The 57033-nt window shown below is 71.1% G+C and carries 51 protein-coding genes and 1 tRNA gene (1 of these 52 running past the window's edge); 24 read left to right on the forward strand and 28 right to left on the reverse strand.

What is annotated here, in order from left to right:
- Position 1: 1 nt before the first annotated feature.
- Positions 2 to 409, forward strand: coding sequence for a hypothetical protein (locus P5G50_RS15755; protein ID WP_301212067.1), 408 nt, complete (start codon positions 2 to 4; stop codon positions 407 to 409).
- Between the two features lie 229 nt (positions 410 to 638).
- Here P5G50_RS15755 and P5G50_RS15760 read toward each other — a convergent pair whose 3' ends face one another.
- Positions 639 to 938, reverse strand: coding sequence for a hypothetical protein (locus P5G50_RS15760; RefSeq protein ID WP_301212066.1), 300 nt, complete (start codon positions 936 to 938; stop codon positions 639 to 641).
- Between the two features lie 88 nt (positions 939 to 1026).
- Between P5G50_RS15760 and hrpA the strand changes: the two genes are divergently transcribed.
- Positions 1027 to 4902, forward strand: coding sequence for an ATP-dependent RNA helicase HrpA (gene hrpA, locus P5G50_RS15765; RefSeq protein WP_301212065.1), 3876 nt, complete (start codon positions 1027 to 1029; stop codon positions 4900 to 4902).
- Between the two features lie 14 nt (positions 4903 to 4916).
- Here hrpA and P5G50_RS15770 read toward each other — a convergent pair whose 3' ends face one another.
- From P5G50_RS15770 to P5G50_RS15785, 4 genes are all read right to left on the reverse strand, one after another.
- Complete coding sequence (locus P5G50_RS15770; protein ID WP_301212064.1) at positions 4917 to 5669, reverse strand: SDR family oxidoreductase; 753 nt, start codon at positions 5667 to 5669, stop codon at positions 4917 to 4919.
- 82 nt (positions 5670 to 5751) lie between these two features.
- Complete coding sequence (locus tag P5G50_RS15775; RefSeq protein WP_301212063.1) at positions 5752 to 6528, reverse strand: amino acid ABC transporter ATP-binding protein; 777 nt, start codon at positions 6526 to 6528, stop codon at positions 5752 to 5754.
- Positions 6525 to 7388, reverse strand: coding sequence for an amino acid ABC transporter permease (locus tag P5G50_RS15780; protein ID WP_301212062.1), 864 nt, complete (start codon positions 7386 to 7388; stop codon positions 6525 to 6527). Before P5G50_RS15780 ends, P5G50_RS15775 begins: the two co-directional genes overlap by 4 nt.
- Before the next feature lie 91 nt (positions 7389 to 7479).
- Positions 7480 to 8382: an ABC transporter substrate-binding protein gene (locus P5G50_RS15785; RefSeq protein WP_301212061.1), complete on the reverse strand. Its 903-nt coding sequence runs from the start codon at positions 8380 to 8382 to the stop codon at positions 7480 to 7482.
- Between the two features lie 225 nt (positions 8383 to 8607).
- Between P5G50_RS15785 and P5G50_RS15790 the strand changes: the two genes are divergently transcribed.
- A complete protein-coding gene (locus P5G50_RS15790; RefSeq protein ID WP_301212151.1) occupies positions 8608 to 9123 on the forward strand; it encodes a GNAT family N-acetyltransferase in 516 nt (171 codons plus the stop codon).
- Between the two features lie 11 nt (positions 9124 to 9134).
- Here the strand turns inward: P5G50_RS15790 and P5G50_RS15795 are convergent, their stop codons facing one another.
- From P5G50_RS15795 to P5G50_RS15825, 7 genes are all read right to left on the reverse strand, one after another.
- On the reverse strand, positions 9135 to 11159 hold the full coding sequence (locus tag P5G50_RS15795) for a cell wall-binding repeat-containing protein (RefSeq protein ID WP_301212060.1): 2025 nt from the start codon (positions 11157 to 11159) through the stop codon (positions 9135 to 9137).
- 44 nt (positions 11160 to 11203) lie between these two features.
- On the reverse strand, positions 11204 to 12670 hold the full coding sequence (locus P5G50_RS15800; RefSeq protein ID WP_301212058.1) for an aromatic amino acid ammonia-lyase: 1467 nt from the start codon (positions 12668 to 12670) through the stop codon (positions 11204 to 11206).
- The gene (locus P5G50_RS15805; protein WP_301212057.1) at positions 12670 to 13971 is read right to left on the reverse strand and encodes an NtaA/DmoA family FMN-dependent monooxygenase; all 1302 of its coding nucleotides are present in this window, start codon (positions 13969 to 13971) and stop codon (positions 12670 to 12672) included. The genes P5G50_RS15800 and P5G50_RS15805 overlap by 1 nt, the downstream gene beginning before the upstream one ends.
- A gap of 72 nt (positions 13972 to 14043) precedes the next feature.
- Entirely contained in the window at positions 14044 to 15060 is a 1017-nt protein-coding gene (locus tag P5G50_RS15810) for a PLP-dependent cysteine synthase family protein (protein WP_301212056.1), read from the reverse strand.
- A 67-nt stretch (positions 15061 to 15127) separates the two neighbouring features.
- A complete protein-coding gene (locus P5G50_RS15815; RefSeq protein WP_435870906.1) occupies positions 15128 to 15979 on the reverse strand; it encodes a sulfurtransferase in 852 nt (283 codons plus the stop codon).
- A 109-nt stretch (positions 15980 to 16088) separates the two neighbouring features.
- The gene (locus P5G50_RS15820; protein ID WP_301212055.1) at positions 16089 to 17078 is read right to left on the reverse strand and encodes a ribonucleotide-diphosphate reductase subunit beta; all 990 of its coding nucleotides are present in this window, start codon (positions 17076 to 17078) and stop codon (positions 16089 to 16091) included.
- Between the two features lie 108 nt (positions 17079 to 17186).
- Positions 17187 to 19667, reverse strand: coding sequence for a ribonucleoside-diphosphate reductase subunit alpha (locus P5G50_RS15825; RefSeq protein WP_301212054.1), 2481 nt, complete (start codon positions 19665 to 19667; stop codon positions 17187 to 17189).
- A 197-nt stretch (positions 19668 to 19864) separates the two neighbouring features.
- On the opposite strand from P5G50_RS15825, the gene P5G50_RS15830 reads away from it, so the two are divergent.
- Both P5G50_RS15830 and P5G50_RS15835 read left to right on the forward strand, forming a co-directional pair.
- On the forward strand, positions 19865 to 21076 hold the full coding sequence (locus P5G50_RS15830; protein WP_301212053.1) for an MFS transporter: 1212 nt from the start codon (positions 19865 to 19867) through the stop codon (positions 21074 to 21076).
- Positions 21077 to 21333: 257 nt separating this feature from the next.
- Positions 21334 to 22098 carry an endonuclease domain-containing protein gene (locus P5G50_RS15835; RefSeq protein ID WP_301212052.1) on the forward strand — a complete coding sequence of 255 codons (765 nt, stop codon included), beginning with the start codon at positions 21334 to 21336 and terminating at the stop codon, positions 22096 to 22098.
- A 59-nt stretch (positions 22099 to 22157) separates the two neighbouring features.
- On the opposite strand, the gene P5G50_RS15840 is transcribed toward P5G50_RS15835, so the two are convergent.
- From P5G50_RS15840 to P5G50_RS15850, 3 genes are read right to left on the reverse strand one after another with little or no spacing between them, the layout of a single operon-like run.
- Positions 22158 to 23138, reverse strand: coding sequence for an aldo/keto reductase (locus P5G50_RS15840; protein ID WP_301212051.1), 981 nt, complete (start codon positions 23136 to 23138; stop codon positions 22158 to 22160).
- 58 nt (positions 23139 to 23196) lie between these two features.
- Entirely contained in the window at positions 23197 to 24024 is an 828-nt protein-coding gene (locus tag P5G50_RS15845) for an alpha/beta fold hydrolase (protein ID WP_301212050.1), read from the reverse strand.
- Complete coding sequence (locus P5G50_RS15850; protein ID WP_301212048.1) at positions 24006 to 24581, reverse strand: TetR/AcrR family transcriptional regulator; 576 nt, start codon at positions 24579 to 24581, stop codon at positions 24006 to 24008. The genes P5G50_RS15845 and P5G50_RS15850 overlap by 19 nt, the downstream gene beginning before the upstream one ends.
- Positions 24582 to 24639: 58 nt before the next feature.
- Here P5G50_RS15850 and P5G50_RS15855 point away from each other — a divergent pair, with 58 nt between their 5' ends.
- From P5G50_RS15855 to P5G50_RS15880, 6 genes are all read left to right on the forward strand, one after another.
- A complete protein-coding gene (locus P5G50_RS15855) occupies positions 24640 to 25395 on the forward strand; it encodes an SDR family NAD(P)-dependent oxidoreductase (RefSeq protein WP_301212047.1) in 756 nt (251 codons plus the stop codon).
- 63 nt (positions 25396 to 25458) lie between these two features.
- Complete coding sequence (locus P5G50_RS15860) at positions 25459 to 26631, forward strand: acyl-CoA dehydrogenase family protein (protein ID WP_301212046.1); 1173 nt, start codon at positions 25459 to 25461, stop codon at positions 26629 to 26631.
- 61 nt (positions 26632 to 26692) lie between these two features.
- Positions 26693 to 27805, forward strand: coding sequence for an aminopeptidase P family protein (locus tag P5G50_RS15865; RefSeq protein WP_301212045.1), 1113 nt, complete (start codon positions 26693 to 26695; stop codon positions 27803 to 27805).
- The gene (locus P5G50_RS15870; protein ID WP_301212044.1) at positions 27802 to 29103 is read left to right on the forward strand and encodes a DUF445 domain-containing protein; all 1302 of its coding nucleotides are present in this window, start codon (positions 27802 to 27804) and stop codon (positions 29101 to 29103) included. Before P5G50_RS15865 ends, P5G50_RS15870 begins: the two co-directional genes overlap by 4 nt.
- Positions 29104 to 29359: 256 nt before the next feature.
- Positions 29360 to 29947, forward strand: a complete 588-nt coding sequence (locus P5G50_RS15875) for a hypothetical protein (protein WP_301212043.1) — start codon at positions 29360 to 29362, stop codon at positions 29945 to 29947.
- Positions 29948 to 29968: 21 nt separating this feature from the next.
- Positions 29969 to 30166 carry a hypothetical protein gene (locus P5G50_RS15880; protein ID WP_301212041.1) on the forward strand — a complete coding sequence of 66 codons (198 nt, stop codon included), beginning with the start codon at positions 29969 to 29971 and terminating at the stop codon, positions 30164 to 30166.
- A gap of 250 nt (positions 30167 to 30416) precedes the next feature.
- On the opposite strand, the gene P5G50_RS15885 is transcribed toward P5G50_RS15880, so the two are convergent.
- The gene (locus P5G50_RS15885; protein ID WP_301212040.1) at positions 30417 to 30821 is read right to left on the reverse strand and encodes a DUF3054 domain-containing protein; all 405 of its coding nucleotides are present in this window, start codon (positions 30819 to 30821) and stop codon (positions 30417 to 30419) included.
- A 118-nt stretch (positions 30822 to 30939) separates the two neighbouring features.
- Here P5G50_RS15885 and P5G50_RS15890 point away from each other — a divergent pair, with 118 nt between their 5' ends.
- Entirely contained in the window at positions 30940 to 33816 is a 2877-nt protein-coding gene (locus tag P5G50_RS15890) for an aminotransferase (RefSeq protein WP_301212039.1), read from the forward strand.
- Here P5G50_RS15890 and P5G50_RS15895 read toward each other — a convergent pair.
- A complete protein-coding gene (locus P5G50_RS15895) occupies positions 33755 to 34687 on the reverse strand; it encodes a LysR family transcriptional regulator ArgP (protein ID WP_301212038.1) in 933 nt (310 codons plus the stop codon). The genes P5G50_RS15890 and P5G50_RS15895 overlap by 62 nt on opposite strands.
- A gap of 195 nt (positions 34688 to 34882) precedes the next feature.
- Here P5G50_RS15895 and P5G50_RS15900 point away from each other — a divergent pair, with 195 nt between their 5' ends.
- Positions 34883 to 37528 (forward strand): metallophosphoesterase, encoded by a 2646-nt coding sequence (locus P5G50_RS15900; protein WP_301212036.1) that lies wholly within the window; start codon positions 34883 to 34885, stop codon positions 37526 to 37528.
- A gap of 131 nt (positions 37529 to 37659) precedes the next feature.
- Positions 37660 to 38271, forward strand: a complete 612-nt coding sequence (locus P5G50_RS15905; RefSeq protein ID WP_301212035.1) for a LysE/ArgO family amino acid transporter — start codon at positions 37660 to 37662, stop codon at positions 38269 to 38271.
- Positions 38272 to 38280: 9 nt separating this feature from the next.
- Here the strand turns inward: P5G50_RS15905 and P5G50_RS15910 are convergent, their stop codons facing one another.
- The 6 genes from P5G50_RS15910 to galU form a co-directional block, all read right to left on the reverse strand.
- Positions 38281 to 39369, reverse strand: a complete 1089-nt coding sequence (locus P5G50_RS15910; protein ID WP_301212034.1) for an AbiH family protein — start codon at positions 39367 to 39369, stop codon at positions 38281 to 38283.
- A 160-nt stretch (positions 39370 to 39529) separates the two neighbouring features.
- Positions 39530 to 39862: a hypothetical protein gene (locus P5G50_RS15915; protein WP_301212033.1), complete on the reverse strand. Its 333-nt coding sequence runs from the start codon at positions 39860 to 39862 to the stop codon at positions 39530 to 39532.
- A 64-nt stretch (positions 39863 to 39926) separates the two neighbouring features.
- Positions 39927 to 40002: transfer RNA gene (locus P5G50_RS15920), tRNA-Ala, on the reverse strand.
- Between the two features lie 58 nt (positions 40003 to 40060).
- Complete coding sequence (locus tag P5G50_RS15925) at positions 40061 to 41170, reverse strand: hypothetical protein (RefSeq protein ID WP_301212032.1); 1110 nt, start codon at positions 41168 to 41170, stop codon at positions 40061 to 40063.
- An 82-nt stretch (positions 41171 to 41252) separates the two neighbouring features.
- Positions 41253 to 41915 (reverse strand): GNAT family N-acetyltransferase, encoded by a 663-nt coding sequence (locus P5G50_RS15930; RefSeq protein ID WP_301212031.1) that lies wholly within the window; start codon positions 41913 to 41915, stop codon positions 41253 to 41255.
- Positions 41916 to 41958: 43 nt separating this feature from the next.
- A complete protein-coding gene (galU, locus tag P5G50_RS15935; RefSeq protein WP_301212030.1) occupies positions 41959 to 42930 on the reverse strand; it encodes a UTP--glucose-1-phosphate uridylyltransferase GalU in 972 nt (323 codons plus the stop codon).
- A 58-nt stretch (positions 42931 to 42988) separates the two neighbouring features.
- Between galU and P5G50_RS15940 the strand changes: the two genes are divergently transcribed.
- From P5G50_RS15940 to mscL, 3 genes are read left to right on the forward strand one after another with little or no spacing between them, the layout of a single operon-like run.
- On the forward strand, positions 42989 to 43573 hold the full coding sequence (locus tag P5G50_RS15940; RefSeq protein WP_301212029.1) for a 5-formyltetrahydrofolate cyclo-ligase: 585 nt from the start codon (positions 42989 to 42991) through the stop codon (positions 43571 to 43573).
- Between the two features lie 43 nt (positions 43574 to 43616).
- Positions 43617 to 43889 carry an FmdB family zinc ribbon protein gene (locus P5G50_RS15945; protein WP_301212028.1) on the forward strand — a complete coding sequence of 91 codons (273 nt, stop codon included), beginning with the start codon at positions 43617 to 43619 and terminating at the stop codon, positions 43887 to 43889.
- A 33-nt stretch (positions 43890 to 43922) separates the two neighbouring features.
- Complete coding sequence (gene mscL / locus P5G50_RS15950) at positions 43923 to 44360, forward strand: large-conductance mechanosensitive channel protein MscL (protein ID WP_301212027.1); 438 nt, start codon at positions 43923 to 43925, stop codon at positions 44358 to 44360.
- A 13-nt stretch (positions 44361 to 44373) separates the two neighbouring features.
- Here the strand turns inward: mscL and P5G50_RS15955 are convergent, their stop codons facing one another.
- From P5G50_RS15955 to P5G50_RS15970, 4 genes are all read right to left on the reverse strand, one after another.
- On the reverse strand, positions 44374 to 44589 hold the full coding sequence (locus tag P5G50_RS15955) for a hypothetical protein (protein WP_301212026.1): 216 nt from the start codon (positions 44587 to 44589) through the stop codon (positions 44374 to 44376).
- 20 nt (positions 44590 to 44609) lie between these two features.
- Positions 44610 to 48365, reverse strand: coding sequence for an AAA family ATPase (locus P5G50_RS15960; RefSeq protein WP_301212025.1), 3756 nt, complete (start codon positions 48363 to 48365; stop codon positions 44610 to 44612).
- A 64-nt stretch (positions 48366 to 48429) separates the two neighbouring features.
- A complete protein-coding gene (locus P5G50_RS15965) occupies positions 48430 to 49731 on the reverse strand; it encodes an MFS transporter (RefSeq protein WP_301212024.1) in 1302 nt (433 codons plus the stop codon).
- On the reverse strand, positions 49728 to 50363 hold the full coding sequence (locus tag P5G50_RS15970; protein WP_301212023.1) for an ArsR/SmtB family transcription factor: 636 nt from the start codon (positions 50361 to 50363) through the stop codon (positions 49728 to 49730). The genes P5G50_RS15965 and P5G50_RS15970 overlap by 4 nt, the downstream gene beginning before the upstream one ends.
- Before the next feature lie 159 nt (positions 50364 to 50522).
- Here P5G50_RS15970 and P5G50_RS15975 point away from each other — a divergent pair, with 159 nt between their 5' ends.
- The 5 genes from P5G50_RS15975 to P5G50_RS15995 all read left to right on the forward strand — a co-directional run bounded on the left by P5G50_RS15975 (position 50523) and on the right by P5G50_RS15995 (position 55518).
- Positions 50523 to 51902 carry an MDR family MFS transporter gene (locus tag P5G50_RS15975; protein WP_301212149.1) on the forward strand — a complete coding sequence of 460 codons (1380 nt, stop codon included), beginning with the start codon at positions 50523 to 50525 and terminating at the stop codon, positions 51900 to 51902.
- A 95-nt stretch (positions 51903 to 51997) separates the two neighbouring features.
- The gene (locus P5G50_RS15980) at positions 51998 to 52741 is read left to right on the forward strand and encodes a FadR/GntR family transcriptional regulator (protein ID WP_301212022.1); all 744 of its coding nucleotides are present in this window, start codon (positions 51998 to 52000) and stop codon (positions 52739 to 52741) included.
- A gap of 8 nt (positions 52742 to 52749) precedes the next feature.
- Positions 52750 to 54012 (forward strand): alpha-hydroxy acid oxidase, encoded by a 1263-nt coding sequence (locus P5G50_RS15985; RefSeq protein WP_301212021.1) that lies wholly within the window; start codon positions 52750 to 52752, stop codon positions 54010 to 54012.
- 147 nt (positions 54013 to 54159) lie between these two features.
- On the forward strand, positions 54160 to 55068 hold the full coding sequence (locus P5G50_RS15990; RefSeq protein ID WP_301212019.1) for a DsbA family protein: 909 nt from the start codon (positions 54160 to 54162) through the stop codon (positions 55066 to 55068).
- A 120-nt stretch (positions 55069 to 55188) separates the two neighbouring features.
- Positions 55189 to 55518 (forward strand): hypothetical protein, encoded by a 330-nt coding sequence (locus P5G50_RS15995; protein ID WP_301212018.1) that lies wholly within the window; start codon positions 55189 to 55191, stop codon positions 55516 to 55518.
- Here P5G50_RS15995 and P5G50_RS16000 read toward each other — a convergent pair.
- Entirely contained in the window at positions 55515 to 56111 is a 597-nt protein-coding gene (locus P5G50_RS16000) for a TetR/AcrR family transcriptional regulator (protein ID WP_301212017.1), read from the reverse strand. The genes P5G50_RS15995 and P5G50_RS16000 overlap by 4 nt on opposite strands.
- 151 nt (positions 56112 to 56262) lie before the next feature.
- Between P5G50_RS16000 and P5G50_RS16005 the strand changes: the two genes are divergently transcribed.
- Both P5G50_RS16005 and P5G50_RS16010 read left to right on the forward strand, forming a co-directional pair.
- A complete protein-coding gene (locus P5G50_RS16005) occupies positions 56263 to 56859 on the forward strand; it encodes a DUF6230 family protein (protein ID WP_301212015.1) in 597 nt (198 codons plus the stop codon).
- A 20-nt stretch (positions 56860 to 56879) separates the two neighbouring features.
- Positions 56880 to 57033, forward strand: partial view of a DUF6114 domain-containing protein gene (locus P5G50_RS16010; protein WP_301212014.1) — the beginning only. The gene runs 383 nt beyond the window's last position; 154 of the gene's 537 nt are visible here — the first part of the coding sequence; its start codon is at positions 56880 to 56882; the stop codon falls past the right edge of the window.

Here is a 57033-nt window from a genome sequence, read left to right on the forward strand (position 1 = left end):
CGTGCGCATCACGACGATCACGGGGAAGATCGCTTACATCATCGGCGGCTACGCGCTGCTGCTGGTGCTGAACCTCTTCGTCTTCATGCAGCTGGTCAACCCGACCATCGACGTGATCATCGTGACGCTGCTCAACTTCGCCTACGTCGGGATCGGCGTGCGGACCTTCCGCGGGGCGGGCGAGAACCGCTCCGACCCCCGGGTGTGGTGGCGCGCCACCGCGAGACCGGCCGCCGGATACTGGATCGGCGGCGGTCTCGCGGCCGCCGCCTTCATCTCGGGCGTCGGAGCCCTCGCCAGCCGCCCCGAGAACTCGTTCGTCCCGACGATCGCGTGCGTGTCGTACGCCGTGATCGCCGCCTTCTACCTGCACTCGTCGTACCGGCTGCACAGCATGGATGTGGCGTAGAACGCCACAGGACCTCAGTCGCGGGCCTTCTCCCCCTCGGCCGCCAACTGTCGGATCCAGTCCTCGGTCTCGCGGCCCGCTCTCCGATCGAATGCGACTCGGACCTGTGCCGCAGCGACAGCCTCTGCCCGGGTGACCGGATAGCCCGCTGGTGACATCCGGACCTCGGTCATGGGATTCTTACGGAACATCTGCCGCCTCCAGTCCATATGTTTGAGGTCTGTATGCCTCATCGTAATCCCTTCGTTCCCAAGAATCGTGCCGGCTTGCGAAACGCCGACACGGCGTTGTCCATTGCGGCGGCGACGAGACCGGCCTCGTGCTCACCAGACCATTCGCCGTCGGCCAGAGACTTCAGGACGCCGTATCCGACGATGCGCCGTTCGGCGTCGTCCTCCATCAGGAGGTCGAGCGCCCAACGTGCACGAGCCCACCACTGGGCCCTGCGCTCCGCCTTCTCGCGCTGCTCCCGTGCGCCGGGGCGACTGTTTCCGATGAAGCATGACGCGAACGTAGTCACCTGCATCACGGCGTTGCGCCGGCCACACGGATCTGTGGAAACCTCGGCCGCTCACAGCCTCCGTGCGCATCGCGTCGCCCGCTAGACTGGAGGGCTCATGTCTGCGCCCGCCGCCTCCCTCCCCCGCATCGTCTTCCCGCCCGAGCTGCCCGTCTCGCAGAAGCGGGAGGAGATCGCGCGCGCCATCCGCGACCACCAGGTCGTCATCGTCGCCGGCGAGACCGGGTCGGGCAAGACGACGCAGCTGCCCAAGATCGCGCTCGAGCTGGGTCGCGAGCGGATCGGGCACACCCAGCCACGCCGCATCGCCGCCCGCACCATCGCCGAGCGTATCGCGGAGGAGCTGGGCCAGCAGGTCGGCGGGCTCGTCGGCTACCAGGTGCGGTTCACCGACCGCGCGTCGGCGGAGACGCGCATCAAGCTGATGACCGACGGCATCCTGCTCAACGAGATGCACCACGACCGGCTGCTCCGCCGGTACGACACGATCATCATCGACGAGGCGCACGAGCGCAGCCTCAACATCGACTTCCTGCTCGGGTACCTCAAGCAGCTCCTCCCGCAGCGGCCCGACCTCAAGCTCATCATCACGTCGGCGACCATCGACCCGCAGAGCTTCGCGGCCCACTTCGCCGCGGCCGACGGCACGCCGGCGCCGATCGTCGAGGTGAGCGGCCGCACCTACCCGGTGGAGGTCCGTTACCGCCCGCTCGTCGCCGAGGCGATGGACGACGAGGACGACCCCGATCCCGTCCCCTCCGCCGACCGCGACTACCTGCAGGGCATCAACGACGCCCTCGACGAGCTGGCCAGGGAGGCGCCGGGCGACGTGCTCGTCTTCCTCTCGGGCGAGAACGAGATCCGCGACGCCGCCGACGCCGTCCGCGGCCGCAACCTCCCCGGCACCGAGGTGCTGCCGCTGTACGGGAGGCTGTCCGCCGCCGAGCAGCACCGCGTGTTCCAGCCGTCCAGCGTCCCCGGTGTGCGCCGCCGCGTGATCCTCGCCACCAACGTCGCCGAGACCAGCCTCACCGTGCCCGGCATCAAGTACGTGGTGGATGCCGGCACCGCGCGCATCAGCCGCTACAGCGTGCGCGCCAAGGTGCAGCGCCTCCCGATCGAGGCCGTGTCGCAGGCGAGCGCGAACCAGCGCTCCGGCCGGTCGGGCCGCACCAGCGACGGCATCGCGATCCGGCTGTACTCGCAGGAGGACTTCGAGAAGCGCCCGGAGTTCACCGAGCCCGAGATCCTGCGCACCAACCTCGCCGCGGTGATCCTGCAGATGATCTCGCTCGGGCTGGGCGACATCGCCGCCTTCCCGTTCCTCACCCCGCCCGACTCGCGCGGCATCAAGGACGGCCTCGACCTCCTCACCGAGCTGGGCGCGATCACGAAGGGCAAGGACGGGCAGAACGCGCTCACGAAGGTCGGCCGCTCGCTCGCCCTGCTTCCGATCGACCCGCGCTTCGCCCGCATGGTGGTGGAGTCGAAGCAGCACAACACCTCCCGCGAGGTCATGGCGATCGTCGCCGGGCTCACCGTGCAGGACCCCCGCGAGCGCCCGGTCGAGAAGCGCGGCAGCGCCGACGAGAAGCACGCCCGGTTCGCCGACCCGACCAGCGACTTCCTCACCCTGCTCAACCTCTGGAACTACCTGGAGGAGAAGCAGAAGGAGCTGTCCTCCAGCGCCTTCCGCCGGCTCTGCAAGGCCGAGTACCTCAACTTCCTGCGAGTGCGCGAGTGGCAGGACGTCTACCGGCAGCTGCGGCAGCTCGCCAAGCCGGTCGGCCTCACCATCGGCGACCCGCGCGTCGACCCGGACGGCATCCACAAGTCGCTGCTCGCCGGCCTCCTCTCGCACATCGGGCTCAAGGACCTCGCCGCCTCCGGCAACAAGGGCGGCGCGCGCTCCCGGCAGTCGGAGTACCTCGGGGCGCGGCAGGCGCGGTTCGTGATCTTCCCGGGGTCGACGCTGGCCAAGAAGCAGCCGGCGGCCTTGATGAGCGCCGAGCTGGTCGAGACGAGCCGCTTGTTCGCCCGTATGAACGCCGCCATCGATCCGGCCTGGGCCGAGCCGATCGCGGGCGACCTGTGCAAGCGGCAGTACAGCGAGCCGCACTGGGAGAAGAACCAGGGCTCGGTCGTCGCGTACGAGCGCGTGACGCTGTTCGGCGTGCCGATCATCCCGCGCCGCCGCATCCAGTACTCCCGCATCGACGCGGAGCTGTCGCGGGAGCTGTTCATCCGCCACGCGCTCGTCGACGGCGAGTGGGACTCCAAGCAGGCCTTCGACCGCGCCAACCGCAGGCTGCGCGACGAGCTGCGCGAGCTGGAGGAGCGCACCCGCCGCCGCGACATCCTCAGCGACGACGAGGTGGTCTTCGAGTTCTACGACAAGCGCGTGCCCGCGCACGTCGTCTCCACCCGCTCGTTCGAGGGCTGGTGGAAGAAGGCGCGGCACGAGACGCCCGACCTGCTCACCATGACACCGGAGTCGCTGCTCGACGAGGAGGCCGCGGAGGTCGACGAGGACGCCTTCCCGCCGGTCTGGCGTCAGGGCGACCAGCGGCTCACGCTGCGCTACCGGTTCGAGCCGGGAGCCGAGGACGACGGCGTGACCGTGCAGGTGCCGCTGCCGCTGCTCGCCGGTCTGCTGCCGGACGGGTTCGACTGGCAGGTGCCCGGGCTCCGGCACGAGCTGGTCACCGCGCTCATCAAGTCGCTGCCGAAGGCGATCCGCCGCCAGGTCGTTCCCGCCGCGGACTGGGCGCAACGCCTGCTGGGTGAGCTGGCGGGCACCGCGGGGATGCGCGCGCACGAGGGCGAGAAGCCCGCCGCCTCCCTCGTGGACACCCTCGCCGCCGTCATCTCGCGGCTGACGGGCTCGCGGGTCAGCGGCACCGACTTCGACCTCGACCGCCTCCCCCCGCACCTGCGGCCCACGTTCCAGGTGATCGGTGAGCGCGGGAGGCCGCTGGCGGCCGGCAAGGACCTCGCCGCCCTGCAGGACCGACTGCGCTCACGCGCCCGCGACTCGGTGGCGAAGGTCGCGGAGGCGCGAACACCGAACGCGATCGAGCGCTCGGGCATCACGACCTGGGACCTCGACGAGCTCCCCCGCTTCGTCGACTCGACCACGAAGGGGCCGGGCGGCTCCACGAACACGATCCGGGCCTACCCGGCGCTCGTCGACGACGGCCAGAGCGTCAGTATCCGCCTCATGAGCACGCCCGCCGATCAGGCGCGCGAGCTGCCGGGCGGCGTCAGGAGGCTGCTGCTCGCGAGCATCCCGTCTCCGGTCGCGTACGTGCAGCAGCACCTGACCTCCAACGAGAAGCTCACCCTCGCGGCGAGCCCCTACCCGAGCACCAAGGCGCTCTTCGACGACTGCCTGCTCGCGGTCATCGACTCGGTGCTGTACCGGATGAAGCCCGACGGCCAGGTGTTCATGCGCGCCGAGTTCGAGGCGGTGCGCGACCGCGTCTCGGGCATCGTCATGGATTCGATGTTCGAGACGGTCGCGCTGGTGTCGCGCATCCTCACTGCGGCTCGCGCTGCCGAGAAGGCGATCGCGGGGACGACGGCACTCCCGTACCTCGGCGCGCTCAACGACGCGAAGGCGCAGCTCGCGGGGCTGGTCTGGGCTGTCAAAGGTTCAGGGCCTGGCTTCGTGTCCGCGACGGGCCTCGAGCAGCTGCGCCACCTCCCCCGCTACCTCAACGGGATCACCCAGCGCATCCAGGCCCTCCCGGTGAACCCGGGTCGCGACCGCGCCTGGCAGACGCAGGTGGAGACCGCGGTCGCCCTCTATACGGACGCCGGCGGCCGCATCCCGCTCGCCCCGCACTCCCCCGAGAGGATCGTGCACGCGCGCTGGATGCTGGAGGAGTTCCGCGTCTCCCTCTTCGCCCAGTCCCTCGGCACGGCCGAGACGGTCTCCCTCCAGCGCATCCGCAAAGTCCTCGGCAACTAGCGGCCGGGCCGGGCTCAGACGGGCAGGTGGAAGCCGCCGTTCGACTGGAGGAGCTGGCCGTTGATCCAGCCGCCGCGGTCGCTCAGCAGGAACCCGACCAGGTCGGCGGTGTCCTGCGGGGTGCCCAGGCGACCCAGGGCGGTCTCGGCGCGCAGCGACTCCGCCAGCTCGGGCGTCATCCAGCCGGTGTCGATCGGGCCCGGGTTCACCAGGTTGGCGGTGATGCCGAGGTGCGCCAGCTCGACCGCCGCCGCCTGCACGATCCGGTCCAACGCACCCTTGCTGGCGCCGTACGGGAGGTTGTGCGCGGTGTGATCGCTCGTGAGTGCGACGATCCTCCCCGAGCCGTGGGGTTGCTCGAACTGCTCGGCGAACGCCTTGATCAGCAGCCAAGTGCCTCGGGTGTTCACCGCGAAGTGCCGGTCGAACGCCTCCACAGAGGTGTCGAGGAGGCCGGAGTCGACCGAGTGCGCGTGGCTCGCGACGATCGCGCGCACCGGGCCGAGTCCCGCTCGCACGCGGTTCAGCGCCAGCGCGGGCGCCTCCGGGTTGGCGAGGTCGACGGAGACGGGGAGGGCCTGCGCACCGAGCGCACGCAGCGCGTCGGCGAGCTCCTCGTGCGTTCCCGACCCCCACGGCATCGACGCGTCGTAGTCGTCCCAGAAGGCGAAGGCGACCTCCCAGCCGTCGGCGGCCAGCCGCCGGGCGATGCCGTCGCCGATGGACCCGGGCCGGCTGGCCCCCGTGATGAACGCGACCGGACGCATCCCCCGACCCTATCCGTTCCGGACTTCGGCCCGCGACACGCCGGGGGCGAGCGGGCAGAAGTCCGGAACGGAGGGCGGGAGGCTAGAGCACCTTCGAGAGGAACGCCTGCGTGCGCTGGTGCTGCGGGTTCGCGAGCACCTCGCGCGGGTCGCCGGCCTCGACGACCACGCCGCCGTCCATGAACACCAGCTCGTCGGCGACCTCGCGGGCGAAGCCCATCTCGTGCGTGACGACGATCATCGTCATGCCGGATCGCGCCAGCTCCTTCATCACGTCGAGCACCTCGCCGACCAGCTCGGGGTCGAGCGCGGAGGTCGGCTCGTCGAACAGCATGAGCTTCGGGTCCATCGCCAGCGCACGGGCGATGGCGACGCGTTGCTGCTGGCCGCCGGAGAGCTGAGACGGGTAGTGGTCGCCCTTGTCGGCGAGGCCCACCCGGGCGAGCAGCTCCTTCGCCCGCTCGACCGCGCGCGCTTTCGGCAGCCCCTTCACGCGGATCGGCGCCTCGATGATGTTCTCGAGGGCCGTCATGTGCGGGAAGAGGTTGAACCGCTGGAACACCATGCCGATCTCGCGGCGCTGGCGGGCGGCCTCCTTCGGCTTCAGCTCGTAGAGCTTGTCGCCGTGCTGGCGGTACCCGACGACCTCGCCGTCGACCGAGAGCCGGCCACGGTCGACGACCTCGAGGTGGTTGATGCAGCGCAGGAAGGTCGACTTGCCGGAGCCGGACGGGCCGATGATGCAGAGCACCTCGCCCGGTCGCACCGACAGCGAGATGCTCTTGAGCACCTCGTTGCTGCCGAAGCTCTTCGAGACGCCCTCGGCGAGCACCATGGGGGTCGTGGTCACGTCGGTCATCCCTTGCCTCCGAGGTCGTTGCCGTCCGGTGCGCCGGCCGCGGGCAGCGCGCCCGTCGCGAGGGCGGGCTCCTGCCGGTCGGGGCGGCGCGCGTTCACACCGCGGGAGTACCGCTTCTCGAGGAAGTACTGGCCCACCATCAGGATGGAGGTGAACAGCAGGTACCACAGCGACGCGACGATCAGCAGCGGGATCGGCGTGTAGGTGACGGCGGAGATGTCGCGCGCGACGCCGTACAGGTCGGTCGTCAGCGGGATGGCCGCCACCAGCGAGGTGGTCTTCAGCATCGAGATGACCTCGTTGCCCGTCGGCGGGATGATCACGCGCATGGCCTGCGGGATGACGATCCGCGTCATGGTCTGCCACCACGACATGCCGAGCGCGGTCGCCGCCTCCTCCTGGCCCTGGTCGACCGAGAGCAGGCCGGCGCGCACGATCTCCGCCATGTAGGCGGACTCGTTGAGCGCGAGACCGATCACCGCGATGACGAACGCGTTCTGCATGAAGCCGAGGTCGAAGTCGAACCCGATGTCGGTCCACGGCACGCCGAGGAACAGCTGCGGATAGATCAGCGAGAACAGGCCCCAGAAGACCAGCTGCACGTAGACCGGGGTGCCGCGGAAGATCCACAGGTAGAGCCACGAGATGCTCTTCACGACCGGGTTCGGCGAGAGCCGCATCACCGCGAGCACGAGGCCCAGGACGATGCCGATGACCATCGAGTAGACGGTGAGCTGGAGGGTGACGAGCGCAGCCGCGCTGATGCGCTTGTCGAACACGTACTTGCCGACGTACTGCCAGCCGTACGCTTCGCGCTGGGAGGCGTCGACGATGAACCACACCAGCAGGAGGATGAGCACCGCGGCGAAGACGATCCGCCACGGGTGCCGGAGCTTGATGGCCTTGATGGGCTCAGAGGCCGGCCGGGGGTGGTGCCCTGGGACATGCGTGTCAGCCCTTCGAGGCGGCGTTGACGTCGGCGGTCTCGACCGCGCCGTCCTCGACGCCCCACTTCTTCAGGATCTTGCCGTAGCTGCCGTCGTCGATCAGCGCCTGGACGGTCTTCTGCAGCACCGGGGTCAGCTCCGAGTCCTTGGCGACGGGGAGGCCGTAGGGCGCCTCGTCGAAGGTCTTGCCGGCGGCCTCGAGCTTGCCGTTCGACTTCGAGATCGCGTACAGGGTGACGGGCGAGTCGGCGCTGAGGGCGTCGGCCTTGCCCAGGATGACCGCGTTGGTGGCGTCGTCCTGGGTGTCGTAGCGGAGGGCCTGGATGGCCGGCTTGCCGGCGTCCGTGCACTTCTTCGACTTGGCGGGGACCTCGTCGGTGTCCTCGTACGTGGTCGACTGCACCGCGACCTTCAGGCCGCACGCGTCGTCGGGGTCGATGCTCTTGCCCTTCTGCGCCGCCCAGAGGATGCCGGCCGAGTAGTAGTTGACGAAGTCGACCTGCTGCTCGCGCTCGGTGGTGTCGGTGAAGGACGACATGCCGAAGTCGTCCTTGCCGCCGGCGACGCTCGGGATGATGTTGTCGAACTTCGCGATCGCGAAGTCGACGTCGACGCCCAGCTTGGCGGCGATCGCCTTGGTGAGGTCGACCTCCCAGCCGACAGGCTTGCCGTTGTCGTCCTTGTACTCGTTCGGCGGATACGTGTTGTCCATGCCGACGACGAGCTTCCCGGCCGACTTGACCTTCTCGGGGAGCTGGTTCGCCAGCGAGTCGTCCTTCTTGACGTCGACGGCAGCGGCGCTCGACGTTGAGTCGCTGCTCGGCGTGGAGTTGTCGACGCAGCCCGTGAGGGACAGGGCCGCGACGGCGGCGATGGCGGCGATGGGCGCCGCGGATCGGATGCGCATGATTGTTGTCGTCCTTCTTCCTGGTGCAGTGTGTGTGCAGGAGGGGTAAGGGGAGGATACCCCAGGCACAGCCGGGTACCTTCACACTAATTCGCGCGTGCGTCGCAGCTTTTCCTGCATGTTTCGGACAGATTTCGCGAATTCCTGCGCGGAATCCGTCGTGCGGATGCGGGCGCGGCGGCGGCATGGGCGCTCGGCGCGGCCTGCGGTTATGGTCGATGCGTGATGCAACCGATACCGCAGCCTCCGACACCCCTCGCCGATCGGGCGACCGTCGTCGTCACCCGGCCCGACGACCCGCTCGCGGCGCCGCTGGTCGAGGAGCTGTCGCGAGAGTACGACGAGCGGTATGGCCTCAATGACGGCATCCCCTCGTCGGCTGAGCTCTCGCGCTACCCCGCCGAGCGGTTCACGGAGGAGGAGGGCGGCACGTTCCTCCTCCTCGTCGACGACGGCCGCCCGGTCGCGGGCGGCGCCTTCATGCGCGAGGACGACACGACGGTCGAGATCAAGCGCGTCTGGACGCACTCCGGCTTCCGCCGCCAGGGCCTCGCCCGGCGCGTCATGGCGGAGCTGGAGCGGGAGGCGGCGCGCCGCGGCATCCGCACCGTCGTCCTCACCACCGGCGCCCGCCAGCCCGAGGCGGTCGCCCTCTACCTCGCGCTGGGCTACAGCCCCCTCTTCGACCTCGACGGCGACTGGGAGCAGGTGTCGTACCTGGGCTTCCGGAAGGAGCTGTAGCCGGGAGGCTGCTAGCAGGCGCGCATGCCCTGGACCGCCGTCCCGAGCGACGCCGTCCCGCCGATCAGGGTGACGGCCTGCGTCTGCCAGCTCGCCATCGCGTTCAGCACGGGACGCTCCACGCAGCCCTGCTGCGTGATCAGCAGCGGCTGGTGCTTCTTGCCGGCCAGCACGGAGCCGGCCAGCGCGTCGGCGAAGCCGACGCCGTTGGCCAGCAGCATGGTGCTGCCGTTGGGGAAGACCGCCTTCGCGAGCAGCTGCGAGGTCTCCCAGCGCGTCGCGCCCCCGACGCGGACCGTCTTCGCCTGGCCCGCGAGCTGCTTCGCGATCCCCGCCGAGACGGAGGCGGTGCCGCCGACGATCGTGATCTTCTGGGGCTTGAGCCGCTGGATCGCCTGCAGGGTCGCGGTGTCGACCGCCCCGTTGCTGCCCGGCACCGTCAGCACGGGCGACCCGTCGGAGGCTCCGGCGGCGGAGGCGGCGAGCGAGTCGGGGAAGCCGATGCCGCTGGCGACGTAGAGGTTGGCGATGCCGGCCGTCTTGTAGACCGACGCGACGAGCTTGCGGGCGGTGTCGTAGCGGTCGCCGCCGGCGATCCTGCTGACGTTCGGGACGATCGTCCTGAGCTGATGCTCCGTCCCGGCCGAGATGGCCTGCGCGCCTCCGACGACGACGATCCGCGTCGCCTTGAGCCGGCGGATCTCGTCGGCGACGCTCTTGGGCAGGCCGGCGGCGAGCGGCGCCAGGAGGACCGGCCCGTTCTGGGTGACCGCGGCGGGTCCGGTGACCAGCGCGTCGGGGAAGTTCCAGCCGTTGGCGACGTAGACGACGCTCGCTCCCGACGGGTACGCCTGCTTCGACACCTGCACGGAGGTCTCGGAGCGGTCGGCGCCGGCGACGCGCGCGGTCGTCATGTTGAGGGCGAGCCTCCACCCCGGGTGCGTCGCCGTGAAGCTCTGGGAGGAGCCCTGCAGCGGGTAGACCGCCGAGAACCCATCCGTGTCGGTGCACTGGGCCGTCGTCCATGCCCCCGACGAGTTGATGCCGACCGCGTACGTGCCGATCATCGCCGCGCCGCCGCTGTCGCCGTGGTACATGCACATGCTCGTGGCGACGGAGTTGACGGTGGTGATCCTGCCGGAGGCGTCTCCGACCTCCTGCTGGTAGTTGACCGCGAGGACCTTGCCGCACGTCCACCCGGTCGTCCGGCCCGACTTGCAGATGGGCGCGCCGACGGTGGCGGTGATCATGCCGCGGACGGGGACGGTGCTGCCGTTCCAGGTGGAGGTCGCGGGCTTGAGGTTCACGGCGGCGTTGGTCGCCATGATGAGGCCGCCGTCGTTGCCGTTGCCGTAGCGGAAGGACGCCTGATCCAGCGGGCCGATGACGGCTCCGATGGCCCCGCCCTGATTCGGGCCGGTCTGGTTGACCATGGAGGCGGTGATCGTCCCGCCGGGCGCGGGGCCGTCGGCGAGCAGGCAGTGCCCGGCCGTGGCCACCGAGCGGGCGTTGGACGCGGTGAAGCCGTTGAAGCCGGTGGAGCAGAGGACGCCGTTCTGCGTCCAGCCGGTCCCGTTGAGCAGGTCCGCGTACGCCGAAGCGCGCCGGGAGAGATCCGGGGCTGCGGGAGGCTCGGCGACGGTCGGGGTGGCGCCCGCGTCCGCCGCCGCCTGCTGCTCCTCCGGGGTGGAGACGTGCACGTTGATGGTCGTGTCGTCGAGCCAGACGTCGGCCGGGTCGATGCCGGCGCCCTCCAGCTGCGGGAGGATGTCGGAGGCCTTCGCGGCGGCGTCCGCGCTCGCGAGGTACTGATCGGGGGTGAGGTCGAGGTCGCGCTCCAGGGCCTGGGTCAGCCCCTCCGGGATCGCACCGGGCCCCTCGTCGCCGGAGCCCTCCGCCGGGCCGACGGGCGTCGGCGCGACATCGCGGCCGGACGGGTCCACCGGAACGGCGGCCGCCGGCGCGGCCTGCACCGCACCGGCCACGAGCATGACGGCGAACGCGGCGGCGAGGCCGCCTCCTGGTGCACGGCGCACGGACATCCCTCCTCGGATCGGCGCGGTGCCGTTCCGAGGCGACCTTAGCCCAGCAGCCGCCCGACCTCGGACACGAGGCGGGCGGCCGGTGTCCGCGTGTTGGCGGACACGCGGATGGCCGCGGCGAGCGGGCCGGTGCCCGCTCCGGTCGGGCTCGCCGCGCCTGCGTCGGCCGTGCCGAGCAGGTCGACGGCGTGCAGCGCCTCGATCGCGAGCACGTCGCGGGTGAGCGCGAGCGACCGCTGCGCGAGGCGCAGGGCGGGAGCCGCGAAGGAGGCGTGGTCCTCCACGCCCGAGAGCGTCGTGCTGCCCAGTGTCACGGGCACGGCCAGCTGCTTCAGCTCTGCCGTGTCGGAGGCCGCTGTGTAGAGCAGGAGGCCGGGGACGGTCGTGCGACCGGCGGCGCGGGCGGGTGCGAGCGCGAGGGACAGCGCTGCCGTCCGCCGCTCCGCCGCGCTCGCGACGTGGGCGAGCGCGAGCCGGAGCGCCTCGAACGCGAGCGCGAGCGGGAGCGCCTGGAAGTTGCCGCCGGACACCATCGCCCCCGACGGGACGTCGACCACGGGGTTCTCGGAGCGGGCGGCGAGTTCCAGCTCCAGCTCCGCTCGCAGGCGGTCCACCGCCTCCCGCAGTGCTCCGTGGAGTTGCGGCGCCGTCCGGAAGGCCAGTGGGTCCTGGACGGTCGTCTCCCGGCTTGAGGCGAGCACGCGCCCGCCCGCCAGAGCCGCCCGGATCGCGGCCGCCGACGCGCGCTGCCCTGCGCCTCCGCGGGCCTCGGTCACGACCTCGCCGTACGGGCTGGGGTTGCCGGCCGGCCCGGTCGCGGCGACGGCCTCCAGCGAGAGCGCGACCGCGCGGTCCGCCGCCTCGGCGAGAGCGGCGGCATCGCGCAGCGCGAGCGCGCCGACGCCGATGCTGTACGCGTTGGAGCTGAGGGCCGCCAGCGCCTCGTGCGGCGCCAGGGCGAGCGGGCTCAACCCTGCCGTGGCGAGCGCCTCGGCCGCGGGCAGCTCCTCGCCGTCCGGCCCGATGACGAGACCTTCCCCTGTGACGACGGCGGCGACCTCGGCGAGCACCGTCAGGTCGGCGGCGCCCACCGAGCCCCGCGAGGGGATGACAGGGGTGATGCCCGCGTTCAGCAGCGCGGCGTACGCCTCGGCCAGTTCGGGGCGCACCCCCGCTCCCCCGCGGGTGAAGCCCGCGAGCCGCGCGGCGACAACGGCACGCGCCTCCGCGACCGGCAGCGGGTCGCCGATGCCGCCCCGGTGATTGGCGATCGTCCGGCGCTGGAACGCGTCGAACTCCTCCGGATCGACGGCGTCGTCGCGGCCGGCGCCGAGCCGGCGGTTGAGCCCGTACACCGGCTCGCCCGATGCGATCGCCCGCTCGACGACGGTTCGGGAGGCGGCGAGCGCCTCCAGCGCCTCTGCCGTCAGCTCCACCCGCTCACCGTCGGCGATGGCCGCGATGTCGGCGGGCGTCGGAGCCCCGGCGCCGAAGCGGATCGTCATCAGAAGTCCAGCAGGTTCTGCCGCAGCCCACCGTTGCCGAGCTCGGTGCGGATGAGCCCGCGGCGGCGCAGCGCGGGGACCAGCCGGTCGAGCGTGCGATGCACGTTGGCGGGGTGCACCTGGCCGGTGAACAGGAAGCCGTCGCCGCCGACCGCCTCCCCCAGCTCCCCGAGCCGGTCGGCGACCTCGTCGGCCGTGCCGATGATCGCGAGGCCGTCCTTCTTGGCCCGCGTCGCGAGGATCTCGCGCAGCGTGGAGCCCTCGGGCGCGGACCGCACGAAGTTGTCGAGCGTGCCCTGGTTGCTGTTCGTGGTGAGCGCGGGCAGCGGGGCGTCGAGGTCGAACGTCTTGAAATCGATGCCTGTCAGGTACGAGATCGACTGCAGCTGCTCGTCGATCGCGGCCTGCGTCAGCTCCGAGCGGGCGAGCGTGACGGTCGCGGTCTCCTCCGCATTCGCGGTGATGATCGGCTGCACGACGAAGAGCACCTTCAGGCTGTCGGCCGGGCGGCCGTTCGCGACCGCGACCTCCCGGATGCTGTCGCGGTACTCCCGCATCCGCTCGGGCGTCGACGCGAGGGCGAGCACGACCTCGGAGTTCTTGCCCGCGAAGTCCCGCCCCCTGCCGGAGGCGCCCGCCTGCACCATGACCGGGTCCTCGGGCGCGGGAGCCGTGTTGAGCGGGCCGCGGACCTTGAAGAACCGGCCATCGTGGTCGATCGTGTGCACCTTGCGGTAATCGGCGTAGACCCCGTTCTCGACGTCCTCGAGGATCGCGTCCGGCTCCCACGACCGCCACAGCTTGCGCACCACATCGACCCACTCGTCGGCGCGGTCGTAGCGGAGGTCGTGCTCCACCTGCTTGTCGAGCCCGTAGTTCTGCGCGGCCAGGTCGGAGCCGCTGGTGACGACGTTGAAGCCGAGACGGCCGTGCGCGAAATGCTGGAGGGTGCTCAGCAGCCGCGCCGCCGTGAACGGCTCGTAGAAGCTCGCGCTGAGCGTCGGCACGATGCCCAGCCTGCTCGTGGCGCCGAGGAGGTATGGGACGAGCGGCAGCGGGTCGTGCTTCGGCACGAAGCGCGCGGCGGCGAGATTGACCTCGGCGCTGCCGCCGTACGTGTCGGGCACGGTCACGCCGTCCTCGATGATGAACAGGTCGAAGCCGTTGGCCTCGAACGCGCGCGCCGCGTCCTGGTAGACGGGCGGCTGCCGCCAGTCGTAGCCGATGCCGTAGCTCGGGTCGCCCCAGCCCTGGACGCCGAAGCCCGCGCCGAGGAACCAGCCGAAGTGGAGGAGTGCCATGGATGTCCTTCTGTCAGTGGGGCGGGTGTCGGTGCGGCTCGTGTCGGTGCGGCCTGCGCGTCGGCGGGCGGCTCAGTCGAGGCCCGCGGCCGCCAGCCACTCGGGGGCGAACGCCTTCGTCAGATAGTTGATACCACCGTCCGGGGCCACGGCGACGATGAGGGAGCCGGGAGGCGCGTCCTGCGCGACCCGCAGCGCCGTCGCGACCGCGAGCCCCGACGAGGGGCCGAGCAGCAGCGCCTCCTCGCTCGCCAGGCGCCGCACGGTGCGGTAGACCTCGGCGTCGTCGATCGTGTGCACCGCGTCGACGATCGCGTGGTCGAAGGTGTCGGGCCAGTAGTCCCGCGGCCATGCGGTGCCGACGCCGTCGACCAGGATGCGCCCGGCCGGTCCGCCGCCGTAGGTGGATCCCGTGGGGTTGGCGCCGAAGACGCGCACGGCGCCTCCCGTCGCCTCCTTGAGGAAGCGGCCGGTGCCGCTCACGGTGCCGCCGGTGCCGATGGACGCCACGAAGTGGGTGACGCGGCCGCCGGTCTGCCGCCAGATCTCCGGGCCCGTGCCGCGGTAGTGGGCATCGGGGTTCGCCGCGTTGGCGAACTGCGCCGGACGCCACGCGCCCGGCGTCTCGGCGGCGATGCGGTCGGCGACCGCGCGCGGATTCGCCGGGTCGTCGGGGGCCGCCTCCCAGTCCGCCTCCACCAGGCGGGCGCCGTAGGCCGCGAGCACGGCCCGCTTCTCGGCCGAGATGTCGGAGCTGTGCACGATGACGACGGGATGCCCGGTCAGCCGGCCGATCAGCGCCAGGCCGATGCCCGTGTTGCCGCTGGTCGCCTCCACGATGGTCGCACCGGGCGCCAGCGCACCGGCCGCCTCCGCGGTGCGGATCATGTTGAGCGCGATGCGGTCCTTCGACGAGCCGCCGGGGTTGCGCCCCTCCAGCTTGACGAGGACGCGGGCGTCCAGACCGCGGGTCAGCGAATGCAGCTCGACCAGCGGGGTGTTGCTGATCAGCGCCGCGACCGAGTCGCACACCTCGACCTCCGGCAGGACGCCGGGGGTCTGGTGCGGAAGCGCGTCGATCGTGGTCATGCAGGAACGATAGACAACCCACCTGGGCGTCCGGTCGGCTGTTGCGACGTATTACAGGGTTTCGGGATCACGCGGCGCCGAGCTCCACCGGCCGGGCCGGGTCGTTCGACCAGGCCGAGAAGGAGCCGGGATACAGCGCGGGCATCGGCAACCCGGCCGACACCATCGCGAGCGCCTCGTGCGCCGCCGTCACGCCGGACCCGCAGTAGACGCCCACCACGACGCCGGGCCGGACGCCGAGCGCTGCGAACCGGTCGGCCAGCTCGACGGGCGGCAGCATCCTCCCGTCGCCGCCGAGGTTCTCCGTCGTCGGCGCGCTGACCGCGCCCGGGATGTGCCCGGCGCGCGGATCGACGGGCTCGACCTCCCCACGGAACCGCTCCCCCGCCCGCGCGTCGAGCAGCACGCCGTGCTCGGCGGTGTCGGCAGCGCCGTCGGCGTCCAGCGTGGGCAGCGCGCCGTACTGGAGGTGGATGTCGCCGCGTGCGGTCTGCACCGGCCCCGCCTCCAGGGCGCCTCCCGCCGCGACCCAGGCCGCGAGACCGCCGTCGAGCACCCGCACGTCGTCGACGCCCGCGTGCCGGAGGAGCCACCAGGCGCGCGCGGCCGAGGTACCGGAGAAGTCGTCGTAGACGACGACGGCGTCACCGTCGCGCATCCCCCAGTCGCGAGCGGCGGCCTGCAGGTCGGCCTCCCCGGGCAGCGGGTGGCGCCCGTCCGTCGGCTCACCGTGACCGGCGAGCTCAGTATCGAGGTCCACGTAGACGGCGGTCGGCACGTGCCCGCGCTCGAACTCCGGCCGGCCGGGATGGCCGCCGAGCTTCCAGCGGACGTCGAGCACCCGCGGCGGGTGCGGCAAGGCGAGAGCGGCGGCCAGCTCGGCCGCGGCGATCAACGGGGAGGTCTGCGGAGCGGTCACCCGCCCATTCTGCCGCGTCATCCCCGCTGAACCGGAAGGGCCCCGACACGCCGTGCGCCTCGCGGGGAGGCGGCGTGTCGGGGCCCTTCTGCGGTTCGCGGTTCCGCGGTCAGCGGCCGGTGGACGCCTTCGCGTTCGACTCGTACGAGGTGTTGGTGGACTCGAAGAAGTTCACCAGCTCGAGCGTGTCGTTGGCCGTCGCCATCCACTTGGCGGGGTTCGAGACCTTGTACTCGGCCTCGAAGCCCAGCTCCTCCAGACGGCGGTCGGCGAGGTAGCGGACGTACTGGTTGATGTAGTTCGCGTTCAGGCCCAGGATGCCGCCCGGCAGGAGGTCGCGGTTGTACTGCTCCTCCATCTCGACGGCGTCGAGGATCATCTGCTTGATCTCGGCGGCGAACTCCGGCGTCTGCAGCTCGGGGTTCTCCTCCAGGACCGTGAGGATGAGGTTGATGCCGAACTTGAGGTGCAGCGACTCGTCGCGCACCACCCAGTCGATCAGCGAGCCGAAGTTGCGCAGCAGGTTCCGCTGACGGAACGACAGCGCCACCATGAAGCCCGAGTAGAACCAGATGCCCTCGAGGATCACGTTGTACGCGACGAGGTTGCGGATGAAGTCCTGCTTGCCCTCGGTCGTGGTGATGTCGAGGGTCTGCTCGGTCATCCGCTTGATGAAGCTGACCTCGAACTCCTCCTTCTTCGCCATCGACGGCACGTCGACGTGGGAGTTGTACGCCTGCTCGCGGTCGATCGGGAACGTCTCGAGGACGTACTCGAACGACATGCAGTGGTTCGCCTCCTCCCACATCTGCTTGGCGAGGTAGAGGTGCGCCTCGGCCGCGTTGATGTAGGGGTACACGCCGAAGGCGAGGGCCTTGTTGACCAGCAGCTCGTTCGGGTTGAAGTAGCTCATCAGGAAGGTGACCGCGTGACGCTCCTCGTCGGTCATCTTCTTGAAGTCGGCGATGTCCTCACCGAGCTGGATCTCGTTCGGGAACCAGGTGTTCGCGACGGCCTGGTCGTACAGATCCATCGCCCACTGGTACTTGACCGGCTTGAGCAGCAGGCCCTCTTCGATCCCCGTTCCCAGGATGCCCATCGTGTTTCTCTTCTCCTCTATTCGGCTCTGGTTACTGGCAGGACTCGCACTGGAGGTCGTCCATCGGGTCGACCGGCACGTAGTAGTCCTCGATCTTGGTGCTGTTCATCAGTTGTCACCTCCGGCCTGCGTGAGTCCGCCGAAGCCGAAGCCACGGCGTGCGGGAGCGGCGGGGGCCGGTGCGGCGGCCGGGGCGGCTGCCGGAGCAGCGGCGGCGCCCGCGGTCGCGAAGCCCTTGCGGCCTCCGGCGATCTCCTCGGACTTGTTGACCTTGACCGTCGACTGCTCGGCCTGGTGGCGCGGCTTCATGTGGAGGTAGTACGTCGTCTTGACGCCCTTCTCCCAGGCCGCGGAGTAGATGTCCATCATGTCGCCGAGGTCGCGGGTCTCGAGGTACATGTTGCGGCTGATCGCCTGGTCGATCCACTTCTGCGCACGCGCCGCGACCTCGATGAAGGCGTAGGGCGAGAGCTGGAAGCTCGTCTTGAAGGCGGCCTTGATCTCGTCCGGGATGGCGGCGATGCCCTGGATGTCGCCCTGCGAGCGCAGGATCGCCTCGCGGGTCTCCTCCCACAGCCCGCGCTCCTGCAGCGCCGCGACCAGGTTGCGGTTGACCTCGAGGAACTTGCCCGAGGAGGTCGACCGGCTGAAGATCTGCGAGAACTGCGGGTCGAAGCCGGGGGTGGTGCCGGCGACGAGGCCGATGGAGGCCGTCGGCGCGATCGCCATGAGCGTCGCGTTGCGCATGCCGCCCTTGACCTTCTCGCGCAGGCGGTCCCAGTCGAGGCGGATCGTGCGGTCGACCGTGATCGGCGTGCCGCGGTCGGCCTCGGTGAGGGCGATCGAGTCGTAGGGCACCAGGCCCTGCGACCAGCGCGATCCCTCGAAGTTCGGGTAGGCGCCGCGCTCCTGCGCGAGGTCCGCGCTCTCGTCGATGGCCGCGTACGAGACGTGCTCCATGATCTCGTCGATCAGGGCGTACGCCTCCTCGCTCTCGTAGGAGAGGCCGAGGCGCTCGACCAGGTCGGTGAAGCCCATCACGCCGAGGCCGATGGCGCGGTTCTGCTGGTTGGAGAAGTCGGCCTCCGGCACGCTCGACACGGTGATGTCGATGAGGTTGTCGAGCTGGCGCACCGCCTGGCGGGCGCTCGCCTCCAGACGCTCCCAGTCCATCTGGCCGTCGATGCCGAGGTGACGCGACAGGTTGATCGAGGCCAGGTTGCACACCGACACGTTGTCGCGGTCCTGCGGCAGCGTGATCTCGGTGCAGAGGTTCGACAGGTGGATCGTGCCGGTGTTGTTGTTCAGGGCGCGGTTGTTGATGGTGTCCTTCCAGGTCAGCCACGGGTGGCTGGTGGTCTGGAGGCTCATCAGGATGTCCTTGAACTGGGCCCGGGCGCTGATCTTCTTGAACATGCGCAGCTCGCCGGCCTCGGCCTGGGCCACGTACTCCGCGTAGCGCTCCGAGAACGCCTTGCCGTAGAGCTCGTTGAGGTCGGCGACCTCCAGCGGGTCGAAGAGGTACCAGTCCTCGTCGTTCTGGACGCGCTTCATGAACTCGTCGCTGATCCACACGGCGGTGTTCGCGGTGCGGGTGCGGCGGTACGGGTCGCCCGAGTTCTGGCGGAGGTCCAGGAACTCCGGGAAGTCCATGTGCCAGTTCTCCATGTAGAAGCAGAGGGCGCCGAACTTCTTGCCGCCGCGGCTGACCGCGCGCAGCACCGAGTCGATCGTGTGCATGAACGGGATCGGGCCGGTGGAGGTGGTGTTGTTCGAGCGGATGGGCGAGCCCTGGGCGCGCAGTTTGGTCACGGAGAGGCCGATGCCGCCGGTGCCCTTGGTCAGCCACATCACGTCGCGGACGCTCTTGGCGATGTGCTCGATGTCGTCCTGCATCTCCATGACGAAGCAGTTGGAGAGCTGCGGGTAGGCGGTGCCCGCGTTGACCAGCGTGGAGCCGGCGGCCAGGTACTCGAGCTTCGACATCTTCTCGTAGAAGGCCAGCGCGTGGCTGGTCGGGTCGGCCTCGTTGAGCGAGAGGCCCATCGCGATGCGCATCCAGAAGTACTGGGGCACCTCGAGCGAGTCGCCGTTGCGGGCCTTGATGCCGTAGCGGTTGTTGAGGGTGACGACGCCGATGTACTTGAGCAGCTCGTCGCGCGACGGGTCGAGGGCCGCGGCGAGCCGGTCGAGGTCGAAGGCGACGGTGAAGCGGCCGTCGAGGAGGGTCTCGGCGACGCCGCGCTCGATGTAGGCGCGGAAGCGGTCCTTGTGGAGGCCGAGCAGCTCGTCCTCGCCGGCGTAGTCGCCGAGCACGCGCTTGTAGATGGTCTTGAGGAGCAGGCGCGCGGCGACGGTGTCGAACGCCGGGTCGTCCTTGACGTTCTGGAGGGCGACCTGGATGACGGCCTCGTCGAGCTGCTGGGTGGTGATGCCGTCGAACAGCGTCAGCTCCAGCTCGCTCGCGATCTGGGTCACCCAGGTGATGTTCTCGTCGAGCCCCCTGGCCGCGTGCTCGATGGCCAGGTTGATCTTGTTGGCGTCGTACGGCTCACGCTCTCCGTTGCGCTTGACGACAGTGATTGCCACGTTGTCTCTCCCTCTAGGACCGGTGCCGCGTCCGGCGGCAGGGACCACTATATAGCGGGCCTCCGACATTTCCACGCCCCCACATCTAGTGGGCGTGTCATCCACAGGTGTGGAGAAAGTTATACACATTTCCACACCCATTTCGGGTGCCGCGGGAGCCCTCGGCGCGCCGGTGGCGCCCGATAGAGTGGCATGTCGTGAGCACGTATTCGAGCCTCCTCAAGACGTCGGGCGTCGCGCGCATCATCGCCGCCCAGCTGACGGCGAGGTTCCCGTTCGGGATGCTCTCGCTGGCCTTCCTGCTCCACATCGAGCGCATCCACCACAGCTACGGGGCCGCCGGTCTGGTGCTCGCCGCCATGAGCATCGGCCAGGCGATCGCCGGACCGATGACCAGCCGGCTGATGGGCGTGCTGGGGATGCGGGTCGTCCTGTGGACGACGCTCGTCGCGTGCTCGGCGGCCGTCGCGGCCATCGGCGTGTTCGTCATGCCCGTCCCCGTCACCATGGCGGTCGCGTTCTTCGCCGGGCTGAGCATGCCGCCCATCCAGCCGGCCGTGCGCACCATCTACCCCAAGATGGTCAACTCGCGGCAGCTGACCCCGCTGTTCTCGCTCGACGCCTCCGCGCAGGAGATCATCTGGATCGCCGGGCCGGTCGTGATCACCTTCGTGGCGACCCAGGTCGGCACGGTCGAGGGCATCCTGATGGCGGTCGCCATCATGCTCGCGGGCGGCGCGTGGTTCATCGCCTCGCCCGAGGTGGGCCGGGTGCGCATCCCCCGCTCCAAGCGCCGGTTCGGCGTCGTGCTCGCCCGCCCGCCGGTGCTGCTGGCGACGGTCGTCGGCTTCCTGCTGATCGGATCCTGCGCGGCGGTGGAGGCCGGGGTCGTCGCGAACTTCGGCGAGGGCTCCCCGTTCTCCGGCATCGTGCTCGCGATCTGGTCGATCGGCTCCCTGGTCGGCGGCCTCGCGATCGGGCACGTTCCGATCGGCCCCTGGGCGACCGCGCGGCGCATGCTGATCGTGACCGTCGGCGTCGTGATCTCGACGTTCTTCCTGTGGTCGTGGTGGGGTCTGTCCCTGACGCTGCTCATTGCCGGCGTCGGCATCGCTCCCGCCCTCGCGGTGCTGTTCGCGATCGTGTCGGCGAGCGTGAAGTTCTCGGACACGGCGGAGGCGTACGGCTGGGTCGGCACCGGCCAGCTGATCGGCGCGGCACTCGGCTCGGCGCTCGCGGGCTTCCTCATCGACGGCACGGGCCCCGCCGGAGCGTTCTGGATCGCGGCCGCGTTCGCCTTCGTCGGCTTCGTGGTCGCCGCGCTCGCCCACCGCGTGCACCCGGACCTGCGCGGCCGCGACGCGTCGCCCATCCCGGACACGGAGCCGGTCCCGGTCGTCCCGTCCTGAGGCCCGCCGAGTCGTGACTTGATGTCACTTCTCGGCACCGCAACCCGCATCTACTCACGACTCGGGTGGAAGGGTGTGGATAACGTGAGCGGTGCGAACGCTTGCACTGCCACGGTGACCGGATGGCACCACACGCTCGCGACCTCCCTCACGCTCTCCGCCAGCACCCGTTCCGCGTCGACGACGCGCTGAAGCGAGGCGTGTCCGGCAGCCGGCTCCGCGCGCACGACCTGACCACGCCGGTCCGCGGAGTACGGATGGTCGCCGATGAACTGAGCCTCCGGCGCCGTTGCGAGGCACTCCTCCTCCATCGGCCCGACCGGATGGTGTTCAGCCATGTCACGGCGGCGGCGCTCTACGGTGCGCCTCTGCCGATGCAGTTCGAGAACGAGAGCGACATCCATGTCACAGTGCCTGCAGGCGGTCGCGCGCCGCAGATCGCAGGGGTCCGGTCGCATGTGCTCGCAGCCTGGCGGGCAGCCGAGGTGAGCGGGCTACCGGTGACGACACCGGAGCAGACCTGGCTCGACCTCGCGCCGATCCTCGGGCAGGCCGCGCTCGTCGCGGTCGGCGACTTCTTCGTCTCTCGGCGTGATCCGCTCACCGACGTCGTACGGCTTGCCGCGCACGTCGGCGGGTCCTCGGGTCGCCGTGGGATCGCGCGAGCACGCCAGGCCATCGGCCTCGTCCGCGAGGGGTCGGAATCGGCGGGCGAGACGCGGCTTCGTCTGCTGCTGGCCGGCTCCGGCCTTCCCGAGCCCGTGGCGAACCTGGAGCTGCGCGACGACCGAGGGGTCTTCGTGGCGCGCGTCGATCTGGCCTACCCGGCGGCGCGGCTGGCGCTCGAGTACGAGGGCGACATCCATCGCACCGATCGGGCGATCTGGCACCGCGACATCGCTCGCCGCGAACGCGTCGAGGATCTGGGATGGCGCGTGGTTCGCGTCACTTCCGCGGACCTCCGAGCACCCGAGGAACTCATCCCACGCATCCGCCACCTCCTACGCACTCGCGAGTCGTGAGTAGATGCGGGTTTCGCCGCCGAGTCGTGACATCATGTCACGACTCAGCGGGACAGCGACTACCAGCGCGGGTGCACCGCCGCGCGGAAGTAGCGGTCGTAGATGTCGTGGACGGCCGCGTCGAAGTCCACCGGGAGGGTGACCGCGGCGGCGGCCGCGTTCGCCCGTGCCTGCTCGGGGTTGCGGGCTCCCGGGATGACGGTGGTGACGCCGTCCTGGGCGATGACCCAGGCGAGCGCCGCCTGGGCCGGGGTGACGCCCTCCGGTACCAGCGCCGCGAACTCGCGCGCGGCCCGCACGCCCTGCTCGTAGTCGACGCCCGAGAAGGTCTCGCCGACGTCGAACGCCTCGCCGTGGCGGTTGAAGCTGCGGTGGTCGTCGGCCGCGAACTCGGTCTGCTCGGTGTAGCGGCCGCTCAGCAGCCCCGACGCCAGCGGGACGCGCGCGATGATGCCGACCCCGGCCTCCCGCGCCGCCGGCAGCACCTCGTCGAGGGGCTTGAGCCGGAAAGCGTTCAGGATGATCTGCACGGTCGCCGTGCCGGGGTGCGCGATCGCCGCGAGCGCCTCGGCCGTCGTCTCGACGCTCACGCCGTAGTTGGCGATCGCGCCGTCGGCGACGAGCGTGTCGAGGGCGTCGTAGACCGCTTCCGTGCTGAAGACGGGTGTCGGCGGGCAGTGCAGCTGCACGAGGTTCAGGGTGTCGACGCCGAGGTTGCGGCGCGAGCGGTCGGTCCACTCGCGGAACTTCGCGAGCGTGAAGTTGGCGGGGTCCTGCTCCTCGCGCCGCCCCATCTTCGTGGCGACGGTGAGCGGGACCTCCGGGTGCTCGGTGACGTACCGGCCGATCAGCTGCTCGCTGCGGCCGTCCCCGTACACGTCGGCGGTGTCGAAGAGGGTGACGCCCGACTCGACGGCGGCCTGGAGCACGTCGAGCGCGGCGTCCTCCGAGACGTCGCCCCAGTCCGCGCCGAGCTGCCAGGTGCCGAGACCGACGACCGAGACGCTGCGCCCGGTCCCTCCGAGGATGCGCTGTTCCATGCCCCCAGCGTAGGCCGCGCCCGCGTCAGGTGCGGCGGCCGCTCGCCGCCCGGCCCCGTCAGGTGCGGCAGGCGGCCGCGACCACGCGGGCCGTGCGCTTGCGGATGATGTGGTCGGCGGCCTCCACGCGGTGCATCGTCACGTGGCGCATCGCCTCGATGACGGCGAGGCTGCCCGGCGCGATGAAGGCGTCGAGCGCGCCGTACACGACCTGCACGGGCACGCGCACGCGCGCGAGGTCGCTGACGACGGTCTGGTGCTCGATGCTGTTCTCGAGCGAGAGCACGAAGGGGCGCCAGTTGCGCTCGGTGAGGTCGAACACGCCCTTGATCGGCATCAGGCGGGCGACGACCGCCGCGTTGGCCAGCGTGAAGTCCTTGTTGGTGCGCAGGTACTCGTAGGCGCGCAGGTAGGCGCTGACCCGCGAGCGCACCCTCCGGTCGCCGATGTCGGTCGGCGTCTCGTACACGGGCGGGCTCACCAGCACCAGCCGGCTGAGGGCTCCCGGGTTGTCGGCCGCGTAGCGCGCGACGATGAGGCTGCCGAGCGAGTGGCCGACGAGCACGAACGGCTCGCGCAGCCGCAGCGAGCGCAGCGTGCGGGCGAGGGAGGCGACGTGCTCCTCGATCGTGTAGGTCGCGTCGGCGGGCGCCGGCGACCGGCCGAAGCCGAGGATGTCGACGGAGATCACCCGGTGGTCGCCCTCGAGCAGCGGGACGACGTTCTTGAAGGTCAGGGAGGAGGAGGCGATGCCGTGCACCAGCACGACGACCGGCCCGACGCCCTCGTCGCCGGCGATGTGGAGGAGCGGCGGCCGGCGCCGCAGCCGGCTCCACAGCCTCCGCCACCTCTCCCGCAGCCGCGCGATCATACGGTCGCCGGCCACCAGCTCGGGGCCGCACGGCCCACCAGGGCGAGGAACGCCTCCACGTCGCGCGGCCGCGGGCGGCCGAGCCACACGTCGATGGCGCCGATCGTGCCGTCGGCGATGTAGCGCGAGACCGCGTGGCGCTCGTGCTCGTCGGCGACCGGCACCGAGACGCTGTGCTGGTCGAGGAGCAGCTCGATCGAGCCCTGGAAGTGCTCGCTGAGCATCGCGTGGAGGCTGGCGGAGCCGCTGTCGGGGCCGAGCCCGCGGCGGTAGATGGCGTCGTAGTGGTCCACGTGCTCCAGCACGGCCCTGGTGACGCCGACGATCGCGGCGGAGGCGTCGGCGGGGGCGACATCCAGGAGGTAGGAGGCGCGGAGCGCGTCGAGCTCGTCGCGCAGCACGTCCTCGAGCAGCTCGACCGGCGAGGCCGCGTAGGTGTACACCGTGGAGCGGTGGACCCCGGCGACGGCGGCCAGCCGGGAGACCGTCACGGCGGTGACCGGCCCGGCGGTCGCGAGATCGAGGATCGCCGCCCTCAGGCGTGCGGTCGACTTCTCCTGCCTCGCATCCACGAAACGATCGTACAATGTAGATATCCGACAGATGTTGGATAACTGGAAGGAGAAGTCCATGGCTCAGTACGACGTCGCCGATCGGTCCGCGATCGTGACCGGAGGCGGCTCGGGCATCGGGCGCGCCGTCGCGCTCACCCTCGCGGCGAGCGGAGCGGCGGTCCTCGTGACCGACCTGAACGAGGAGAACGCGCAGGCCGTCGTGGCCGAGATCGAGGCAGCGGGCGGCACCGCCCGCGCACTCGCCGGCGACGTGACCGACCCGGAGTTCGCCGCAGCGAGCATCGCCGCCGCGAACGAGCTGGCCCCCGTGCGCATCGCGGTCAACAACGCCGGCATCGGCGGCCCCGCCGCACCGGTCGGCGACTACCCGCTCGACGGCTGGCGCAAGGTCATCGAGGTCAACCTCAACGCCGTGTTCTACGGGATGCAGGCGCAGCTGGACGCGATCGCCCAGAACGGCGGCGGCTCCATCGTCAACATGGCGTCCATCCTGGGCAGCGTCGGGTTCCCGAACTCGGCGGCCTACGTGACCGCCAAGCACGCCCTGCTCGGCCTCACCCAGAACGCCGCCCTCGAGTACGCCGACCGCAAGGTGCGCGTCACGGCCGTGGGCCCCGGCTTCATCCGCACCCCGCTGGTCGAGGCGTCGATGGACAAGGACGCCCTCGCCTTCCTCGAGGGCAAGCACGCGCTCGGCCGCCTGGGCGAGCCGGAGGAGGTGGCCGCGCTGGTCGCGTTCCTCGCCTCTGACGCCGCCAGTTTCATCACCGGCAGCTACCACCTGGTCGACGGCGGCTACACCGCGCAGTAAGGCCTCTTACGGGGGCACTCCCACCCCTGCCGTGCCCGGTCGCGCTCCCCTAGGCTGAGGGGCGTGACCGAGCACGACGACCTCGCCGACCGGCTGCTCCCCGACGACCGGCTGGAGCGGTTCCGCTCCCGCGCGGCCGGGTACGACGCCGAGAACCGCTTCTTCACCGAGGACTTCGCCGAGCTGGCCGACGCCGGCTATCTGAAGGCGCTGGTGCCTGAGGAGCTCGGCGGACTGGGCCTCGGCCTCCAGCAGACCGCCCGCCTCCAGGTCCGACTCGCCGGCGCGGCCCCTGCCACCGCGCTCGCGGTCAACATGCACCTCGTGTGGACCGGCGTGGCGAAGATCCTCCGCGACCGCGGCGACGACTCCCTGGAGTTCCTGCTCCGGGAGGCCGGTCAGGGCGAGGTGTTCGCGTTCGGTCTGAGCGAGGCCGGCAATGACCTCGTCCTCTTCGGCTCGACCACGGAGGCGCGGCCCCGGGAGGACGGCTCGTACGCCTTTTACGGCCGCAAGATCTTCACCTCCCTCTCCCCCGCCTGGACGCGGCTCGGCACGATGGGCCTCGACACCACGAGCGCCGACGCGCCGAAGATCGTCTACGGCTTCATCGACCGCGCCGCGGGCGGCTTCGAGATCAAGCAGGACTGGGACACGCTCGGCATGCGGGCGACGCAGAGCAACACGACCGTGCTCGACGGCGCTGTCTCCCCCGCCGACCGGATCGTCCGCCGCCTCGACCCGGGCCCGAACCCCGACCCGCTGGTGTTCGCCATCTTCGCCGCCTTCGAGACGCTGCTCGCCGCGGTCTACACGGGCATCGGCGCCCGGGCGGTGGAGCTGGCGGTCGCCGCCGCGCACCGCCGTACGAGTCTCAAGAACGACGGCCGCTCGTACGCGGCCGACCCCGACATCCGCTGGCGGGTGGCGGAGGCGGCGATCGAGCAGGACGCCCTGCTCCCGCAGCTCGACGCGGTCGCGGGCGACGTCGACGCGCTCGCCGACCACGGCGCGTTCTGGTTCCCGAAGCTCGTCGGCCTCAAGATCCGCGCCACCGAGACCGCGCGCCGCGTGGTCGACCAGGCCGTGCGCGTCTCCGGAGGCTCCACCTTCTTCTCGGGCAGCGAGCTCGGCAGGCTGTACCGCGACGTGCTCGCCGGCCTGTTCCACCCGTCCGACGCCGAGTCGGCGCACAACACCGTCGCGAACGCCTGGCTGGGGCCGATCCCGGACTGATCAGACCCGCACCGGCGAGCGGCACCGCCCGCGCGACGGCCGCGAACGAACGGAGGCACGCATGCAGCAGCTCACCGCACGGCACTTCGCCGACCGGCTGGAGCGCGGCGCCGCCGAGGCCCGCGCCGCCGGGTACGACGGCCTCGTGATCGCGCCGGGGCCCGACCTCTCCTACTTCGCCGACTACCTGCCCGTGGCGACCACCGAGCGGATCACCCTGCTCGTCGTCCCCACCGACGGCGACCCTGCGATGCTCGTGCCCGCATTGGAGCGCGAGAGCGCGGCCGGCACGCGCGCCTCCGCCGCGATCCGCCTGGTCGACTGGCGCGACGGGGAGGACGAGTACGTGCCGGCCGCCGCCCTGCTGAAGCCCGACGGGAGGTACGCCCTCTCGGACGCGCTGTGGTCGATGCACCTGCTGGGACTGCAGCAGCGCCTCCCCGGAGCCCGCTTCGAGGCCATCTCGCACGCGCTGCCGATGCTGCGCGCGGTGAAGACGCCCGACGAGATCGATCGGCTGGCCGCCGCGGGAGCCGCAGCGGACGCCACCTTCGAGGACATCCTCGGCGTCCGGTTCGCCGGCCGGCGCGAGCGCGAGGTCGCCGCCGACCTCGCCCGGCTGCTGCGCGAGCACGGGCACGCGCAGGTCGACTTCACGATCGTGGCGAGCGGCCCGAACGCCGCCGACCCGCACCACGACGCCGCCGACCGGGTGATCGAGGAGGGCGACATGGTCGTGCTCGACTTCGGCGGCCTCCTGGAGGGCTACGGCTCCGACACCACGCGTACTGTGCACGTCGGGGAGCCGACGGACGAGGAGCACGAGGTGTACGAGACGGTGAAGCGGGCGCAGCAGGCGGCCTTCGAGGCGGTCGCCGTCGGCGTGCCCTGCCAGGAGATCGACCGGACGGCCCGCGCGGTCATCCGCGACGCGGGCTACGGCGACTACTTCATCCACCGCGTCGGCCACGGCATCGGCGTCACGACGCACGAGCCGCCGTACCTGGTGGAGGGAGAGGAGCGGCCGATCGAGGCCGGCATGACGTTCTCCATCGAGCCGGGCGTCTACCTGCCGGGGAGGTTCGGCGTGCGCATCGAGGACATCGTCGTCGCCGACCACGACGGCGGCCACCGGCTCAACAACTCCAGCCGCGAGCTGCACCTGGTCGCGTGACGGAGACCGCCACCGCGGGAGCACGCGACGCCGCCCTGCGCGACGCCGAGCGCCGCGACGCCGAACGCCGCCTGGCCCTGCGGCGTATGAAGACCCTCGCGACCGCGCTGCTCATCCTCGCCGCCGTCGTCTTCACCGTCTCCTTCGCGCTCGAGGACCGCTACCCCTGGCTCGGCTACGTGCGTGCGGCGGCGGAGGGCGCGATGGTCGGCGCCCTGGCCGACTGGTTCGCGGTGACGGCGCTGTTCCGGCATCCGCTGGGGCTGCGCATCCCGCACACCGCGATCATCCCGACCCGCAAGGACGAGATCGGCGCAGCACTCGGCGAGTTCGTGGAGACGAACTTCCTCTCCGACGAGGTGGTCGCCCGCAAGCTCGGCTCGATGGACCTGGCCGGCGCCGGCGCCTCCTGGCTGGCCGAGCCCGCGAGCGCCCGCCGCGTCGTCGCGGAGGCGTCGCGGGGGCTCACCGGCCTCGCCGCCCTGCTCGACGACGAGCGGATGCGGGACGCGGTGGAGGCCGTGGTGCGCACGCACCTCGTCGCACCGCTGTGGGGACCTCCGCTCGGCCGGCTCGGTGAGCGCGTGCTGGACTCCGGCGGCCACCTCGAGGCCGTCGACCTGCTCCTCGACCGCCTCGACGAGTGGCTGGCGGCGAACCCGGAGGCGTTCGCGTCGGTCGTGTCCCGGCGCCTGCCCTCGTGGATGCCGTCGTTCGTCGACCGGCTGGTGGACGAGCGGCTGCACTCGGAGGCCCGCCGCTTCGTCCGGGACGTGCGCGACGACCCCGAGCACCGCCTCCGCCGCTCCCTCGACGAGTACCTCGCCCAGCTCGCCGACCGGCTGCAGCACGACGAGGCGACCATCGAGCGGCTGGAGGCGGCGAAGGCGCGCGCGTTCGACGACCCCCGCATCCGCGACCTCGCGGCGTCGGCGTGGACGGCCGCACGCACGGCGGCCGTGGAGGCGCTGAACGACGAGGAGGGCGAGCTGCGGCGGCGTGCCGAGGCGTTCGTCGGCGACGCCGCCCGGCGCGTGCTGGCCGACGAGGAGCTGCGCGCCTCCCTCAACGCCCGGCTGACCGGCGCCGCGCTGCACCTCGTGACGAGCTATCGCGGCGACATCGCGCACGTCATCACCGAGACCGTGCAGGGCTGGGACCCGGCCGAGACCACGGACAAGATCGAGACGCAGGTCGGCCGCGACCTGCAGTTCATCCGGATCAACGGCACGGTCGTCGGCGCGCTGGCCGGGCTCGCGATCTACGCGGTGGCGACGGGGGTGGCGGCGCTGTTCTGACGGTCCAGGGTGTGTGTAAAGGGCGTCCGTCCGCACGTACTGAGGCCCCAACGTACTTATGCTTCCGGGTCGGGCAACGGTACTCAATCTGGCTTGCGCGGCCCCGCAAATGCGTCATCAGCTCGGCCGCCGACCACGGCCGATCGACTGACTCGACTCAGCGCGAGTTACGTGCAGGGTCGAGGACAAGGATCGCGCCGGCGACGGGTCGCAAAACTCCGTCCACTCCATTCAATGAAGAACGGAGCATCGAACGATGCGGATGATCAAACGGCTCGGGGTTGTCGGCGCCCTCGTGCTTGCCACGGTGCTAGGAGTAGGAGCTCAGGCAGCTAACGCGGCTGGTGCAGCTCCATCGAACGTTCACGTGAGCCTTTACAACAAGAGTGAAACGGTCGGGTGGAGCGCTGTCCCCGGAGCAACGTCGTATACGGTCATCGTGTCCCGTGACGGATACGCGGGTCCGTACGCGGGCTTCACGACCACCTCGACGTCGATCAACATTTCCTACGCCAACTTCCCCTACAGATCTGCAACGGGAGGTAAGGCGTATCGCTTCTCAGTCGGCGCGAAGGGCGCCGGGTGGTCATCCACCACCAAGAGCGTCAAGGTGATGGCGAACGGAACGCTTGTTTCTACGAGCAACACCAATGTCGCGTTGAAGAAGATCGCAGACTGCAACCACCAAGGATCGGCTGCGGCGCTCGTCGTTGGCGGGGCTGGAGGCGTAGCCGCGCTTGTGACGATTTGGATTCCTGGTGTTGACGTAGTAACCGCTGGTGGACTTGCCACCGCAATGGCGGCGACTTACGTCGCGACATCTGTGGTCTGCGTGCTCAGCTGAAGGGGAACTAGAATGACTAAAATGAGCGCTAACGACGCGAAGCCGGGCAGCATTCTCGGCGCGAGCTTGCTCCTCGCAATTACCGTTGGAGTCGTACTCGCGTTCTTCGGAACGAGTGTCGGATGGCCCGTCTGGGAAACGATTGTGGTCCCGCTGTTCGTGGCGGCGATCGCCTTTACGGGTAACACCCTTTTCGCTCGGGCGAGGCGTCGCAGCTGAGTGCTTGAGATTCGGGCCGCCACTTCGCGGTCCGAGTCTCAACGACTTACCACCGTCGCGAGTCAATTACTCACGGCCCAGTCGCGAAACAACGTTGCTGAATCGCGCACCCGAGTAGAGGGAACGGCGCAAGAGATTTGTGCAGCCCTCGGTTCTATGTCTCGGTTTTCCTCCGCTAGCAGGCGGCCTACTACGCGGTGGCCACGGGCGGCGCGGCGCTGTTCTCACGGCCCCGTCAGCGCGCCGGCTGCTAGTGCAGCGCCGTCAGCGATGCGGCCTCCCGCCGCAGCCTCCGGCGCCGTGCGAACGGGAGCGCGATCAGTCGCCAACCGACCAGGAAGACGCCGAGCACGACCGCGGCCACCGCGATGAAGCTCGGCTGCACGCCCTGGCCGCAGGCCGTGCGGATCAGCATGCCGAGCGCGACCGTCATCAGCCAGATCGGGATGCCCGGCCAGACGATCGCGAGCGGACGCGTCCAGGCCCACGTGACGAGCCAGCCGACCACCAGGCCGACGAGGAACGGCCAGAGGGTGGTGAGCAGTCCGGAGAACCCGGCGCTCTCGCCGTGGCTGCTGCGGCCGATCAGCACGAAGAGGAGGACGAAGGCCGCGTCCAGCACGAACGCCAACGCCGCAGTCCTCCAGGATTTCACCCGATGATGCTACGGGGACGCCCCGTGCGTTGCCTGGGTGCGAGGTGGGCAGCGCCTCCTCATTAGACTGGCCTCACCCGTCGCAGGCGACCCGCCGCCGACCGTCCTGGAGTGCTCCGTGCCGAACTTCGACTTCCTCGCCCAGCCCTCGCTCCCGCGGCCCGACGTCACGGCCGACGACGCCGTCGCCATCGCGGCGGCGCGGTTCGGACTGGAGGGGCGGGTGACCGAGCTCGGCAGCCAGCAGGACCGCAACTTCCTCATCGACACCGGCGACGACCGGTACGTGCTCAAACTCGCCAACCCGGTCTTCTCGGCCGACGAGCTGCGCGCGCAGAACGCCGCGCTGGAGGCGCTGGCCGGCTCCGGCATCCGCATCCCCGCTGTCGTCCGGGCGCTCGACGGCGCCGACCTGGTGGAGGTGGAGGCGCAGGGCCGCCGCCTGCTCGCCCGCGTGCTGCGCTACCTCGACGGCGACCCGCTGACCGGCGTCGCGCGGCCGACGACCGAGCAGCTGCGGACCCTCGGGGCGCTCGCCGGCACGGTCGCGGCCGGACTCTCCGAGCTGCGCCACCCCGGCCTCGACCGCACCACCCAGTGGGACGCGCGCGTCAGCGGCGAGGTGGTCGACCTCCTCCTCGAGCACGTGGAGCAGCCGGCCAAGCGCGCGGTCGTGCGCAGCGCCGCCGACGACGCGCTCGCCCGGTTGGAGCCGCTGCGCTCGCGCCTGCGCGTGCAGGCCGTGCACGGCGACGTGACCGACGACAACATCGTGCTCGGCGAGGGCGGCCCCGGCGTCATCGACTTCGGCGACGTGGCCGACGGCTGGCTGGTGGCCGAGCTCGCGGCGACCGTCACGAGCGCGCTGCACCACGTGCCCGACGACCCGATCGACGCGGTGCTGGAGGTCGTGGCGGCCTTCCACGCGCAGGCTCCGCTCGACGACGCCGACCTGGCCGCGCTCTGGCCGCTCGTCGTGCTCCGCGGCGCCGTGCTCGTCGTGAGCGGCGAGCAGCAGGTGGCGCTCGACGGCGACAACGCGTACGCCGACGAGAACCGCGCCCACGAGTGGGTCGCCTTCGACGTGGCCCGCCGCCTGGACGCGACCGAGGTGGAGGCGCTGATCCGCGCCCGGCTGCAGGCGGGCTCCCCTGCCCCAGCGCCCGCCCTGGGCCGGCTGGTCGCCCTCGACACGACCGCGGCCAACCTCACCGACCTCTCGGTGCTCGGCCGCGACCAGGACTCCGGCGCGTGGCTGGAGGCGGGCGCCGAGGAGGCCGTGCTCGCCCGCGTCTGCCGCGAGGCCGGTCACGCGGTGACCCGCTACGGCGAGGCCCGGCTGACGCGCGCGCGGGTGAACCGCACCTCCGCCTCCGCCACCATCGCCCTCGCGGTCACGCTGGAGGCGCCGGAGGGCGTGCCCGTGCTCGCACCCTTCGCCGGCGAGCTCGCGCTGGTGGGTGGCGCCTGGCTGCTGCGGGGCGACGGCGTCGAGCTGTGGCTCGACGGCCTGAGCCGCCCGCTGACCACCGCCGCCGTAGCCGCCGGCGCGGAGATCGGCACGGCCGTCCGGCTCACAGCCCAGCTCAGCCGCCTGACGGGTTGGCGTCCCCCGGCCTTCGTCACCCCGGCGTTCCCCGTCGAGCGCTGGGCCGACGTCTCCCCCGACCCGTCTGCCCTGTTCGGTCTGCCGCTCGCGGCGCCGCAGCCCGATCCGGCCGCGTCGCTCGCCCGGCGCGACGCGACGTTCGCGCAGGTGCAGGAGCACTACTTCGCCGAGCCGCCGCTGATCGAGCGCGGCTGGCGGCACCACCTCCTCGACACCCGTGCGCAGAGCTACCTCGACATGGTGAACAACGTCACCCAGCTCGGTCACGGGCATCCTCGGCTGGTGGAGGCCGTGCGCGACCAGTGGGCGCGCCTCAATACGAACTCCCGATTCCACTATGACGAACTGTCGCGGTTCACCGAGCGGCTGGCCGCGATCGCGCCGGAGGGGCTCGACACGGTCTTCCTCGTCAACAGCGGCTCCGAGGCGGTCGACCTGGCGCTGCGGCTGGCGCAGACGCACACCGGCCGCCGCACGATCCTCGCGGTGAAGGAGGCATACCACGGCTGGACGGTCGGCGCCGACGCCGTCACCTCCTCCCTCGGCGACAACCCGCGGGCCCTGGGGACGCGGCCGGACTGGGTGAGGCTCGTCTCGTCCCCCAACATCTTCCACGGCGCCCACCGCGGCGTGGACTCGGCGCCGGCCTACCTGGCCGAGCTCGACGCCGACCTGGCCGAACTGGACGCGGCCGGCACCGGCGTCGCCGGGTACATCGCCGAGCCGGTGTTCGGCAACGCGGGCGGCGTGATGCTCCCCGACGGTTACCTGGCCGGCGTCTACGAGCGCGTCAGGGCCCGCGGCGGCGTGTGCATCGCCGACGAGGTGCAGGTCGGCTACGGGCGGATGGGGCACTACTTCTGGGGCTCCGAGCAGCAGGGCGTCGTCCCCGACGTGATCACGGTCGCGAAGGCGATGGGCAACGGCCAGCCGCTCGGCGCGGTGATCACCCGGCGGGAGATCGCCGAGTCGTTCGCCGCAGAGGGCAGCTTCTTCTCCTCCGCGGGCGGCAGCCCGGTGAGCGCGGTCGTCGGCCTCACCGTCCTCGACATCATGCGCGACGAGCGCCTCCAGGAGAACGCGGCGGTGGTCGGCGACCACCTCGCGGACCGGCTGCGCGCCCTCGGCGAGCGGCACCCGCTCGTCGGCGCCGTCCACGGTCTCGGCCTCTACCTGGGCGTGGAGCTGGTGCGCGACCGGGAGACGCTGGAGCCGGCGACGGAGGAGGCGCACCTCGTCTGCGACCGTCTCCTGGCCGAGGGCGTGATCGTGCAGCCGACCGGCGATTACAAGAACGTGCTGAAGATCAAGCCGCCGCTGTGCATCACGCAGGAGAGCGCCGACCGCTTCGCGGACGCGCTCGACCTGGTGCTCGCGACGCTGTAGGCCGCAGGCGCTCTGCCGCCCCCGCGGCGATCGCCTCGGCGACCGCGCTCAGAGCGGACGAGCGCAGCGACCACTGGTGCCAGTACAGCGGCACGTCGACCGCGCCCTCCGCATCCAGGACCACCAGGCGACCGTCGGCGACGAGCTCGTCGGCCTGCAGGTCGGGCAGCATCCCCCAGCCGAGCCCGAGCAGGGCCGCGGTCACGAACTGCGTGGACGCGGGCACGTAGTGGCGCGGCGGCCTGGCTCCGGGCGTGAACCGATCGAGGTAGCGGTCCTGCAGCGCGTCCTTGCGGTCGAAGACGAGCATCGGGGCGACCGCGGCGGCCTCCGGCGTCCACCCCTCCGGGGCCCAGCGCTCGACGAAGGCCGGACTCGCCGCGGCCCGGTAGGTCATCGACCCGAGCGGGGACACCGTGCAGCCCTGCACCGGCTCGGGGTCGGAGCTGATCGCGGCCATCGCCGTGCCGTCGCGCAGGCGGTCGAGCGTGTGCTCCTGGTCGTCCAGGGTGATGTCGAAGGCGAGGCCCGGCACCGTGGCGAGCGCCGGCAGCGCCCAGGTGGCGAGCGAGTCGGCGTTGATGACGAGCGGGATGCCCGCGGTCGCGCCCACCTCCCCCGCCAGCTCGGCCGCGGCCTCCGCCTCCAGCAGGGCGAGCTGCCGGGCGAGGCGCAGCAGCACGCTCCCCGCCTCCGTCGGCTCGATCGGCTTGCTGCGGCGCAGCAGCACGCGGCCGCTCTGCTCCTCGAGGGCGCGGACGCGCTGGCTGACCGCCGATGGCGTGATGTGCAGCGCGGCGGCGGCCCGGTCGAAGGTGCCGTGGTCGACGGCGGCCGCCAGGGTGCGGAGGTGCTCGGCGTTCGCTTCCATCGACAGCGATGCTAACGGTCGGGGCGGTTCATGAACCAGGCTGATGGAGGTTGCGGGCAGGGAAACAGCACGTCACGGAAGGGTCCGCTGCCGTTCACGGACGGGTCACAGCGGATGCCTAGCGTTATGAAGTCTCTCAGGAACCTGAGAGGCCACGCAGACCGATCCCCCGATCGAGAACAGGAATCCTCACCAGTGGCATCCCCCTCCCGACGACAGTCCTCGCTGTCCTCCCGCGTGCGTCGCACGGTCGCCGCGGCGACGCTCGGCGCGCTCGGCCTCACCGCCGCGGTCGCCGCGACCGCCGTGCCCGCCAGCGCGGCGCCGGCCCCCGCGGCCGGCGACCTGGGCTCGCGCTTCACGCTCGCGGTGCTCCCCGACACGCAGTTCTACTCCCGCTACTCCGCGGACCAGTTCACGCCGCGCTACGGCACCGACCCGTTCGCCGTGCAGACCGACTGGCTCACGAAGAACGCCGACGCGCTCCAGATCCCGTTCGTCACCCACCTCGGTGACGTCGTGGACCAGGTCCACAGGGACGTGGAGTGGCAGGCCGCCGACCGGGCGATCCAGACGCTCGACGACGCGAAGCTCCCCTACTCGATCCTCGCGGGTAACCACGACGTGCGGAACAGCAACGACAACCTCTACGACGACCAGTACAACCTGGCGAACGAGCCGTTCCTGAAGTGGTTCGGCGCCGGCCGCGCGGCCGGGGTGTCGACGTTCGAGGGCAGCGACCCGACCGGGTTCAACCAGTTCCACATCTTCGAGGCCGACGGGCAGCAGTACCTCGTGCTCGCCCTGTCGTGGCGCGCGTCCGACGCGACCCTCGCGTGGGCGAACCAGGTGCTGAAGGACCACCCGACGCTGCCGGCCATCCTCACCACCCACCAGGTGATCAACATCGCCGCCGACGGGGAGACGCCGCTCGAGACCGACTACGGTCTGCGGCTCTGGGACAAGCTGATCCGGTCGAACGACCAGATCTTCCTCACCCTCAACGGCCACTTCCACGGCGCCTCCCGGCTGACCAAGACGAACGACTTCGGCCACGCCGTGACCGAGGTCGTCATCGACTACCAGATGGCGTACGAGGGCGGCGACGGCTACCTCGGGCTGTACGAGTTCGACCTCACGAACGACCGGATCAACGTGCAGACCGCCTCGCCGTGGGTGAAGTTCAAGCCGCAGGACGCGCTGACCCGCTACGACCAGCTCTTCCAGGAGGGGCCGCAGCAGCAGTTCAGCATCCCGATCGACTTCTCGGAGCGGTTCAAGGGCTTCGCGCCGGACTTCGCGGCCGGCCCCGCCGACACGCCATCGCTCGCGCAGAAGGCCCGCAGCATCCTGGAGGACGGCTTCACCGGGCCCGACCCCATCTCGACCGAGTTCCCGGGCGCCACGGCCGACTTCCCCGAGGTCGACGGCACGCTCGCCCACTGGCGATTCAACGGCGTGAAGGGCACCGTCGGCACTGAGACCGTGATCGAGGACGTCGCCGGCGACAACGACCTGCACCGCGCCGACCCCGCGGCCACCAACTCGGTCGGCACAACGCTGGAGGATGTGACCGTCGCGTCCGGCGACGTCCACGGCTACTCCTCCGACGGCTCGGCGGCGTGCTTCGCGAACTCCAGCGGCTCGCGGTACAGCTACCTGACGACGGCGGCGGACGCCCCCGTCAACGACGCCGACCTCTCGAAGGGCTTCACCATCGAGACGTTCGTCAAGATGGACGCGTCGTGGGACGCGGCGGCCAACGGCTGGTCCAAGTTCCTCGTGCACACCGGCAACCGCTCGCGCATCGACGGCTTCGCGCAGACGCCGTGGGACTACACCGCGTCGCCGACGGCGCTCGGCATCTCGAACCTCCGCGAGTTCCAGTGGACGGGCGTGCCGCAGGACCCGACCAAGGGCGACCGCACGGCCTGGTCGGGTGAGATCATGCCCGGCGCGTGGTCGCACGTCGCGATCGTCGGCGAGGAGGACGGCACGCTGACCATGTACGTGGACGGCGCCCCGGTGCTCCGCAACACCAGCGACGCCCTCGGCCTCGCCGCCAACCCGCACATGCCGTGGATCATCGGCGCGGACTGGGTGGACGACGCGGCCCGCAACGGCTGGAACGGCTGCGTCGGCGAGACCCGCATCATCGACCACGCGACCGGGCCGGACGAGTGGCTGACCGCGCGCGCCGACCTGACCGGGCTGACGCTGACCGGCGCCCCGACGGGCCAGCTGCCCGCCGGCAGCACGGTCGCCGCGCTGTCGGGCACGGGCCTCCCCGGCGCGACCGTGACGGTGCGTCCGGCGGGTGCTGCTGCCGCCGCCGTGGCCGCCACGGACGTCGACGCGGCCCGTGCGGCGGTCGCCGTGGCGGAGACCACGGCCCTCGCCGCCGACGCCTCCGCCACCGCGGTGGTGGGCGACGACGGGAAGTGGACGGCCCGTTTCGCGCAGCCGCTGACCGCCGGATCGTACGATCTGGCCGTGGCGCAGTCCCTGGGGACGCGCTCCGCGGACCCTGCCCGGGTGACCTTCTCGATCGCGGCCGCGCCCGGTGAGGTTCCGCCGGGCGAGACGCCGCCCGGCCAGACCCCGCCCGGCCAGACGCCGCCCGGCGGCGAGGTGCCCGGCGGCCAGGTGCCCGGAGGGGACGCGCCCGGAGGCGACGAGTCCGGCACGGACGACCCGGCGACCGCCGACCCGGCGGCCTCCGCGCAGGACGAGCTGGCCTCTACCGGTTCGGACCTCGTGCTGCCGGCGATCCTGGCCCTGCTCGCCCTGGTCGCGGGTGGTGCCGGCGTGATTCTGGCACGCCGCCGTCGCAGCGCCTGAGGCATGAGCACAGGAGGCCGTCCCGGTTCGCCGGGGCGGCCTCCTTCCGTGACACGATCTTTAGAGCAGCTGATGCTACGTAAGGAACGTGAGCTGTACTTATGGTAGGTCGCTGCCGTAGCGTCGAACCGATGTTCAGCAGCACTCTCGGTACGTTCCTGGCCGGCCTCGGCTCCTCCGCCTCCCTCATCGTCGCCATCGGCGCGCAGAACGCGTTCGTCCTCAGACAGGGGCTGCGCCGGGAGCACGTGCTGCCGATCGTCGCCGTCTGCGTCCTCAGCGATGCGCTGCTGATGGGCGCGGGAGTCGCCGGGATCGGCGTCCTGGTGAAGAGCGCGCCCGTCGCCCTCGAGATCGTGCGCTGGGCCGGCTTCGCGTTCCTTGTCGGTTACGCCGTCTTCGCCGCGCGCCGGGCCCTGAAACCGGGCACCCTCACCGCGGGGACGGGAGCCTCCATCTCCCTTCTCGCCGCCGTCGGCACCTGCCTCGCCATCACCTGGCTGAACCCGCATGTGTACCTCGACACGGTCCTGCTGATCGGCTCCCTGTCGGCGGCGCACGGCGACCCGGGCCGCTGGGTGTTCGGCGCTGGAGCCGCGACCGCGAGCCTGCTCTGGTTCACCCTCCTGGGCTATGGCGCCCGCCTGGCGGCGCCGGTGTTCGCCCGCCCGGTGGCCTGGCGCGTGCTCGACGCGGGCATCGCCGTGCTGATGCTGGTGCTGGCGGTGCTGCTGGTCGTCTGAGACAACGGCTCAAAGAGCGGAGGTGCTCAGCCACGACCGACGGGTGTTGGCGTCATGCAGGACGACGTGAATGAACGGTGCTATCCGCCCCCGCTCGGCTGGGTCCGCAAACTCGAGGAACTTGTCGCGAACATCGTCTGCACTGAGCCGATCGGCACCTCCGTTGAACCAGTACAGGATCAGCTCGGGCGAATATGACGGCATACCGTCCTCACGCTGGCGGTCCTGACCGAGATGGTCGGCAATGTTCTTCCACCACCACTTGTCGGACTCGCCAAGCGAACAGCCGAAGACGATGAACAACTCCGTGTCGTCGAAGAGGTGGCGGTACCGGAGGTCGTTCTGCGCCCAGAAAGGCTTCGCCAGCCTGAGGGCAGGATCTTGGTTACCGCGAACACTATTGGGCATGTCGATCCCGAACAGGAGTGAACGCGGGATGCTCTGATGGCCGTGGGGGTGAACGACCTCCGACGTGACATAGGAGTAGAAGATGTCTCCCCAGTCTCGTTCAGACGCACCTGGGTCAATCTTGAAGTGGAAGTTGCGGTCCACCGTCTTGTAGGGCCGTGGGTCGAACTGAACCTGGTCCAGGTAGACGAAGTCGTCGAGCAAAGACGTGTAGTTGAAGTTGATGAACAAGAAGTTGAACACGTCGAAGTTCCGGATGCCCTTCGGAAACCGGAGCGAGGCATACTCCGCCGGTTCGAGGTCACCCAAGAACTCCTGCAGCGAAGTGACCGCTGCCCCCGCCTTCATCGAGTCGGCGCCGAGGCGCACGAGTAGCGACGCCGGGACGGCGAGTTCCAAGAACTGGGAGAATTGCTCTTGGATGCGCCTCAGCGCGTCGGCCAGATCGATGGCTCGCGTCCGGTCGGCTCGGAGCATGCCCTCCACGGCCGCCTCGACGTCGCTCCAGTTCTTCTCATCTGCGTCCCGGAGCCGCTCCATCTCACGAAGGATCGGGTTGGACGGGTCAAAGGACCGCAATTTCAAGAAGTAGTAGAAGCTGGTGTACCGCGTGTCCACCGGCATCGCGTAGTCGTCGGCTACCTGGAGGTCGAACCCGTTACCGACGAAAGCCATGATGTTGTGCTGCATCTGTGAAGCGTCGAACAATTTCGTGTAATCCCGATGACCCATTTGGCGGTTTCCTTCTCACTGGCACCGCCCAGCGCGGCACTCCGACGCTACAGCCGGACGGCGCTCTGGAAAGCCACACATTATCCCTTGGGCGCGAATCCCCCCCCCCCCCCCCTCTCTAACCGGCCAGGAGCGCACTCACGTACGCGTACGCCTCGCGCGCATACCCGCTCCATCCCCCTGGCGTCTCGGCCGGCAGCGCCACCCACTCCTTCATCGTGCGCGTGCCCATGGTGACGTCGCCGGCGACGCCCGCTGCCATCAGCGCTACCGCCCGTTCGCGCGGCAGCTTCACGATGAGCCGGTCGCCGTGGCCGAGGAACGCGAAGATCTTGCCGTCGACACGGAGGCCGGGGCTGCGGAACATCGTGCCGAAGCGCACCCGCGGGTCGTCCGCGTACTCCGCCGCCAGCGCGTCGAGCGCCTCCCGGCCGGCCGTCGCCTCATCCACGAGCACAATGTAGAGCCCCGAAACGCCGGAAGGCCACCCTCTCGGGTGGCCTTCCGGACTTGCCTGGTGGAGCTAAGGAGATTCGAACTCCTGACCTCTTCGATGCGAACGAAGCGCGCTACCAACTGCGCCATAGCCCCGGGGAACTGCTTAGAAACAATAGCACCCGAACGGGTCCAGATCGAAATCGAGCACCGCTCAGCTCGCGGCCCGGCGGCGACGGAGCACGGCGTCGAGGTCGAGAGCGCGGTCGTCCATCCCGTCGACGATGCCCATGCTCGCGTAGCGGCTCGGCGCCTCCACGACCGGGGCAGCAGCGACGGGAGCAGCGGGTGCGGCGGCCGAGGCGACGGGCGCCTCCGCAACGCCGGCAGCGGCAGCGGGCGCCGCCGCGACCGGGCGCAGCGGCACAGGCGCGGGCGCGGCAGGAGCGACCTCCGCGGCCTTCCGCTCGAAGTCCGCGCGGGCCGCGGCCCGGCGCAGCTCGGTGGCGGCGTCGATCGACGCCATGGCGGCGGCGGCCACGGTGCCCGGAGAGAGGTGCAGCGGCTTCGGCAGGGGCTGCGGCGTCCAGCTCTGCCGCAGGCGCTCCTGCACCGGGAGGTCGTGCTGGGCGTCGTCGTACAGCTCCGGCGCGGGAGGCGAGTACGGCGCGACGATGGACGCCGCGGGCACGGCCTCCTGCGGACGCGCCAGACGGGTCAGCATCCCGACCGACGCGACGCCGAGCGCGGCCGACAGCGCCGGCACGAGCCAGATGCCGGTCGACGCCATGAGTGCGGTGCCCCAGGCGACGCCGACGGCGGCGACCACGAGAGCGAGAGTCGAGAGCGAGCGCGCGCGGCGCAGGCGACGGCGGCGCTGCGGGGAGAGTGTGGAGGGGCGGGTCGCGGCGGCGAGGACGCGTGCGCGCTGCGCAGCGGCGGCCCGGGCGGCGCGCTCGACCGCGATCGCCTCGGCGGCGGCACGCTCCGCCTCCTCGGCGGCACGACGGCGCTCCTCCGCGATCGCCTGCTCACGGCGGGCATGCGCGGCGGCCTCGGCGCGGGCGACGGCCATGCGCTTCTCCTCCGCCTTGCGCAGGATGCGCTGCTGCTCGGCGACCGTGCGCGCCGTCGCCTCCATCCGCACCTCGGCGGGCAGCTCGCTCGTCTCCGCCAGGATGCGCAGCGTCTGCTGCAGCCGCACGGCGTTGCGCTCCGTCGCGAGGTACTCGCGCCGGCGCAGCCACACCGGGATCAGATAGGCCACCCAGAGGGCGGCCGCGATGGCGACGACCACCCCACCGCCCATCACATCCCCGTTCATGCCTCTACGGTAGAGGCCCGGGGGCGCGCGCCCCCGGCAGTGAACGGGTGTGTCTTCCCCTCAGCGCCCGTGGAGTGGACGTTCAGCGAACGCGCGCCACCGGCAGAGGGTTGGCGGAGGCGGCGCGGTCCTCCGCGGTGATGGTCGCGGCGTCCGCCGGCGCGTTGCCGTCGAGCCAGCGCCGCAGCACGCCCTGGGTCAGCTCCTCCGAGACGAGGCCGAAGCAGAAGTGGTCGCGCCAGTCGCCGTTGATGTGGATGTAGCGGCGGCGCAGCCCCTCGTAGCGGAAGCCCAGCTTCTCGACCACGCGGAGGCTCGGGGCGTTCTCGGGCCGGATGCAGATCTCCATCCGGTGCAGGCCGAGCTGGTAGAAGCAGTAGTCGGTGGCGAGCGCCACCGCGGTCGGCGTGATGTTGTGGCCGGCGAACCGCTCGGCGATCCAGTAGCCGATGGTCGCGCTCGACAGCGACCCGTACGTGATCGACGACACGTTCAGTTGGCCGGCGAGCTCGCCGTCGTACTCCACGATGAAGGGGAGGCCGTGGCCGGCGCGTGCGTTCGCCAGCAGGGAGCGGATGCTCGCCCGCGTGTCGAAGGCTCCCGCCGAGTAGGGGCTCGTCGCCTCCCACTGCCGCAGCCACGAGCGGTTCTCGAGCAGGGAGCGCTCGAGCGCACGTGCGTCGCGCAGACGGATGGGCCGCAACCCCACCCGGCCCTCGCCGAGCGTGGGGATCACGATCGCCACGTACTCCTCCTTCGTCGTCTGTCGATCCTCCGCCGCTGGTGGCTCAGCTCTCGGCGGGCTCAGGCTGCTCGACCGGCGCCACGGGCTCGGCCGGCATCTCCTCGACGACCTCCTGCGGGGCGTCCTCGAGGCCGTCCGTGAACTCGCGCAGCCACGGCCGCAGCTCGGGGCCGAGGTCCTCCCGGTCGATGGCGAGCTGCACGATCGCCTTGATGTAGTCGAGCCGGTCGCCGGTGTCGTAGCGGCGGCCGCGGAAGACGACGCCGTAGACGCCGCCGGTCCAGTCGGGCGCCTCCGCCATCGACTGCAGCGCGTCGGTCAGCTGGATCTCGCCGCCGCGCCCCGGCTCGGTGCGCTCCAGCACGTCGAAGACCTCGGGGCGCAGCACGTAGCGGCCGATGATGGCGAGGTTGGAGGGGGCGTGCTCCTTGTCCGGCTTCTCGACGAGACCGGTGATCCGCACCACGTCGTCCTCGTCGGTCGGCTCGACCGCGGCGGCGCCGTACAGGTGGATGCTGTCGGGGTCGACCTCCATCAGCGCCACGACCGTGGTGTTGAGCCGGTGCTGCACGTCGAGCATGCGGGTCAGCAGCGGGTCGCGGTGGTCGATGATGTCGTCGCCGAGGAGCACCGCGAACGGCTCGCGGCCGACGTGCATCTGCGCGCGGAGCACGGCGTGGCCGAGGCCCTTCGGGTCGCCCTGGCGCACGTAGTGCACGTCGGCGAGCGAGGTGGAGTAGTTGACCTTCTGCAGGCGGTCGGTGTCGCCCTTCTTCTGCAGGGTGTCCTCGAGCTCGGCGTTGCGGTCGAAGTGGTTCTCCAGCGCATTCTTGTTGCGGCCGGTCACCATCAGCACGTCGTGCAGGCCGGCGTCGACCGCCTCCTCGACGACGTACTGGATGGCCGGCTTGTCCACCACCGGAAGCATCTCCTTGGGCATCGCCTTCGTCGCCGGGAGGAACCGGGTGCCCAGACCCGCCGCAGGGATGACCGCTTTCGTCACGTGGTTTGCCATGCCGCCTACAGTATCCGCATTTCCGGCGGTCACAGGGTCGGTCTTCTAGGATTGCGGTATGGACCCGGATACCGCCGAGCACCGCAAACGGGCGCTCCGCGCCGAGCTCCGCGAGCGCAGGCAGAACCTCACCACGACCGAGCGCTCCGGCGCGACGGCGGGCCTCACCCGCAACCTGGTCGACCTGGTGACCGATCTCTCCGCCCGCTCGGTGGCCGCCTACCTGTCGACGCCCATCGAGCCGGACACCCGCCCCTTTCTCAACTGGGCGCACGCCCAGGGCCTGCGGGTGCTGCTGCCGATCTCGCGCGAGGACGGCCTCCTCGACTGGACCACCGGCGACGGCGAGACCGAGACGGAGGGGCTGTTCGGGATGCCGGAGGCCGTCGGCGAGCTGCTCGGCCCCATCGCGATCAACGACGTCGACCTCATCCTCGTGCCGGCGGCCGCCGTCGATGCGAGCGGGATGCGCATGGGCTGGGGGCGCGGCTATTTCGACAAGACGCTCGGCAGCATGGAAAAATGTCCACCGGTCTACGCCGTCCTGTTCGACGGCGAGCTCGTGGACGAGGTCCCGCGCGAGCGGCACGACCAGCCCGTCGACGGCGCCGTGACGCCCAGCAGGATCGTCCAGTTCTCCTGACCCACCGGTCCGCCCCGCGGACCCGACCGACCACCGGAAGAAGATGCCCACCTACTCGTACCAGTGCCGCGACTGCGGTCACGCCTTCGACATCCAGCAGGCCTTCACCGACGACGCGCTGACGGTGTGCCCGAACTGCGGCGGCTCGCTGCGCAAGGTCTTCGGCGCCGTGGGCGTCACCTTCAACGGGTCCGGGTTCTACCGCACCGACTCGCGCGGCACGAAGTCGGCGGGGGCGGGATCGGCGTCGTCTTCGTCGTCGTCGTCGGGTTCGTCGTCGTCGGGTTCGTCGTCCTCCTCCGGCTCCGCCGCCTAGTCAGCACCACCCCTCCTGCAGAAAGGACCGGTCATGCTCAAGGGCTTCAAGGAGTTCATCCTCCGCGGCAACGTGATCGACCTGGCCGTCGCCGTCGTCATCGGCGCGGCCTTCACCGCGGTCGTCACCTCGATCGTGAACAACCTGATCAACCCGCTGATCGGCGCCTTCTTCCAGGCGAGCACCCTGGATGACGCGCTGGTGGTCACCCTGAACGGCTCCGACGTCAAGTTCGGCGCGGTGATCGGGGCGATCATCAACTTCCTGATCGTCGCGACCGTGGTGTACTTCGTCTTCGTGTACCCGCTGAACGAGCTCAAGAAGCGCGCCGAACGCCTCCGCAAGAAGGGCGTGGTCGAGCCGGAGGCCCCGGTCACCGAACTCGACGTCCTCACCGAGATCCGCGACCTCCTCAGCGCCCAGCAGTCCCCGCCGTCGGGCACCGGCAAGCACGCCGACCCGTCGGTCTGACCAGCCGCCCGACTCACCAGTGCGGCGGGACGTCCCGCCGCAGCCGCTCGTCGTTCGACCCGAACGACGGCGCGTGGTCGCTGTCGGCAGCGCTCGGCTCCGGCGCCGACGGCAGCGCCGGCGACGGGTCCGCTCCGGGCGCGCCGGGTCGCTGCACCCGCCGGCTGCGCCGCGGACGCGAAGCCCCGGCAGAGCCGGAGGCGGCACGCGCGTCGGGGTCGGAGGTCACCCCTCCAGCGTAACCGCCGCTCACCCCACCGGGATCGTGATCGGCGCCGTCTCCGTGCCGACCTCCGCGCCGATGAGCTTCGCGATGCGCGAGGCGACCGCGTCCGGGTCGGCGAACAGCTCGAAGCTGTGCACGCGGAGGTAGTGCCAGCCCAGGCGGCGCAGCACGTCCGGGCGGAGGCGGAGCGATTCGCGGAGGCTGCCCTTGTTCACGTCGTCGTCCGTCTCGATCGCGACGGCGCGGCCCTCGTGCGAGGCCACCAGGGTGATCTTGCCGCGGTAGCCGAGGTGGACGTCGAGGCCGCGGCGGACCAGGCGCTTGGCGAGGTCGAGGACCATCGGGTCGGCGTCCTGGCTCAGGTACTCGGGCGCCGCCGCCTGGAGCTGGTCGGCCTCCCCCAGCACCTGGGCGAGCGCCGCGATGCCGTGCCGCATGCGCGACTCGTCGATGTCCTCCGGCTTGAAGCACGACACGATGTCCATGCCGCGGCGCGCGCGGGTCATGCCGACGGCCAGCAGGCGGTCGCCGCCCGGCTCGGCGAGCGCGCCGAAGTTGGACAGCAGGCGGCCGTGCGGGGTGCGGCCGTAGCCGATGCTGAAGATCGCGCGGTCGCGGCTCTGCCCGACCGACTGGTCGAGGGTGACGACGGTGAACGGCTCCGCCCGGTCGCCCAGGATGAAGTCAGCCAGCTCGCTCCGCTTCGAGAACGCCGCCAGCACGGCCTGGTTGACCCGCACGGCGTGCCGTTCGCTCGCGGTGATGACCATGAGCGACTCCCGCGGACGCTCGGTCGCGTGCTTCAGGACAAGGTCGACCACGGTCGCGACCTCGGCGTCCGTGCTCTCGACGGCGCCGGTGTCGGAGTCGGGCATCCCCTGGCCGCCGGTCACGTAGTGCAGCGCGAGGCTGCCGTGACCGAGGAACGTGCCCGCCCACGGGAACGAGTCGATCATGCCGCCGTAGAAGCGGCGGTTGACCAGCTCGGCGAGGTCCTCCCCGCCCGCGCGGTAGCTGCGCGAGAGTGTGTAGACGGGCAGCAGCTCCGAGAGCCGGGCGAGTGCGGAGTCGGCGTGCATGGCGTCGAGGTCGTCGGCGTCGACGGTCGTGCCGTATTCGTGCACGCCGATGTCGAACCGCGACGGGGTCTGCGTCACCGGGTCGCCGAACGCGACGACCTGCTTGGCGCGGCGCAGCACCGGGACGTTCTCGGCCAGGCTGGAGGCCCCGGCGTCCACCAGCAGGACGGCGTCGAAGGCGACCTCCCGGCTGATGTGGGGCACCTCGTACGGCGAGACCAGCCAGACCGGCGCGAGCGGCCGGGCCAGGTGCGGTGCGACGGCGTTGAGCGACGCGGCGGTCGGGTTCTCGGTGGTGAGGAGGCGCTTGAGCGCCGCGGCCTCGTCCGGCCAGTCCACGATGCCGATCTTCCAGGTCTCGGCGAGCATCCACGCGAGCTGCTTGCCGGTGGCGGAGGCGTGCGCCTCGTCCACGAGCCGGAAGTCGGCCTCCAGCCGGTCGAGCACGCCGGTGTTGGCGCTGAGCAGCGCGCGGTCGGAGGCGAGCAGCGTCTCGAGCACCGACTGCCACCAGGCCAGCTCGAGCTCCGCGCTCACCTGCGTCTCGGGCACGTGACGGATGGAGAGGTCGGAGAGCAGCGGGTCGAGCTCCAGCTCGCGCAGCTGCCCGAGCAGCGCCGTGCGCTCCTGCAGGTTGGCGAGCACCTCCGACTCGGCGGCGAGGCCCGCGATCTGGCGGGTGAGGATCTCGATGGGCAGCGCGGCGAGGGAGTTCGGGGTGCCGGTGCGGCGCAGCGGGATGTCGAGGCGGGCGAGGTCCTCCGCGACCCGCTGGTAGGCGACCTGGACGTCGGCGATGCCGACCGGCACCTCCGGCACGACGCCGGCGACGGCGAACCGGTTCCAGAGGATGCGCTGCTGCTGGATGCGGCGCAGGCTCTCGTTGAGGTCGGTGACGTGCACGCCGGGCCGCACGTACTCGAGCGCGAGCTTGCGCAGGCGGCGCCGGTTCGCTCCCGACATGGCCGGTGAGTCGCGGCGCGAGGAGGTGGCGGCGATCAGCTCGGCGAGCGACCGGTCGAACACGGCAGGCGTGAAGCGGTCGAGCGTCTCGCGGATGTCGGCGAGCAGCCGCAGGTACACACCGAGCTCGGCGATCGACTCGAAGGGCCGCATCCGCGTCTGGCCGATCAGCGCGTTGGCGCGCTCGATCAGGCGGGGCAGCTCGGCGCGGTTGAGCTTCTTGGCCAGCTCGTGCGCGGCCTTGCCCTCCTCGGTCGTGGTGAACGAGGCGCCGTACCACGGCGAGTCGTTGGGCCCGTAGCGGAACTCGCCCAGCCGGGCGGCGCGGATCAGCGCGTCGGCGGCGGAGGCGCGGTCGTGTGCGAGCGCCTCGATCGAGTGCCGGCCGAGGCGGGCGGTGGTGGAGGGCGGAGCCGGCAGCAGCGACAGGTGCGACAGCTCGCGCAGCGCGTCCAGCACCGACACCTTCAGGACCGGGTCGCGGCGGGTCAGCGCCGCGCGGTAGTCGAGCAGCACCTTGCGGAGGCGGACGAGCGCCTCGTCGACGTCGGTGACGCGCGGCTGCTCCGCCTTCTCGTTGCGGCCGATGGCCTGGATGAGGTCGCGGCGCAGCGTGCGCGGCGTGACGGCGAGGCCGGGGAGGCCCGCGCGGGAGAGCCGCTGGGCGATGTCGTCGAGGCTCGACCGTCGCGGGGTCACCACGAGCACGCGCTTGTGCTGGCCGACGAGGGCGCCGATGGCGTTCACGATGGTCTGGGTGCCGCCGGTGCCCGGCAGCGTCTTCACGACGATGGAGTTGCCGGCGGCGATCTGCGCGACGACGTTCTCCTGCGTCTCGTCGGCGTCGAGCAGGAGGGTGTCGGTCGCGGGCGGCCGCTCGTCCTGCTTGATCGGGTCGACCGGGTTGAAGGCGCTCTCGACCGTGGTGCGCGCGGTCGGGTTGCCCGCCAGCGCATCCAGCATCACGGCGTCGAGGTCGTCGGCCTCCGCGCGCAGGGCGGGCGCGACGTCGGCGAACGACGAGACGACCAGGCGCGGCTGCACATTGAACCACGGCAGGTGGGAGGTCAGCCCGCGCAGGCGGTCGATCACCGGCTGCGGCTTGAACACGCCGTTCTGCACGGCGAGCGCCACGAACGCGTCGGCGTCGAGGGTGATCTGGAACTGCTGGGCGAGTGCCTCCGCCAGCTGCGGGTTGAGGAACGGCTGCCCCTTGAGCTTGAGCTCGAAGTCGCGGCCGTACCGGCGGATCGCGAGCGGACGCAGCAGGATCGGGGCGAAGAACTCGTCGCCGCCGTGCCGCCACTGGGCCAGGCCGATGGCCAGATGCACCGACTCGATGCCGCGCACCGAGCGCAGCTCGATGCCCTTGGCCGTGATCGCGTTCGCGGCGGCGCGCGCGGTGCGCAGCGCCAGCTCGTCGCGGATCAGGCTCGACAGCAGGGTGCTCTTGCCGGTGATGAACTGCGGCAGGCCGCCCGGGTGCGTGGTGCTGAGCTCGATGCGGGTCCGCGGGCCGTCCTCGAAGTGGAGGAGCGGGGAGGTGCCGCCGATCGCCGCGATCTCGTCGCGCCAGCGCTGCCACACCGGCTCGGCGATGTTGCCCGCCGTGAGGGCCGGGTCGCCGAGGCTCAGCATGTGCGGAGCGGTCGTGTTGCCGGCGGGATGCAGGGCATCGTCGTCCCTGAGGTCCGACGCGAGCGCGTCGTCCTCCGTCTTCCTATCCAGTCGCCACACACGGACACCCTACGTGCCCCTCCCTGGAATCCCGGGCAATTCGGGCGGGTTTCGCGGCGATCCGCTACGATGTGGCGCTCGGCTGCGTGGTCTGGGCGGCCGGCGGGGCCTCCGGCTCGCGCACCCTCCCGTGTCCGCGGAGGAAGACCAGCGCGAGCACCCCGCACAGCGCATAGAGGACCGCCTGGGCGTCGAGCACCGGCACCGCGCCGACCGTCTCGGCGAGTGCGCCGCCCGCCAGCAGGCCGACGCCCTGCGCCGCACCGCCGAGCGTCGTGACGGCCGCGATCACGCGCCCGAGTGCGGCGGGAGGCGTCGCGCTCTGCACGACGGTGATCTCGCCGGTGCCGGTGGCGACGGCGGGGATGCCCATGGCGATGAAGAGGCCCGCGTAGACGGCGAGCGCGGTCGTGATCGGCGCGAGGTTCCACGTGACCAGCAGCAGGCCGGCGAAGACGAGGAAGCCGACGCCGACGACGGCGCGCTCCCCGAACCTCCGCAGCAGCCTCCCCGTCACGAGCCCGCCGAGCACCCCGCCGACCGCCTGCAGGCCGCGGACGAGACCGACGCCGGCGTCGCCCGCGCCGACATCCTCGGTGAGGTACACGATGAAGAGGACGAGGAAGATGCCCTGCGCGGCGCCCGCCAGCACGGCGATGGCCGTCATCGTGCGCAGGGTGCCGGAGGCGAGGAGGGTGCGCAGCCCCTCCACCCATTCGCGCAGGAGGCGGCGCTCCGTCTGCGCGACCGGCTCCTCCCCCGTCTCCGCTTCGACCGCGGTCGCCGGCGCGCGGCCGATGCCGCGGCGCGTGCCCAGCACGAGCAGGGCCGTGACGACGAAGGTCGCCGCATCCACCAGCACGATGCCGCCGAGCCCCCAGAAGGCGAAGGCCGCTCCGCCGAGCGGCGACCCGATCAGCCGGGCGAGGTTGTCGCTGACGGCGATCAGGCCGTTCGCCGCCCCCAGCTCGTCGGCGCCGACGATGCCGGGCACGATCGCCTGACGGGCCGGGTTGATGATCGCGCCGAGCACCGCCTCCACCGCTGCGACCGCGTAGACGATGCCCATGCGGTCCGCGGAGGCGGCGAGCAGCGGCAGCAGCGCCAGGGCCTGCAGCAGCGCGACCACGATGATCGTGCGCCGGCGGTCCCAGCGGTCGACGAGCACGCCGAGGAGGCTCCCGAGCAGCAGCATCGGTATGAGCTCGGCGAGGAAGACGGTGGAGGCGCCGAGTGCGGAGCCGGTCGCCGAGAAGGCGAACAGCGGCAGCGCGATCATGAGCAGCCAGTCGCCGGTGTCGGACACGAAGCCGGCCGACCACAGCAGGCCGTAGTCGCGGCGCAGGAGGAGGTGGCGGCGGCTCACGACTCGGCCTCCCCTGCACGCGAGTCCTTCGCCCGACCGACGGCGAGCGCGTCCGGGTGGCGGAAGGCGTTGAGGTGGAGGGCGACGACATCGGCGTCGTCGGGCGCATCGGCGCGGGTGAGGGCGATGTAGGGCCGGATGAGCGCATCCAGCTGCTCCCCCAGCGCGCGCAGCTCGGCGGCCGAGAGCCGCAGGGCGTAGCCCGACAGCATCGACGCCTCCCGCCACTCCCGCGGCTGCTCGTCGCGCTGGGCGATCGCGCGGCGCACCAGCGCGGCCTCGTCGTCGACCTGGCGGTCGGCGAGGGCGCGCTCGATCGTTCCCGAGCCGAGCTCGGCGTCCGGGTTCTCGGTGTCGCCGTAGCTCAGGCCGGTCGCGACCGAGCGCCACGGGCGTTCGCGGCCGTCCTCGGCCTCCACCGCCTCCACCAGCCCGAAACGTGCGAGCGCGCGCAGGTGGTAGCTGCAGTTGGAGGGCGTCGAGCCGAGGACCTCTGCGCACTCGCTGGCCGTGCGGGGGCCGAACGACATCAGGTGGTCGATCAGGGCGACGCGGAGCGGGTGGGCGAGCGCGCGGAGGGCGCGCGGGTCGGTGACCGTGCGGCGCTGCTCCTCGCGAGATTCGAAAGACATGTTTCAGAGTATTGCGAAAGACTTCTTTCACGTCAAGAGCGGGAATGTCCGCGACGGTCCCGCATGTTGTTGCTCTGCGTGAACCAATCCCGTGCGAACTCCGCGACCAGGGCGGGCGTCGGCTTCCGCTCGGAGCGCGGCCCCATCCTGATCGCCCTCATGCTGACGACGGGCCTCGTGGCCATCGACTCCACCATCCTGGCCACCGCGGTGCCGTCGATCGTGAGCGACCTGGGCGGGTTCGCGCAGTTCCCCTGGCTGTTCTCCATCTACCTGCTCGCGCAGGCGGTCTCGGTGCCGGTCTATGCGAAGCTGGCCGACACGGTCGGGCGCAAGCCGATCGTGCTGATCGGCATCGCCCTGTTCCTGCTCGGCTCGGTGCTGTGCGGGTTCGCGTGGAGCATGCCGGCGCTGATCGTGTTCCGCGCCATCCAGGGCCTCGGCGCCGGGGCGGTGCAGCCGATGGCCATCACGATCGCCGGCGACATCTACACGGTCGCCGAGCGCGCGAAGACACAGGGCTATCTCGCGAGCGTGTGGGCGATCTCGTCGGTCGTCGGGCCGACCCTCGGCGGCGTGTTCTCGCAATTCCTGTCGTGGCGGTGGATCTTCTTCGTCAACGTGCCCCTCTGTATCCTCGCCGCGTGGATGCTGATCCGCACCTTCCACGAAAGCATCGAGCGCAAGCGGCACCGCATCGACTACGCGGGCTCGACCCTGCTGACCGTCGGAATGAGCCTGCTCATCCTCGCCGTGCTCGAAGGCGGCCAGGCGTGGGCGTGGGACTCGGTGTGGAGCATCGGGGCCTTCGCTCTCGGAGCACTGCTGCTCGTGGCGTTCGCGCTCGTGGAGCGCCGGGCGGCCGAGCCGGTCCTCCCGCTCTGGGTCTTCTCCCGCCGGCTGCTCGTGACGACGACGCTCGTCTCGCTCGGCATCGGCGCCATCCTGATCGGGCTCACCTCGTACGTGCCGACCTACCTCGAGGGCACGATCGGCTCCGCACCGCTCGTCGCCGGTCTCGCGGTGGCGGCCCTCACCCTGGGCTGGCCGCTCGCGGCGAGCCAGTCGGGGCGGTTCTACCTGCGCATCGGCTTCCGCAACACCGCGCTGATCGGCACCGCGCTGGCTGTGATCGGCGCGGTCGCGCTGGCGGCGACCTCCCTCCAGCCGAGCGTCGTCTCGGTCGCGATCAGCTGCTTCGTCGTCGGGCTCGGGATGGGCCTCGTCGCGACGCCGACGCTGATCGCCGCCCAGTCGAGCGTGCCGTGGAACGAGCGCGGCGTCGTGACCGGGACCAACATGTTCGCCCGCTCGATCGGCAGCGCGGTGGGCGTCGCGGTGTTCGGCGCGATCGCGAACGCGATCATCGCCGGCACGGCGAACGGGGAGAAGGACCCGGGGACCGTGCAGGCCGCCTCCACCGCCGTGTTCGTGGCGACCGCGATCGTCGCCGCGCTCACGATCGTCGCCGCCCTCACGATGCCGCGCGCACGCGTGGAGGACGTCGAGGTGGCGGCCGCGCCCTCCCCCGCCGAGTAGCGCACCTCCCCCTCCCTCACTCCCCTCTGGAGCCGCGTGCTAATGTGGTCGGACCACATGGTCGGACCACAGCGAGGGAGCAGGAGGGGCGCGTGATGACGGAGCCGAAGGCCTGGGAGGGCGTGCTCGCCCATATCGAGGCGCGGCTCGTCGACGGCCGGTTGCGCCCCGGCGACCACCTCCCCGCCGAGCGCGCCCTCGCCGCCGAGCTGGGCGTCGCGCGTTCCAGCGTGCGCGAGGCGATCCGGGTGCTGGAGGCGATGGGCCTCGTCCGCACGCAGACCGGCTCCGGCCCGAGCTCCGGCGCGATCATCGTGGCCCGCCCGGTCGGCGGGATGCAGGCGCTCATGCGGTTGCAGGTCGCGGCCAGCGGCTTCCCCGTCGCCGACGTCGTCCGCACGCGTCTGCTGCTGGAGACCGCGGTCGCCGCCGACCTCGCGGAACGACCGGGCGTGCCGGGCGAGCTGGCCGACGCCCGTCACCTCCTCGACGCCATGGACGACCCCTCCCTCACCGCCGAGGAGTTCCTCGCGCTCGACGCGCAATTCCATCTGGCGCTCGCCGACGCCTCCGGCAACACCGTCGTCGCCGCCACCATGTCCGGCCTGCGCAGCTCGATCGAGGGGTACGTGCTCGAGGGCGCGGCGCGCGTTCCCGACTGGGCCGCCATGGCCTCCCGCCTCCGCGCCGAGCACCGCGGGGTGATGGAGGCCATCGCCGCCGGCGACCCCTCCGCCGCGCGCACCCGCATCCACGACCACATCAGCGGCTACTACCGCGACGCATCGCCGGTCACCGGCGACGCGTCCTCTCCGTCCCCCGTCCACGAACACCGTTAGGAACCGTCATGGTCAACCGCCAGTTCCCGAAGCCCGTCGAGCTACTGGAGCTCATGCAGTTCAAGAAGCCGGAGCTCGACCTCAAGAAGCGCCGCCTCGAGAACGCCCTCACCATCGAGGACCTCCAGCGCATCGCGAAGCGCCGCACTCCGAAGGCCGCGTTCGACTACACCGAGGGCGCCGCCGAGGGCGAGCTGTCGCTGGCCCGTGCCCGCCAGGCCTTCCAGGACATCGAGTTCCACCCGTCGATCCTGCGCGACGTGTCGACGGTCGACACCTCCTGCACGATCTGGGGCGGCCCCTCCGCCCTCCCGTTCGGCATCGCGCCCACCGGCTTCACCCGGCTCATGCAGACCGAGGGCGAGGTGGCGGGAGCCGGAGCCGCGGGTGCCGCGGGCATCCCGTTCACGCTCTCGACGCTCGGCACCACCTCCATCGAGGGCGTGAAGGCCGCCAACCCGACCGGCCGCAACTGGTTCCAGCTCTACGTGATGCGTCAGCGCGAGATCTCGTACGAGCTCGTCAAGCGCGCCGCCGCGAACGGGTTCGACACACTCTTCTTCACCGTCGACACCCCCGTCGCCGGCGCGCGCCTGCGCGACAAGCGCAACGGCTTCTCGATCCCGCCGCAGCTGACCCTCGGTACGATCATCAACGCCATCCCGCGGCCGTGGTGGTGGTACGACTTCCTCACCACGCCGAAGCTGGAGTTCGCGTCCCTCTCCTCCACCGGCGGCACGGTCGGCGACCTCCTGAACGCGGCGATGGACCCCTCGATCAACTTCGAGGACCTCGAGATCATCCGCAGCATGTGGCCGGGCAAGATCGTGATCAAGGGCGTGCAGAACGTCGAGGACTCGAAGAAGCTGGTCGACCTCGGCGTCGACGGCATCGTGCTCTCCAACCACGGCGGCCGCCAGCTCGACCGCGCGCCCATCCCCTTCCACCTCCTCCCGGAGGTCGTCAAGGAGGTCGGCGCCCACACCGAGATCGCGATCGACACCGGCATCATGAACGGGGCCGACATCGTCGCCGCCTACGCGCTCGGCGCGAAGTTCACCCTGATCGGCCGCGCCTACCTCTACGGCCTGATGGCGGGAGGCCGCGCGGGCGTCGACCGCACCATCCAGATCCTCACCGACCAGGTCGTCCGCACGATGAAGCTGCTCGAGGTCTCCACCCTGGAGGAGCTCACCCCTGCGCACGTCACCCAGCTGACGCGCCTGGTGCCGCTCGGCCGCCAGGAGGCGACGGCGCGGGCGCTGGCGTAAGCGTAGGCATCGGAGTCACTCACCGCGGCGTCAGCACCCGGACGGGGGTTGCTCTCACACCCCCGTCCGGGCCCCGGTACAGCCGCTTCATAGCAACTCCCTAATACGATCATGAGGAAACTGTCACCTGTCGATGGGATGAGCTGAATGGCAACGGGGAGAGGGGCGTCCAGCCCGTCCAAGCGGGATCGCCGCGAAGAGGCGCGGGAGACCGCCAGGAAGATGCGCGAGGAGGCCGCCAAGAAGGCCAAGCGCCGCAAGGTGATCGTGCAGAGCTCCGTGATCGTCGGCATCGTCGCGGTGCTCGCCATCGTGGGCGTCGTCATCTTCACGAGCGTCAGCGCCTCCAGCAACGTCGCCAACCCGAAGAACATGCTGAGCGGCGGCATCCTGCTCGAGAAGGCGGACAAGGCCGTGACCACCCCGGCGATCGCGTCCGGTGCCGAGCCGACCGCCACGAAGCAGACGCTCGACGGCAAGACCGCGCACATCCAGATCTGGCTCGACTACCAGTGCCCGTACTGCAACCAGTTCGAGACCACGAACTCCGACCAGATGAAGCAGATGATGGCCGACGGCAGCGCGACCCTCGAGATCCACCCGGTCGCCATCCTCGACTCGTCGCAGAACAAGGAGTACGCGACCCGCGCGGCCGCGGCCGCCTCCTGCGTCGCCAACTATGAGCCCAACAAGTTCTTCGACGTGAACAGCGCGCTGTTCGCCAACCAGCCGGACGAGCAGACCGGCACCGGCCTCACGAACGAGCAGATCCTCGGCGTGTTCAAGGACGCCGGCGTGGAGTCCGACGCGATCACCAAGTGCGTCAACGACCAGACTTACGCCAAGTTCATCACCAACCGCACGCAGTCGGCGGTCAAGGACAAGCAGCTGGTCAACCCGAGCACCGGCAGCTTCGGCACGCCGACCGTGTTCGTGAACGGCCAGCGCTACCAGGGCGGGTTCACCGACGCCGACCAGTTCAAGGCGTTCGTCGCCGCGGCCGTCAAGGACGCGGGCGACAGCGGCTCGGTCACGTTCCCGACGCCGGGCAAGTAGCCCGCCACGCGGATCCGAAGGGTCCCGACACGCCGTCCGCCTCACGCGGTCGCGGCGGGTCGGGACCCTTCTGCGTTCGCGGTGTACCGTCCGAGGCGACCACAACGAGAGGAGAACCGGATGGACGACCGCATCCCCGAGGAGGGCGTCGAGGACGAGACCATCGGCGAGGGCGACGCCGGCGACACGGCGGGCTGGGCCGACACCGACTCCGGCGACGTCGACTACGCGCTCGACGACCCGATCGCCGAGAAGGAGTTCGCCGACGACCTGGTGACCAACGACGCCGTGGCCGGCGAGACGGTCTGGTCCGGCGCGGGCGACGGCAATGACGGACCGACCGGAGGCTCCCCGCGCGAGGCCGAGCCGGTCTACGACGAGCACGACCCGCAGGGCGACCTCGACGACGGCGTGCTGACCGAGGAGGACGTGGAGGACGAGGGGATCTAGCCCTCCGCCTCCACCGCCTCCACCACTCCGCGCGCGCTGCGCTCCAGGAAGCCGACGATCCGCTCGGCGAGCAGATCCGTGCCGAGGGCCGTCTCGACGAGGGCCTCTTCGGCGAAGGCGATCCAGGAGCGCAGCGCGATGCGCAGCAGCGGCGTGTCCGGGACGCCCAGCTCGAGGAACACGGCCACGACGCGTTGCGCCTGCTCGGCGCGCGCCTCCTCCACGACCGCCCGCACCTCGGTGTCGACGCTCGCGACGCCGCGCACCAGTGAGTAGAAGGTGCCGCCGTGCTCGCGCACGAACGCCACGATCCGGGCGAGGGTGTCGTGGAGGCGCTCCAGCGGCGGCAGATCGGGCACCGGCTCCGTCGCGTGCAGCATGCTGTCGCGTGCGGTGCGCACCACCTCCCGGTGCAGTCCCTGCTTCGAGCCGAAGTAGTGGAACAGGAGGCCGCGCGAGACGCCGGCACGCGCCGACAGCTCCTCGATCGTCAGCTCGTCGAGCCGGCTGTCGGCGAGGAACGCGACCCCGAGCGCGACGAGTTGCGCCCGCCGCTCGTCGGGCGTGAGCCGCGTGCGCCGGTCCGCCTCCATGCGTCGAGCCTATCCGCGAGCGGGGCGACGGCCGCTGCTCGGTTCGCGCACGGGTCGCCGCCGAGCGCTATTGACAGCTCGTCAATAGCGGCTAGGCTCGCACACGGACCTGGCCGCGCCGGTGCTGTCAAGTCCCCGAACAGGAGGATCGATGAAGTTCCGTTCCCTGACCCGCAGCCACGGCGGCCGCATCGTGCTGGCCGCCGTTCCCGTCGCCGTGGTCTCCACGCTGCTCATGACCGGAGTCGCGCAGGGCGCCGTGCCCGTGTCGTTCGCGGTCTCCGGCAGCCAGTTCCAGATCAGTGCGTCGAAGCTGGAGGGCAGCGGCTTCTCGCAGTACGCCGGCGTCGCCCCGGACACCGCGGGCACCCAGCACCAGGTCGCGATCGCCAACATCAAGACGGCGACCCTCTCCGACCTCTGCCAGTCCGTCGTCACGGACACGCCGCTCGGCAAGGCGGGCATCCTGATCACCGCGGGCGGCGGCGGGACCCCCGCCTCGGCCTCCGACCTGCAGATCGGCATGACCGACCTCCAGGGGAACTCGGAGTTCTCGAACATCCGCATCGGCGTCGATGCTTCGACGGTCGACACGACGGCGAAGGGCACCGCGGGCGACTTCGCGCAGGACGCCGACGGCATCTCCATCACCGACCTCAAGCAGACGGCGTGGTCGACACAGGCGTCGGTGTTCACCCTGACCGGCATGCATGTGCAGCTGACGGACGGGACCAAGACGTGCTTCTGACGGCGAGCGAAACGCGTTCTGTGCGCGCCTCGCACGCCGCGCGCGGCGACGGCGGCGGCGCCGAGGGCCGGTCCGGCAGGTCGAGCCGGTGGGCCCGGTTCCGCGCCTGGCGCCGGCGTCGGCCCTTCGTCGGCGGGCTGCTCACCGCGCTGGGCGGGATCGAGCTGTTCTTCT

This window comes from Leifsonia williamsii, from assembly GCF_030433685.1.
In the GTDB taxonomy this organism is placed as follows: Bacteria; Actinomycetota; Actinomycetes; order Actinomycetales; family Microbacteriaceae; genus Leifsonia; species Leifsonia williamsii.

What these genes read in the sequence shown, in the direction of transcription:
- hrpA (WP_301212065.1), top strand. Translation starts at nt 1,027, where the DNA reads ATGTCTGCGCCCGCCGCCTCCCTCCCCCGCATCGTCTTCCCGCCCGAG.
- P5G50_RS15770 (WP_301212064.1), bottom strand. Translation starts at nt 5,669, where the DNA reads ATGCGTCCGGTCGCGTTCATCACGGGGGCCAGCCGGCCCGGGTCCATC.
- P5G50_RS15775 (WP_301212063.1), bottom strand. Translation starts at nt 6,528, where the DNA reads ATGACCGACGTGACCACGACCCCCATGGTGCTCGCCGAGGGCGTCTCG.
- P5G50_RS15785 (WP_301212061.1), bottom strand. Translation starts at nt 8,382, where the DNA reads ATGCGCATCCGATCCGCGGCGCCCATCGCCGCCATCGCCGCCGTCGCG.
- P5G50_RS15790 (WP_301212151.1), top strand. Translation starts at nt 8,608, where the DNA reads ATGCAACCGATACCGCAGCCTCCGACACCCCTCGCCGATCGGGCGACC.
- P5G50_RS15800 (WP_301212058.1), bottom strand. Translation starts at nt 12,670, where the DNA reads ATGACGATCCGCTTCGGCGCCGGGGCTCCGACGCCCGCCGACATCGCG.
- P5G50_RS15805 (WP_301212057.1), bottom strand. Translation starts at nt 13,971, where the DNA reads ATGGCACTCCTCCACTTCGGCTGGTTCCTCGGCGCGGGCTTCGGCGTC.
- P5G50_RS15810 (WP_301212056.1), bottom strand. Translation starts at nt 15,060, where the DNA reads ATGACCACGATCGACGCGCTTCCGCACCAGACCCCCGGCGTCCTGCCG.
- P5G50_RS15820 (WP_301212055.1), bottom strand. Translation starts at nt 17,078, where the DNA reads ATGGGCATCCTGGGAACGGGGATCGAAGAGGGCCTGCTGCTCAAGCCG.
- P5G50_RS15835 (WP_301212052.1), top strand. Translation starts at nt 21,334, where the DNA reads ATGGTCGCCGATGAACTGAGCCTCCGGCGCCGTTGCGAGGCACTCCTC.
- P5G50_RS15840 (WP_301212051.1), bottom strand. Translation starts at nt 23,138, where the DNA reads ATGGAACAGCGCATCCTCGGAGGGACCGGGCGCAGCGTCTCGGTCGTC.
- P5G50_RS15855 (WP_301212047.1), top strand. Translation starts at nt 24,640, where the DNA reads ATGGCTCAGTACGACGTCGCCGATCGGTCCGCGATCGTGACCGGAGGC.
- P5G50_RS15865 (WP_301212045.1), top strand. Translation starts at nt 26,693, where the DNA reads ATGCAGCAGCTCACCGCACGGCACTTCGCCGACCGGCTGGAGCGCGGC.
- P5G50_RS15875 (WP_301212043.1), top strand. Translation starts at nt 29,360, where the DNA reads ATGCGGATGATCAAACGGCTCGGGGTTGTCGGCGCCCTCGTGCTTGCC.
- P5G50_RS15880 (WP_301212041.1), top strand. Translation starts at nt 29,969, where the DNA reads ATGAGCGCTAACGACGCGAAGCCGGGCAGCATTCTCGGCGCGAGCTTG.
- P5G50_RS15895 (WP_301212038.1), bottom strand. Translation starts at nt 34,687, where the DNA reads ATGGAAGCGAACGCCGAGCACCTCCGCACCCTGGCGGCCGCCGTCGAC.
- P5G50_RS15905 (WP_301212035.1), top strand. Translation starts at nt 37,660, where the DNA reads ATGTTCAGCAGCACTCTCGGTACGTTCCTGGCCGGCCTCGGCTCCTCC.
- P5G50_RS15910 (WP_301212034.1), bottom strand. Translation starts at nt 39,369, where the DNA reads ATGCAGCACAACATCATGGCTTTCGTCGGTAACGGGTTCGACCTCCAG.
- P5G50_RS15925 (WP_301212032.1), bottom strand. Translation starts at nt 41,170, where the DNA reads ATGAACGGGGATGTGATGGGCGGTGGGGTGGTCGTCGCCATCGCGGCC.
- galU (WP_301212030.1), bottom strand. Translation starts at nt 42,930, where the DNA reads ATGGCAAACCACGTGACGAAAGCGGTCATCCCTGCGGCGGGTCTGGGC.
- P5G50_RS15940 (WP_301212029.1), top strand. Translation starts at nt 42,989, where the DNA reads ATGGACCCGGATACCGCCGAGCACCGCAAACGGGCGCTCCGCGCCGAG.
- P5G50_RS15945 (WP_301212028.1), top strand. Translation starts at nt 43,617, where the DNA reads ATGCCCACCTACTCGTACCAGTGCCGCGACTGCGGTCACGCCTTCGAC.
- mscL (WP_301212027.1), top strand. Translation starts at nt 43,923, where the DNA reads ATGCTCAAGGGCTTCAAGGAGTTCATCCTCCGCGGCAACGTGATCGAC.
- P5G50_RS15970 (WP_301212023.1), bottom strand. Translation starts at nt 50,363, where the DNA reads ATGTCTTTCGAATCTCGCGAGGAGCAGCGCCGCACGGTCACCGACCCG.
- P5G50_RS15975 (WP_301212149.1), top strand. Translation starts at nt 50,523, where the DNA reads ATGCTGACGACGGGCCTCGTGGCCATCGACTCCACCATCCTGGCCACC.
- P5G50_RS15980 (WP_301212022.1), top strand. Translation starts at nt 51,998, where the DNA reads ATGACGGAGCCGAAGGCCTGGGAGGGCGTGCTCGCCCATATCGAGGCG.
- P5G50_RS15985 (WP_301212021.1), top strand. Translation starts at nt 52,750, where the DNA reads ATGGTCAACCGCCAGTTCCCGAAGCCCGTCGAGCTACTGGAGCTCATG.
- P5G50_RS15990 (WP_301212019.1), top strand. Translation starts at nt 54,160, where the DNA reads ATGGCAACGGGGAGAGGGGCGTCCAGCCCGTCCAAGCGGGATCGCCGC.
- P5G50_RS15995 (WP_301212018.1), top strand. Translation starts at nt 55,189, where the DNA reads ATGGACGACCGCATCCCCGAGGAGGGCGTCGAGGACGAGACCATCGGC.
- P5G50_RS16000 (WP_301212017.1), bottom strand. Translation starts at nt 56,111, where the DNA reads ATGGAGGCGGACCGGCGCACGCGGCTCACGCCCGACGAGCGGCGGGCG.
- P5G50_RS16005 (WP_301212015.1), top strand. Translation starts at nt 56,263, where the DNA reads ATGAAGTTCCGTTCCCTGACCCGCAGCCACGGCGGCCGCATCGTGCTG.